Raw genomic sequence first — 56,896 nt, 5'->3', positions numbered from 1 at the left:
TGCGAGGGTAGCGCCGGAGCCGGGAACGACAGAACCCCCGGCCAGGGGCCGGGGGTTCTCGTGGTGGGCGATACTGGGATCGAACCAGTGACCTCTTCCGTGTCAGGGAAGCGCGCTACCGCTGCGCCAATCGCCCGTTGCTCCGTGCGGAGCGCCTCGTTCGGTGAACGATCGAGGTGGATACGGGATTCGAACCCGTGTATACGGCTTTGCAGGCCGCTGCCTCGCCTCTCGGCCAATCCACCGTGTACGGGATTCGGTGTCGGCGGCCCGAGGGCCGACCAGGTGGGAGGCACCCGAGGGTGCCGTCCCGATGACGCCGGTCCGAGGACCGGTGTTCGAGCGGATGACGAGATTCGAACTCGCGACCCTCACCTTGGCAAGGTGATGCGCTACCGCTGCGCCACATCCGCATGTAGGTCGTACTGGTGTTGCCGTTTTGCGTGTCGTGCTGTCTTGCTGTCTGTCCGGCGCTTTCGCTGCCCGGCTCGACCTAGAAGAATGTATACGACAGCGGCGCCGGAATCCAAATCGAGCGGACGCCGATCCCGCCGCTCGGAGTCCGATCCGCGTCTTTCCGCGCGAAACCGGCTCGTCGCCGTCCGTTCACCCGGGCGTGGCGGGCGTCGGCGGTGCATCCGGGCCCCGCGGATCCGCTACGATCGTCTCTCGGGTCGTCCAGCACGTCCCCCTGGGCGATTGGCGCAGTTGGTAGCGCGCTTCCTTCACACGGAAGAGGTCATCGGTTCGAGTCCGGTATCGCCCACCCTCACCCCCGGTCCGTGCTCACGCACTCGGCCGGGGGTTCTCTCGTGCCGCCGCGGTCGTCCTCCGGCCTCGCAGCGCCCAGTCGAAGGAGCCGACCCGCGATGATGGGCCGCTCGCACGCCGTCTCCGGTGCGCTCGCCTGGGCCGTCGCCGCCTCCGTGCCCGCCGTCGCCGGGCCCCTCGGCCTCGCGGGTCTCCCGCTGGACCTCCGGCTGGTCGGCCTCGGAGTCGCCGCCGGCTGGGCCCTGGTGCCCGACGCGGACCACGCGAGCGCGACCGTCTCCCGCTCGGCGCCGGGCGCCTCCCTGCTCACCGCGACCGCGGGCCGGATCAGCGGAGGGCACCGGCACGGGATGCACTCGCTGCTCGCGGTCGCCGTCGTCTGGTACCTGGTGCCGGTGCTCACGGCGCTGCGCTTCCCGGTGCCGGTCGTCGGCCCCGTCGCCGTGGCCGCCGTGCTCACGCTGCCCGCCCTCGCGTTCGCCGCGAAGGCCGTCCGGGCCGCCCCCTCCTGGCGCATCGCCTGGGCCGGGGCGACGGTCGTCACGGTCCTGCTCGTCGCGCTCGCCGACGGCACCTGGGCGTGGCTCCGGGTCGCCGCGACGCTGGGCTACCTCGTGCACGTGGCCGGCGACGCCCTCACGACCGGCGGGATCAACTGGCTGTGGCCGCTGCGCGTGCGCCTGCCGCGGCGCCTGCGCCGGACACCGCTGCGCCACGTCTGGACCACCGGCGGCTACGCCGCGCTGCCCGTGCTGGGCTCCGCCGGGTCCTGGCGCGAGACGGTCCTCTACTGGCTCATGTCCGCGGCGACGATCGTGTTCACCGCCTCGATGATCACGGCCGAGCTGCTGTAGCCCGGGGCGCCCTCCTCAGAAGACCTTCCCCGGGTTCATGATCCCCAGCGGGTCGAACACGGCCTTGATCCCGCGCTGGAGCGCCAGCGAGTCCTCGCCCAGCTCCTCCGCCAGCCAGCGCCGCTTGAGCAGTCCCACGCCGTGCTCGCCCGTGAGCGTGCCGCCGAGGGCCAGGGCCGTGCGGAAGAGCTCCGCCGCGGCGCCCCAGACGTCCTCCCCCACGGGTCCGTCCCCCGCGGGCAGCACGAAGTTCGGATGGAGGTTCCCGTCCCCCGCGTGGGCGACGGTGGGGATGCTGAACCCCGTCCGCTCCTCGATGCCGCGGATCGCCGCGAACATCGCCGGCAGCGCCGAGCGGGGCACGCAGACGTCCTCGATCAGCACCCGGCCCTCCGCCTCGAGCGCCGGGTGGAAGGCCCGGCGGACGGCCAGCAGAGCCTCGCCCTCGGCCGGGTCCTCGGTCGCCTCGGCGGCGCCCCCGGAGGCGGTCACGATCTCGAGGACGCGCTGCGACTCCTCCGCCGCTCCTCCGCCGTCCGTCTGGACGAGGAGGTAGGCGGCACCGCGGTCCAGGGCCGCTCCGGTGTAGCGCGAGATCGCGGCGAGCGCCGCCTCGTCCATCAGCTCCATCACCGCGGGACGGAGCCGCGCGGCGGTGATCGCAGCGGAGGCGGCGGCCGCGGCGACGACGCTCGGGAAGTACGCGCCGACCGTGACCACGCGCCCGGTCGGGATCGGGCGGAGCTTCACGGTGGCCTCCACGATGACGCCCAGCGTCCCCTCGGAGCCGGTCAGGAGCGCGGTGAGGTCGTACCCGGTGACTCCCTTCACGCTGCGGCGGCCGGTGCGGAGCAGGCGTCCGTCGGGGAGGACGACCGTCAACCCGAGCACCGCCTCGCGGGTCACGCCGTACTTGGCGCACAGCAGCCCCCCGGCGTTCGTCGCGATGTTGCCGCCGATGCTCGAGATCGCGCGGCTCGCGGGGTCGGGCGAGAAGACGAGGCCGTGCGGAGCGACGGCGTCCGACAGCGCCTGATTGATGACCCCGGGCTCGACCACCGCCAGCTCGTCCTCGAGCGACACCTCGAGGATGCGGTCCATGGCGGCGGTCGAGAGGACGAGCGCTCCCCCGCTCGCCACTCCCCCGGCAGCGAGGCCCGTTCCCGCTCCGCGCGGCACGACCGGGAGCCGGTGCTCCGTCGCTATGCGCAGCGCCGCCTGCACGTCCTCGACCGAGCGGGCAGCGACGAGCGCGAGCGCGCGACCCGGTGCGGAGAAGCCCGACTTGTCGGTGTGCACGGCCTCGAACCCGGGGCCCTCGGTCAGGACCGCGTCTCCGAGCGCGTCGCGCAGCTGTCGGAGGATCTCGTGGTCGTGCATGGTTCACTCCGTGCGGTCGCGGGCGGGTCCTGCCGATCCTTCCACGGGCGCGGGGCAGGATGGCGGGATGACCGGAGAGACGCGATGGCCGCGGTGACGAGCGCGGGGATCCTGCTGCACCGCGAGGGCCCCTCCGGCACCGAGGTGTTCCTCGGGCGGATGGGCGGCCCCTTCTGGACCCGGCGCCCCCGCGCGTGGACGATCCCGAAGGGCGTGCACACGGGCGACGAGACGTCGCTGGACGCCGCGCGCCGAGAATTCGAGGAGGAGACCGGCGCTCCTCCGCCCGACGGGGAGCTGACCCTCCTCGGTGCGTTCCGGCAGAGCGCGGCCAAGACCGTCACCGTCTTCGCCGGGCGCGGACTCGCGGACACCGCCTTCGTCGCGAGCAACACCTTCGAGCTGGAGTGGCCGCGGGGCTCCGGCGTGCTGCGCAGCTTCCCCGAGCTGGAGGACGCCCGGTGGCACCCGCTCGACGAGGCCCGCTCGCTGGTGGTGGCCGGGCAGGTCGCCGCCCTCGACGCGCTGGCCGAGCTGCTGGCGGATCCGGACGGCGGGGACCGGGCCGGCACCGCTCCCTAGTCGGCGGTCGCGTAGACCCGCAGGCCCAGCGGCACTATCCGCACCACGGCCTCGTCGAATCCGTCGCGGGAGCCGTCGAAGCGCTCGGTCTCGCCGTCGTGCGCCCACTCGGGGTCGTCCCCCGCGGGCCGGCGCGCGCCGACGGTGATCTCCGGCGTCGAGAACGACTCCACCACCGGTGCCCGCCAGCCGGGCACACGGCCGACCACCGGGGTCGCCGTACGGCCGAGCAGGAGCGAGAACGCTCCCCGAGTGCGCGGAGTCCGTCCTGAGTGCAGGATGCGCACGTCGAGGTGGCCGTCGTCGAGCCGACGCCGGGCGAGCGGGGCGGCCGTGCGCGGGTGCTCCTGGTTCACCCCGACGAAGTACGACCAGACGAGCTGCGTGCGCCCGTCGCGCCGGAGCTCGAACGGATCGGTGCGCCGCACGACCGAGAGGGCCGCGATCACGGCGGCGAGCGGCTTCCCGATCCGCTTCTCGCGCTTCTCGCGGGCCGCGACGAACTCCGGGTAGACGCCGATCGAGACCGTGTTGAGCACCGTGACCGGTTCTCCCCCGTCCGCGACGACCTCGGCCACGTCGACATCGCGGCGCTCGCCGATCGTCGCCGCGTCGAGCGCGTCCTGGACGGTGAGCAGCCCCAGCGCCTTCGCGAAGTGGTTCATGGTCCCGCCCGGCAGCACGAGCAGCGTCATCCCCTCGGCGCGGGCGAGAGCGGCACCGACCGACATGGTGCCGTCCCCGCCGTAGATCCCGAGCACCCGGGGCGGAGAGTCCCCCGAGCGCGCCTCGCGCACCACGTCGGCGAGGTCCTCCCCCTCGGTCAGCCGGTGCACGCGCGCCTTCGGGAACCGGGCTCGGACCAGCGGCTCGGGATCGGGGCGGTGCGAGTCCCGGCCCGCGCCGGGGTTGAGGACCACGAGGAGGGCGGCGCCGTCCCCCAGCGGGCTGCGGTCGACGGGGGGCCGGGTCGCGCGCTCCGAGACGGGCACGTGGCGCGGCTCGGCCGGCAGGACGGCTCGGCCGACGACCGCGACCGCCGCGCCGAGCGCCGCGCCGCCGAGGACGTCCGAGAGCCAGTGGACGCCGACGTGCAGGCGGGAGAAGGCCACGGCGGCGGCGAGCGGGGCGACCGCCGCCCCCACTCGGGGCGACTCGAGCGCGACCCCGGCGGCGAAGGCAGCGGCGCTCGCCGCGTGCCCCGAGGGGAAGGACGCCGACGTCGGCACCGTCGCCAGGCGCCGGCCGACCGGGACGTCGACGAGGAGCGGCCGGTCGCCGCCGAACACGCGCTTGCCGACCAGGTTCGCGAGCGCGCTGGCCGCGGCGAGCGAGGCGGTCCCCCGCAGAGCCTCGCGGGGACGGCCCGCCAGGAGCAGCAGGACGCCGACGCCGGCCCAGAGGACTCCGTGGTCCGCGGCCCGGGAGAGCCCCACGAGCGCCCCGTCGACGACGGGCGACGGGCGACGGGCGTTCAGCCGCCGGGCCGCACGAGCGTCCGCCCGGCGCACGACGCGCGGGACGGTGACGAGTCGGCGGAGCAGGACGGACGGGGGTCGGGTTCCGCGGAGGGCCATGCGCTCAGCGTAGGAGGAGGCGCCTCCGCGGTCCCTGGACCGGTCGACGGCGCGCTACACCTCGCCGAAGCCCGACTCGACCAGATCGCCGAGCCGGCCGACCGCCTCCTGGGCCTGCGGCCCCGACGCCGAGAGGACGACCTCGTCCCCGCGGTCGAGCCCCAGCGACATCACGCCGAGCAGGCTCGTGGCGTCCTTGCCGTTCGCGTCGATCCGGGCGTCGAAGGTGGCGGCGAGCGTGACGAAGTCGGCCGCGGGACGGGCGTGCAGGCCGTTCGGGTTGATGAGGCGGACGCGGCGCTGCACGCGCTCGTCACCGGGCGCGGCCTCCTCGGCGGGAGCAGCGAGCGCCTCGCCCCGGGCCGACTCCGCGGCGGCGAGCACCTCGTCCAGCGACGCCCCCGTGCCCGCGGCGACGGCGGCCGCGACCGCCCCCTCCACCAGCGGGGCGTCGGCGATCCGGACCTGGGCGCGCGCGTCGTCGTCGAGGAACTCGACCGCGGTCTCCGCCGTCATGATCGCCGAGCCGAGGTCGCAGAGGACGACGACCCCCTCGCCGGAGTCCGCTTCCGCCAGGGCCGCCGTGATGCGGTCGAAGCTGGTGCCGATGCCGCCGTCGTCCGTCCCGCCCGCGGCGACCAGCGCGACCGAGGCCGCCATCTGCTCCGCGAGCTCGACCAGCCCCTCCGCCAGCTGCGCGCTGTGCGAGACCAGGACCAGCCCGACGCTCACGCCGCCGCCTCGGCTGCTGCGCGGAGCAGGAGAACGGTCGACACGCTGCCGGGATCACGGTGCCCGATGGCGCGCTCGCCGAGGTAGCTGGCGCGTCCCTTGCGGGCGACCAGCGGGTCCGTCGACTCCGCTCCCCTCTGCGCCGCCTCCGCCGCCGCGGCGAGGACGTCGGCCGGAGCCGCTCCCTCCTCGGCGGCGGCCGCGGCCGCGTCGACCGCCGGCGTCCACGCGTCCACCATCGTCTTGTCGCCCACCTCGGCCTTGCCGCGGAGCACGATGCCGTCCCTCGCCGCGGCCAGGAGCGCTGCGACGTCCGCGCCCTCGAGCGCGACCTCGCCCGCGACCGCGGCGGAGGCCTTCAGGAACGCCGTGCCGAACAGCGGGCCCGAGGCGCCGCCGACGGTGGAGATGAGCGTCGTCGCGACCAGCTTGAGCACGTCCGCCGGGACCCCCTGCTCCGGCGCCGCATCCAGCTTCGCGACCACGGCCTGGAAGCCGCGGTCCATGTTCTCGCCGTGGTCCCCGTCGCCGATCGCCCGGTCGAGCGTGATCAGCTCGACCCGGTGCTCCGCGATCGACTCGGCGGCGCGGCGGATCCACGCCGTCGCCCATGCCGCGTCGAGCCCGGCTCCCTGTGCGTCCTGCATGGTCGTCTCCTCCTCGTGCGCCGCTCCTGCGACTGTCGTTCCGGTCATGGTGTGCGCGCGGGCGCTCAGCGTCCCCACCGCAGCGCCGCGGTCTGCACCGGGGAGTCCCACAGCTCGGTCAGGGCGTCGTCGAGCTTGAGGACGGTGAGCGAGAAGCCCTGCATCTCGAGCGACGTCGTGTAGTTGCCGACGAGGCTGCGTGCGACGGTGATCCCCTTCTCGGCCAGCGCCTCGGCTGCGCGGCGGTAGGCGAGGTACAGCTCGATCTGCGGCGTGCCGCCCATGCCGTTCACCAGGAGCAGCACCTCGTCCCCGGAGGAGAACGGCAGGTCCTCCAGGATCGGGCCGAGGATCCGGTCGACGATGCGGTCGGCCGGCTCCAGCGCGATCTTCTCCCGGCCGGGCTCGCCGTGGATGCCGATGCCGATCTCGATCTCGTCCTCGCCCAGCTCGAAGCTCGGCTCGCCCGCGTGCGGGACGATGCACGGCGTGAGGGCGACGCCCATCGAGCGCACGTTCGCGATCACCGTCTCGGCGATCGTCGCGACCTCGTCGAGGGAGTCGCCCCGCTCGGCCGCGGCGCCCGCGATCCGCTCGACCAGCACGGTGCCGGCCACGCCGCGGCGGCCCGCGGTGTAGAGCGAGTCCTTCACCGCGACGTCGTCGTCGACGATCACGCTGCGCACCTCGATCCCCTCGGCGCCGGCGAGGTCGGCCGCGGTCTCGAAGTTCAGGACGTCGCCCGTGTAGTTCTTCACGATGTGCAGCACACCCGCACCGCCGTCGACGGCCTGCGTGGCCGCGACGATCGGGTCGGGCGTGGGCGAGGTGAAGACGGGACCGGGGACGGCGGCGTCCAGCATCCCGAATCCGACGAAGCCCGCGTGCAGCGGCTCGTGCCCGCTGCCGCCTCCGCTGACGATGCCCACCTTGCCCGAGCGGGGCGCGTCGGCCCGCACTACGAACAGGGGATCCGACACCACCCGGACCAGGTCGGCGTGCGCCAGGCCGAAGCCGGCCACCGACTCCGTGACGACGTTCTTCGGGTCGTTGATGAGCTTCTTCATCGAGGTCTCCTCCAGGATCGGGCCACCACTCGGGCGTCCCGTGACCTGCGGGCGATCCGGCGCGTGGTGGATCGCCGCCCGCACCGTCGCGGACAGCAGCCCCACGTTACGCCCTGCGCTCGCGCCTACGGCAGCGGGACGACGGCGCGCTGCGTCTCGCGGACCCACTCCTCGAGCTTGGCCGTGGCGGCCCCGGAGTCGACGGCCTCCGCCGCGCGGTCCATCGACGTCCGCAGGCGCTCCAGGACGGGCATGCGCACCAGGTCCGGGTCGCGCGCCAGGTCGAACGCCGCGAGGCCCGCGGCCGCGTTCAGAAGGACGATGTCGCGGACGGGGCCGCCGTCTCCCCCGAGCACCGAGCGCACCACGCTCGCGTTGTAGGCGGCGTCGCGGCCGCGCAGCTCGTCGATCCGCGCGCGGGGCAGGCCCAGGTCGCGCGGATCGAGGTCGTGCTCGACCACGGAGCCGCGCGACACCTCCCAGATGTGGCTGTGACCCGTGGTCGTGAGCTCGTCGAGGCCGTCGTCCCCGCGGAACACCAGAGCCGTCGCCCCGCGCGTCCGGAACACGCCGACGACCAGCGGCACCCGGTCGAGGTGCGCCACTCCGACCGCCGACGCCTCGGGACGCGCCGGATTGCAGAGCGGGCCGAGGAAGTTGAACACCGTCGGCACGCCCAGCTCGGCGCGCACCGGACCGGCGTGCCGGAAGCCGGGGTGGAAGAGGGACGCGAAGACGAAGGCGATCCCCGTCCGCCGGAACACCTCGGCCACCCGCTCGGGGGAGAGGGAGAGGTCGACCCCGAGTGCCGCGAGCACGTCGGAGGAGCCGGAGGAGGAGGACGCGGCCTTGTTCCCGTGCTTCACGACGGGCGTGCCGGCCGCGGCCGCGATGATCGACGCGGTGGAGGAGATGTTGACGGTCCCGAAGCGGTCCCCGCCGGTACCGACGATGTCCAGGGCCATCGGGTCCACGTCCAGCGGCACCGCGTGGTCGAGGATCGCGTCGCGGAAGCCGACGATCTCGTCGACGGTCTCGCCCTTCGCACGGAGGGCCACCAGCAGTCCGGCGAGCTGCGCCGGAGTCGCCGCGCCCTCCATCACCTGCTCCATGGCCCACGTCGCCTCGGAGACGCTCAGATCGGAGGACTCGAGGAGTGCGCTGAGAACGTGCGGCCAGGACAGGGTTTCCGACATGGCTCCCAGATTATGCGACGAGGATCGCCTCCCGGCTAGTGCGACTTCCCTCCCCTGCCATCGGCCATAATGGTCTGTGTGACGAGCACCTCTCTCTCCCCCACGGCCACCGCGCCCGTAGTGAACCGACCCAACCCGGTCGCGGTCGGAACGATCGTCTGGCTGGGCAGCGAGGTCATGTTCTTCGCGGGCCTCTTCGCGATCTACTTCACACTGCGCAGCACCTCTCCCGAGCTCTGGGGCGCCGAGACCCAGATCCTCAACGTCCCCTACGCGGGCGTGAACACGGTGATCCTCGTGGCCTCGTCGTTCAGCTGCCAGTTCGGCGTGTTCGCCGCCGAGCGGCTGCAGCCGCGCGCGACGGGCCTCAGCCCGTTCAAGTGGGGCATGGTCGAGTGGTTCTTCCTCACCTACGCCCTGGGCGCGGTCTTCGTCTCCGGCCAGGTGCTCGAGTACGCGACCCTCGTCTCCGAGGGCGTCACGCTCTCCAGCAACGCCTACGGCTCCGCCTTCTACCTGACGACCGGCTTCCACGCCCTGCACGTCACCGGAGGCCTCATCGCGTTCCTCCTCGTCATCGGCCGCGGCTTCGCGGTCAAGAACTTCGGCCACAAGGAGGCGACGAGCGCCATCGTCGTCTCGTACTACTGGCACTTCGTCGACGTCGTCTGGGTCGGCCTGTTCGCCGTCATCTACTTCCTCAAGTGACGCGCCCGCCGATGCCCCACTCCACTCCCGACCCCCGCAGGAAGGACGCCTCGATGGCCTCCCCGAAGACGAAGAGCCGAGCCAAGAAGGGTCGCCGCCACCCGCTCGCCACCCTGGCCCTGATCGCCATCGGCCTCGGGCTCACCGGCGGGACCTACGCCGCGGTCGGCGTCGCGACGTCCGCCTCCGCGGAGACGTCGTCCACCAGCCAGCAGACGATCGACGAGGGCTCGAAGCTCTTCGCCGCGAACTGCGCCACCTGCCACGGCCTCGACGCCGCGGGCACCGACAACGCGCCCTCCCTCATCGGAGTGGGCGCGGCGTCGGTCGACTTCCAGGTCGGCACCGGCCGCATGCCGATGCAGATGCACGGCCCCCAGGCGCTCGAGAAGCCGGTGCAGTTCACCGACGAGCAGGTCGGCGAGCTCGCCGCCTACGTCGCGTCGCTGGCCCCCGGCCCCGCGATCCCCGAGGGCGAGGTCCTCGACGGACAGGGCGACGCGGCGAACGGCGCCGAGCTGTTCCGCATCAACTGCGCCATGTGCCACAACGTCGCCGGGGCCGGCGGCGCGCTCACCGAGGGCAAGTTCGCTCCCCCGCTGGGCGGCGTGACCGAGGCGCACATCTACGAGGCGATGGTCACCGGCCCGCAGAACATGCCGGTCTTCAACGACCTGAACATCTCGCCCGAGGACAAGCGCGACATCATCTCGTACCTCAAGTACATCGAGGCCAACCCGTCCCCGGGCGGATTTGCGCTTGGCTCCCTCGGCCCGGTCGCGGAGGGCCTGTTCCTCTGGATCTTCGGCCTCGGCGCGATCGTGGCCCTGACGGTGTGGATCACCGCCCGATCCAACTAGACGACTGCAGCGCCCTGACGGGCGCGACTGACCCACGGCACCGACTGGTGCCGACACGGCGTGAAAAGGAGAACCATGGCAGAGCACGATGAGGGTGGCACGGACCTCGCCACCTCGTCGGCCACCGGGCACGGAACGGCTCCGGCCGGCACCGCGGTCGTGACGCGGGACCGCGTCCAGGACCCGGGCCTCCCGCCGCACCGCCCCCGGATGACCGACCTCGACCCCAAGGTCGAGAAGCGTGCCGAGCGCACGGTGTACACGCTCTTCTACCTCTCCTTCGCGGGCTCGATCTTCGCGGTCGCCGCCTACATGGCGTTCCCGATCACCGAGGACGTCGCGTCGGTCCGGCTGAACACGCTGTTCATCGGCCTGGGCATGTCCCTCGCGCTCCTGGGCATCGGCATCGCCGCCGTCCACTGGGGCAAGCAGCTGATGTCGGACCACGAGGGCATCGATATCCGCCACCCCGTCCGCAGCGCGGAGCCCACCCGCGCCCGTGCGCTCGAGATCTTCGACCAGTCCGACAAGGAGTCCGGCTTCGGCCGCCGCTCCCTCGTCCGGAACAGCCTGATCGCCTCCCTCGTCGTGTTCCCCCTGCCCGCCGTGATCCTGTTCCGGGGCCTCGGCCCGCAGGACCAGAACCCCGTCGCCCTCCTCAAGACCACCCTGTGGGAAGAGGGCACGAGGCTCACCCTGGACCCGTCGGGAGCGCCGATCCTCGCATCGGACGTCACCCTCGGATCCGCCTTCCACGTCATCCCCGAGGGCCTCAACGACGCCGAGGGCAAGCTGGAGGAGAAGGCCAAGGCCGCCGTCCTCCTGATGCGCCTGAAGCCGGAGGACCTCATCGTCAGTGAGGGTCGCGAGACCTGGAACTACGACGGAATCGTCGCCTACTCCAAGATCTGCACGCACGTCGGCTGCCCTGTGGCGCTGTACGAGCAGCAGACCCACCACCTGCTGTGCCCGTGCCACCAGTCGCAATTCGACATCACGCGCGAGGCCGCCGTCATCTTCGGCCCGGCGAAGCGTCCGCTTCCGCAGCTCCCCATCACCGTCGACGCCGAGGGTTACCTGGTCGCCAGAAGCGACTTCACGGAGCCCGTCGGACCGTCCTTCTGGGAGCGATGACTCACATGTCCACCACCACCCCCTCACGCCCCTCCAGCTCCCCCGCGGAGCCCGAGGACGGCGTCATCCTCGGATCCGGCAAGTTCCAGAAGGGGTACGTCGGAGCGGCGTCGAACTACATCGACGAGCGCACGAGCATCTCCGCGGTCGTCAAGGAGTTCGGTCGCAAGATCTTCCCCGACCACTGGTCCTTCCTCCTCGGCGAAGTCGCGCTCTACAGCTTCGTCATCATCCTGCTGTCGGGCACCTTCCTCACCTTCTTCTTCCAGGCCTCGATGGTCGAGACGCACTACGAGGGCAGCTACCTGCCCCTCAAGGGCATCGAGATGTCGGCGGCGATGTCGTCCTCGCTCGACATCTCCTTCGACATCCGCGGCGGCCTGCTGATGCGGCAGATCCACCACTGGGCGGCACTGCTGTTCGTGGCCTCGATCGGCCTGCACATGCTGCGCATCTTCTTCACCGGTGCGTTCCGCAAGCCCCGCGAGCTCAACTGGGTCATCGGCTTCGTCCTCTTCATCCTCGCGATGGCCGAGGGCTTCACCGGCTACTCGCTCCCCGACGACCTGCTCTCGGGCAACGGCCTCCGCATCATCGACGGCATGGTCAAGGGCATCCCGATCGTCGGCACCTGGATCTCGTTCCTGCTCTTCGGCGGCGAGTTCCCGGGCACCGACATCGTCGGCCGCCTCTACACGCTGCACATCCTGCTGCTGCCGGCGCTGGTGCTCGCGTTCATCGCCCTGCACCTCGTGTTCGTGGTCGTCCACAAGCACACCCAGTTCCCCGGTGCGGGCAAGACCGAGCAGAACGTCGTCGGCTACCCGGTGCTGCCGGTCTACGCCGCGAAGGCCGGTGGATTCTTCTTCATCGTCTTCGGCGTCGTCGTCCTCATCGCCTCGCTGTTCACGATCAACCCGATCTGGAACTACGGCCCGTACGACCCCTCGCCCGTCTCCGCGGGAACCCAGCCCGACTGGTACATCGGCTTCGCCGACGGCGCCCTGCGCCTCGTCCCGCCGGGACTCGAGTGGGCCATCCCGGGCATCGGAACCCTGTCGTTCAACATCCTGATCCCGCTCGTCGGTCTCGGACTGTTCATCGCCGTGGTCATGCTCTACCCGTTCCTCGAGGCGTGGATCACCGGTGACAAGCGCGAGCACCACCTGCTCGACCGCCCGCGCAACGCCGCGACCCGCACCGCGATCGGCGCCGCCGGAGTCAGCTTCTACGCCGTCCTCTGGGCCGCCGCCTCGTCCGACCTCATCGCGACGCACTTCCACCTCACGATGGAGGGCGTGATCCACAGCCTGCAGTTCCTGCTCATCGCGGGTCCGTTCATCGCGTACTTCATCACCAAGCGCATCTGCCTGGCGCTGCAGAAGAAGGACCGCGAGATCGCGCTGCACGGCTTCGAGTCGGGACGCATCGTCCGCCTCCCCGGAGGCGAGTTCATCGAGGTGCACCAGCAGCTCGACGAGTACGAGCGCTGGAAGCTCGTCGGTCAGGACGAGTACGAGCCCCTGATGATCCGTCCGGACTCGCGTGGCCGCATCACCGCCCCGCAGCGCGTCCGCGCCGGCCTCTCCCGCTGGTTCTTCGAGGACCGGATCACCCCCGTCACCCAGAAGGAGCTCGAGAGCTCGCACAGCGAGCACTGATCCTCCCCCGAAGGGCCCGGACGTTCATTCGTCCGGGCCCTTCGTCGTTCCCGCAGCGGGGCGGCGCCTGTCCTCCGGCGCGGTGGAGGTCGTCGGTGCACCGAGAGCCGGTGAGACCGGATCACAGCGCCTCGACGGCGACAAGCCGGCAGGAACGTGGGGCGATACTCCGGAACTCGAGGCCCCCGCTCCTCGGATCCCGAGATGCCATCTGACCGCCGAGCTGGAGACGTCCGCCTCCCTCGGATCACCGAGTGATCCAGCCTGTCTGCATGGTCGCAGTGTCGTCGTCCGGTGAGGTCCCCGTCCCCGTCCACGTCGAGACGCTCGGCATCGGTTCCAGGGCACCCATCCTCAGCAGGCCTAGAAGGACTGCCCTCCCCCGCTCACGGTCGAACCCTCTGTGATCGGCGACGGCGACGCTCGCCGGTGAGACAGAGGAGGCGACCTCCGGGCCTCGACGTCCGTCGCTGCAGCGGCGTCTCAGGCTCCTTGTCCTCGCACCGACCGGCACGACCCGCTAGACGTACCGAGGAACTCTAAGCGCCGCAGGGGCGCCCGCGGTTCCGCCGGGGTGCGGGCTCCGCTGGGGTCGGGACGGTGTGCAGGAGTCCGTAGGGCGGCGCAGGCGCCAGAACAGGCGCGGCAGGCCCAGTACAGCCGCAGGCGCAGCAGTATCCGCGACCGTAGCGGGCCACACCACCGTCGGCACACCCACAAGCGCACAGAAGAGCCGCCACAGGCGTAGCCCGCTTACCCGCGACCGGAGCAGGAGCCGTTGCAGCGCAGACCCGTAGGGGTGATGACGCGGGCCGACGCTCCTGCTCGGCGCCGCCCGCTGCACTCCCCTGCGAGCATCCACGTCGCGGGCCGCCGGGATGTGCCCAGACGAGTTCCTCCGCGCAGGACGCCTCGGTGTCCCGCCAGCAGGACACCGCGAGAGTTCCAGCTCACCTCGTCATCCCTCACTGAGCGGCCCCGGCCCTCACCGGGAGGTCCCGGCTCTCACCGGGAGGCTCGATCCGCCACCGATCGGCGAATGACGCCCCTGCACGCAGCCGAACGGCCGAGCCGACCGGGCCCCGACCGCGCATCGCTTCCTCCTGGATAAGCGAAAAGGCCGGGTGCACGGAGCCGAAGCCCTCGTGCACCCGGCCCTCGGCCGTGCGATGCGCCCTAGCGGGCGAAGTACCCGCGGTAGTACTCGTACACCCAGCCGGCGATGGCGACCAGGAAGAGTCCTACGGCGATGTAGGTGATCCAGAACCCCACGGCCAGGCCGAGGAATCCGAGGGCCGCGGAACCGCCCAGGATCAGCGGCCACCAGCTCCACGGGCTGAAGAAGCCCAGCTCGGGGTCTCCGTCATCGATGTCCGCATCGAGGCGGTCCTCGGGGAGCTCGGCACCCTGCGCCTTGTGGACGCGGCCGACGTAGAACGCGATGAACGCGCCCAGCACGGCCGAGAGGCCGATGCCGACGGTGCCGACCCACTCCACCTGGCCCGTGTCGAGCAGCGACCACACGATGTACGTGATGTCGGCGAGGAGGAAGAAGCCCGCGAGGAGCCAGAAGAGATTGACGTTGGCGCGCATGGCCCTACTTCACCGTGCCTTCGGACTTGTCGTACGTGGGGGCGTCCGGAGCGTCCTTCGCCGGACCGATTCCGACGGGGATGCCCGCCTCGGGGTGGTTGAGGTCGAACGCCGGGGCCTCGCTGCGGATGCGCGGGATCGAGGTGAAGTTGTGGCGGGGCGGCGGGCACGAGGTGGCCCACTCGAGCGACCGGGAGAAGCCCCACGGGTCGTTCACCGTCACCTTGGGCGCCTTGCGGGCCGTGATGTACACGTTCAGGAAGAACGGGATCAGCGACACCGCGAGGATCATCGCTCCGACCGTCGACACCTGGTTCATCCAGGTGAAGCCGTCCTCGGGCAGGTAGCTGGCGTAGCGGCGCGGCATGCCGACGACGCCCAGCCAGTGCTGGATGAGGAAGGTGGTGTGGAAGCCGATGAACAGCAGCCAGAAGTGCCACTTGCCCAGCGTCTCGTTCAGCATCTTGCCGGTCCACTTGGGCCACCAGAAGTAGAAGCCCGAGAACATCGCGAAGACGACGGTTCCGAACACGACGTAGTGGAAGTGCGCCACCACGAAGTACGAGTCCGAGACGTGGAAGTCGAGCGGGGGCGACGCGAGGATCACGCCGGTGAGTCCACCGAAGGTGAAGGTGATCAGGAAGCCGATCGCCCAGATCATCGGGGTCTCGAAGGTCACCGATCCGCGCCACATGGTGCCGACCCAGTTGAAGATCTTCACGCCGGTCGGAACCGCGATGAGCATGGTCATCAGCGAGAAGAACGGCAGCAGGACCGATCCGGTGACGTACATGTGGTGCGCCCACACAGTCACGGAGAGGGCGGCGATCGCGATGGTCGCGTAGATCAGCGTCTTGTAGCCGAAGATCGGCTTGCGGCTGAAGACCGGGAAGACCTCGGACACGATGCCGAAGAACGGCAGCGCGATGATGTACACCTCGGGGTGGCCGAAGAACCAGAACAGGTGCTGCCAGAGCAGGACACCGCCGTTGGCCGCATCGTAGATGTGGGCGTCGAACACCCGGTCGGCGCCGAGGGCGAACATCGCGGCGGCGAGCACCGGGAACGCGAGCAGCACGAGGATCGACGTCACCAGGATGTTCCAGGTGAAGATCGGCATGCGGAACATCGTCATGCCGGGAGCGCGCATCGTGATGATCGTCGTGATGAAGTTCACCGCGCCGAGGATCGTGCCGAAGCCCGAGAGCGCGAGGCCGAAGACCCAGAGATTGCCGCCGAGCCCTGGTGAGAACGTCGTGCTCGACAGTGGCGCGTACGCGAACCAGCCGAAGGACGCCGCACCCTGCGGGGTGACGAATCCGGCGACCGCGATGAGCGAGCCGAAGCTGTAGAGCCAGTACGCGAAGGCGTTGAGGCGGGGGAACGCGACGTCGGGGGCGCCGATCTGCAGCGGCATCAGGACGTTGGCGAAGCCGGCGAAGAGCGGCGTCGCGAACATCAGCAGCATGATCGTGCCGTGCATCGTGAACAGCTGGTTGTACTGCTCGCGCGTCTCGACCACGTTCAGGCCGGGCTCGAACAGCTGGGCGCGGATGACGAGTGCCATCACGCCGGCGATGCAGAAGTAGATGAACGACGTGATCAGGTACATGTACCCGATGACCTTGTGGTCGGTCGACGTCATCCAGCGGACGAGGACGTTCGCCTTGCGCTGGACCGGCGGAGTGCCGGCGGTGCGCGTCGGGCGGGGTGCCGTGGCGGTGCTCATGCTCCCTTACTCCTCGTTCTCGCGGGCCGGCGCGCCGGTTCCGGGAAGGTTCGAATTGCGGTTGTACTCGGCGCCGAGCTGACCGGTCTGGCCCGCGTCGCGCAGCGACTGGATGTAGTCGTCGTACTCGCCCTGCGAGACGACCTTGACGTTGAAGAGCATCGCGGAGTGGTACTCGCCGCAGAGCTCGGCGCACTTGCCCGCGTAGGTCCCCTCCTTGAGAGGCGTGACGTACATGTAGTTCGTCTTGCCGGGGATCATGTCCTTCTTGTAGAGGAAGTCGACGACCCAGAAGGAGTGGATCACGTCGCGCGCGTCGAGCTGGATCTTGATCTTCTGTCCGACGGGCAGGTAGAGCGTGGGGATCTCGGACTCGACGAGCGAGCCGGCGGCGTCTCCGCCCTCCTGGTACTGGCCCTGGATGCCGGCGGAGTAGACGTCCTCGTCGACGTAGTTGAAGTCCCACGCCCACTGCTTGCCGTACACCTGGATGGTCTCGTCCGGGTCGTCGTAGGGCTGCTCGATGGCGGCCTGGTCGCGCGCGGTGAAGGCGAAGAAGCCGATCACGAGGATCAGCGGCACGATCGTGTAGAAGATCTCGATCGGCATGTTGTAGCGCAGCTGGACCGGCAGGCCGGTCTGCCCCTTGCGACGGCGGTAGACGACCACCGCCCAGATGGTGAGACCCCACGTGACGACGCCGACGGCGAGCAGGACGATCCAGGAGGTGACCCAGAGTCCGATGACGCGGTCGACGTGGTTCGTCGTGCCGGGTTCGGTGGGGAGCCAGCCCTGGAGCTGCTCTTGCGTGCAGCCCGCGAGGACGAGGGCGAGGGCTCCTGCGACGGGGGCAGCGACCCATCTGCGGATTCGGCGATTGAAGCGCACCGGTGACCTTTCGGAAGACTGGGGACCAGTTCACACGAAACTGTATTAGACCGGCTCCAGCCTACCCTTCCGCTCCGGCGGCCCGGTGCACGACGACCCGCTCTTGACGTCCCGGTCGAGTGGTGCAGTCATGACGAACGGCGCCCGACGGGCCACCGGAGTGGACTGTCGGACGCCGTTCGGAGGAGCTACGGCCCGGGGCCGCGCGGCGTCAGTGGAAGCTGTCGCCGCAGGCGCAGCTGCCGCCCGCGTTGGGGTTGTCGATGGTGAAGCCCTGCTTCTGGATGGTGTCCTCGAAGTCGATCGAGGCGCCGTCGAGGTAGGGGACGCTCATCTTGTCGACGACGAGGCCGACGCCCTCGAACTCCACCGCGGCGTCGCCGTCGAGGGTGCGCTCGTCGAAGTAGAGCTGGTAGATGAGGCCGGAGCAGCCGCCGGGCTGCACGGCGACGCGCAGGCGCAGGTCGTCGCGGCCCTCCTGCTCGAGCAGGCTCTTGACCTTGGCAGCGGCGGTCGGGGTCATCGAGACGCCGTGGGCCGCGCTGGGCGGGGTGGCGAGGGGGGTCGCCGTCTGGTCGGTCAGTGTGTCTGACATGTTACTCCTCAGGGGACGGGCGGAACGGTCGTCGTGCCTTCCGGGATTCTACGGCTGCAACCCGGGTGGTCACCCGGGTATTCCACGACCGGTGGTCAGTCGCGGTGAGCGGCGGCGCGGAGCAGGAACAGCGCCTCGGTCTGCGCGGCGCGCTTGAAGACGCCCAGGTGCAGCGACTCGTTGGGGCTGTGCGCGCGCGAGTCGGGGTCCTCGACACCGGTGACGAGGATCTGCGCCTCGGGGAACTCGCGCACGAGGTCGGCGATGAACGGGATGCTCCCGCCGATCCCGGTCTCGAGGGGCTCGCGTCCCCACGCGTCGGCCATCGCGCCCTTCACCAGGTCCACGGCCCAGCCGGTCGCGTCGACCAGGAACGGGCTGCCGGTGTCGACGTCCTCGATCGCGAGGTGGGCGCCGAACGGGGAGTTCGCCCGCAGGTGGCTCTCGATGGCGGCGAACGCCTCCTCCGCGTCCTGGCCGGGGGCGATGCGGGCGCTGATCTTCACGCGCACGGATGGGACGAGGGTGTTGGAGGCGTCGACGACGCTGGGCGCATCGATCCCGGTGACCGTGACGGCCGGCTTCGACCACAGGCGCGAGAGGATCGCGCCGGTGCCGATCGGCGAGACCCCGTCGAGCAGCCCCGAGTCGCGGCGGAGGTCCTCCTCGGTCGTCTCGGGCACCGCTCCGTCGTGCTCGGTGAGGCCGGCGACGGCGACCGAGCCGTCCTCGTTCCAGAGCGTCGCGAGCAGGCGGACCGCCGCGAGCATCGCGTCCGGGACCGCTCCGCCGAGCATGCCCGAGTGCGAGGCGTGCGCGAGAGTGCTGACGGTGAGGGTGAAGGTGACGTTGCCGCGCAGGCCCACCGTCAGCGCGGGGGTGTCGACGTCCCAGTTGTCGCTGTCGGCGACGATGATCGCATCCGCGCGGAGGGCGTCGTGGTGCTCGCGGAGGAAGGTGGGGAACGAGCGCGACCCGAACTCCTCCTCCCCCTCGATGAAGAGGACGAGCCCGAGGTCGTGGTCCTCGCCCGCGACCTCGCGGAGTGCGCGCACCGCGGCGAGGTGGGACACGACTCCCGCCTTGTCGTCGGCGGCACCGCGCCCGTACAGGCGGTCGCCGCGCACGGTCGGCTCGAACGGAGGCGTCTCCCACGCCGACTCGGCGCCCTGCGGCTGAACGTCGTGGTGGGCGTAGAGGAGGACGGTCGGCGCTCCGTTGCGGGCGGCGCGGGTGGCCAGGACGGCAGGCTGGCCGAGCACGTCGGTGCCGTCGATCGTGGCGCTGTGGATCGCGACGTCGTCGAAGACGCCCGTCTCGCGCGCGAGCTCGGCGATGGCCTCGGCGCTGGCGGCCACGCGGGTGGCGTCGAAGCCGTCCCACGAGACGGACGGGATCCGCACGAGCTGCCCGAGCTGGGCGAGCGAGCGCGGCAGATCGTCGCGGACGGCGGCGAGGACGGCCTCCTCGTCGGAGGAGAGTGCGGGCGGAGTCGGAGCGTCGTGAGCCATGGAGGTAATCTTAAGAGACCCCCGATTCCAAGGACGTTCCCCGTGGCCAAGCACCCGATCGCAACCGACACGCCCGACGACGCCGGCTCGCCCGGCTCCGGGAAGGGCCGGCCGACGCCGACCCGGCGCGAGCAGGAGCTGGCCCGCAAGCGTCCGCTGGTCGTCACCGACCGCAAGCAGGCCGCCCGCGACGCCCGCGAGAAGGCCGCCGTGTCACGCGAGCAGGCCCGCATCGGCCTGGCCGCCGGTGACCAGCGCTACCTGCCGCTGCGCGACAAGGGTCCTCAGCGCAAGTTCGTGCGCGACTGGGTCGACGCACGCTTCAGCCTCGGCGAGTTCCTCATCCCGGTGATGGTCGTCGTCCTGCTGCTGAGCTTCTTCCCGCAGCCGGAGCTGCAGTACGCGACGCTCGTCATCCTCTGGGTGTTCTTCCTCCTCGCGGTGATCGACTGCATCCTCCTCGGCATGCGGATGCGCCGGAAGCTCGCCGAGCGCTACGGCGCCGACAAGGTCGAGAAGGGCATCCGCTGGTACGCCGCGATGCGCGCCCTCCAGCTGCGCGTCATGCGCCTGCCGAAGCCCCAGGTCAAGCGCCGCGCCTTCCCCGAGTAGTCGGACGGCGGACCACGAAGGGCCCCTGCGGTCGCGCCTCGCGCGGCTCCGGGGGCCCTTCGTGGTGCACGGCGGGTCAGGAGGCGCGGGCCAGTCCCCGGTTGATGTCCCGAGCCCACAGGGGCCCGCGGTAGATGAAGGCGGTGTAGCCCTGGACGAGGGTGGCGCCCGCGTCGAGGCGCTCGCGCACGTCCTCGGCCGTCTCGACTCCTCCGACGGAGATCACGCAGAAGGCCGCGGGGACGACGCCGCGGATCACGCGGAGCACCTCGAGCGAGCGCGCGGCCAGCGGGGCACCGGAGAGGCCGCCGGCGCCGGCCGCCTCGACCACGGCGCGGTCGGTCGAGAGGCCCTCCCGGGAGAGTGTGGTGTTGGTCGCGATGATCCCGTCCAGACCCAGGCGGACGGCGAGCTCGGCGACCCGGCCGACCTCGTCGTCGGAGAGGTCCGGGGCGATCTTGACCAGCAGGGGCGTCGTGTCGGCGGCGTCCTTGACGGCCGCGAGGAGCGGCTCGAGGCGGTCGATCTCCTGCAGGCCGCGGAGCCCGGGGGTGTTCGGCGAGCTGACGTTCACGACGAGGTAGTCGGCGAGCGGCGCGAGCAGGCGCGTGCTGATCAGGTAGTCCTCGATCGCGTCGTCCACCTCGACCACCCGGCTCTTGCCGATGTTCACGCCGATCACGGGGCGGCGGCGCGCGCTGCGCAGCCGGATCAGCCGTTGCGCCGCGGCCTCGGCGCCGTGATTGTTGAAGCCCATCCTGTTGACGACGGCGCGGTCGGCGATCAGCCGGAAGAGGCGCGGCCGGTCGTTGCCCGGCTGCGCCCGAGCGGTCAGGGTCCCGACCTCGACGTGTCCGAAGCCGAGCGCGCCGAAGCCCAGGACCGCGGTGGCGTCCTTGTCGAAGCCGGCCGCGACGCCGAACGGGGTCTCGAAGCGGAGGCCGAGCGTCTCGACCGCGGGCGTTCCGCGCGGGACGGTGGTCCGGCGCAGGACCGGAGCGAGGGCTCCGAGGGCCCGGATCACCGGGAAGCTCAGGTGGTGCGCCCGCTCCGGGTCGAGGCGGCGCAGGACGGTGCGGAACAGGAGCGGGTACACCCGGGCCTCAGATCTCGTCGGCGCTGTGGGGCACGGAGGTGCGCTCGGCGCGGAGCAGGGTGATCGCAGACTCGAAGTCGTCCAGCGAGTCGAACGCCTGGTAGACGCTCGCGAAGCGGAGGTAGGCGACCTCGTCGAGCTCGCGCAGCGGCGGCAGGATGGCGAGGCCGATGTCGTTCGCGTCGATCTGCGACGCGCCCGTGGAGCGGATGCTCTCCTCCACCCGCTGCGCGAGGACGGCGAGATCGGTGTCGGTGACGGGCCGGCCCTGGCAGGCCTTCCGGACGCCGCTGACGATCTTCTCGCGGCTGAACGGCTCCACGACTCCGCTGCGCTTGATCACGACGAGGCTCGCGGTCTCGGTCGTCGAGAAGCGCCGGCCGCACGACGGGCACTGCCGGCGGCGGCGGATCGAGAGGCCGTCGTCGCTCGTGCGCGAGTCGATCACTCGGGAGTCGGGGTGCCGGCAGAAGGGGCAGAACATCGAGGGCCTCTCGGTCTCAGGCGAAGCGGGCGTCGACGGCGTCGCCGTGGGCGGGCAGCGCCTCGGCGTCGCTGAGAGCGCGGATGTGCGGGGCGACGCGCTCGAGCGCACCGCGGTCGTACGAGATCAGCTGCTGCGGCCGGAGGAAGGTGTAGGCGCCGAGCCCGGAGGAGAAGCGCGCCTGCCCCAGCGTCGGGAGCACGTGGTTGGAGCCGGCGAGGTAGTCGCCCAGGCTCACCGGGGTGGTCGGACCGAGGAAGATCGCGCCGGCGTCGTGGATCCGCTCGGCCGTCGCGACGGGGTCGGCCGTGTGCAGCTCGAGGTGCTCGGGGCCGTAGGCGTCGCTGAACGCGCAGGCGAGCTCGAGGTCGTCGACGATCACGAGCGCGGACTGCGGGCCGTCGAGTGCGATGGCCACGCGCTCCGCGTGGTGGGTGGCAGCGGCCTGGGCGGCGACCTCGCGCTCGACGGCGGCGGCGAGCTCGGCGCTGTCGGTGACCAGGACCGCGGAGGCGGCCTCGTCGTGCTCGGCCTGGCTGACCAGGTCGGCGGCGACAAGGCGCGGCTCGGCGGAGTCGTCGGCGATCACGAGGATCTCGGTCGGGCCCGCCTCGGAGTCGATGCCGACCTGGCCGAGCACCTGGCGCTTCGCGGTGGTGACCCAGACGTTGCCCGGCCCGGTGATGATGCTGACGGGATCCAGCCCGATCGAGTCGACGCCGTAGGCCAGTGCGGCGACGGCTCCGGCGCCCCCGACCGCGTAGACCTCGTCGATGCCGAGCAGAGCGGCCGCCGCGAGGATCGTGGGGTGGACGGAGCCGCCGAACGCCTTCTGCGGCGGCGAGACCAGGGCGATGGAGGCGACTCCGGCGGCCTGCGCGGGCACGGCGTTCATGACGACGCTCGACGGGTAGACCGCCTTGCCGCCGGGGACGTACAGCCCGGCGCGGGCGACGGGCTGCCAGCGCTGGGTGACCGTGGCGCCGTCGTCGAGCTCGGTGGTGCGGGGCGGGGGGATCTGTGCGGCGCTGGCGCGGCGGACGCGCGCGATCGCCTCCTCGAGTGCGCTGCGAATGGCCGGGTCGAGGCGGTCGAGCGCCTCGGCGATCTGCTCGGCGGGCACGCGGAGGTGCGGGGGGCGCACGCCGTCCAGCCGCTCCGCCTGGTCGAGGAGCGCTTCCGCGCCGCGTTCTCGGACGTCGGCGATCAGCTCGGCGACGACGGGCCCGACGGAGGCGGACGTGCCCGGATTGCGGGGCACGAGGGCGAGGAGCTCGGCGGAGGAGGGACGACGGCCGCGGAGGTCGAGAGTCTGGATCATGGCCGCCCCAGTCTACGCGCCGCCCTCCCCCGCTCCCTCGCCGCGCGCTCCCCCGCCCGGACCCCGTCCCGCCCGACCCTCGCCCGGTCTCGATCCGCCGCTCCGCGGCTACTCGACCACCCGGAGGACACCGGCGGCCGCAGGCTCGCACTCCGATCCGCCACCCTCTCGCCGCACCCTCCGAGGCGAACCGGCGATCCGCGTGCCAGCGGATCGCCGTAGCCGGACGCACGACGCTCTCATAATCCCGGCCACGCTCCCCAGCCGACCGCGCCGAGCCGGTCGGGGACCGGCTCGCCACAGGCCCGGCGAACCGGCGATCCGCGTGCCAGCGGATCGTCGTAGCCGGACGCATGACGCTCTCACGAACCCGGCCACCCTCCCCAGCCGACCGCGCCGAGCCGGGCAGGGACCGGCTCGGATTCAATACAGACAGTTCGGCCCCAGCAGGCTCTTCAGCTCGCCGAAGAGGTCCGGGGTGATGCGCACGGGGAACGGCACCTCGAACACGCGGGCCGTGTCGCCCTTGATGAGCTTCAGCCGCACCTCGGTCTGGCCGGAGTGGCGGATGAGCACGTCGCTGAGCTGCGAGACCGTGTCGGTGGTCGCGCGCGACTCGGGCATCGAGACGGTGAGCGGTCCCGAGTCGCCGTCCTGGCTCATCTCGGGTGCGAACAGGCTGAACGCGTGCAGGTTCATCCCGTCGTCGCGCATGCTGACGCGGCCTCTGACGACGACGATGGAGTCGTTCGTGAGCGCCGGGGCGAACTCCTGGTACGCCTTCCCCATGAACATGCAGGTGATCTCGCCGCCGAAGTCCTCGACCTGGATCATCCCGTACTGGTTGCCGGAGGCCTTGGCCATGCGGTGCTGGACGCTCGTCACCAGGCCCGCGACGACCACGGTCTCGCCGTCGGCGATCGTCTCCGAGATCAGCAGGTCGGCGATCGTGGTGCTGTAGTGCTTGGCGAGCTCGGTCTCGAGTCCGGCGAGCGGATGGTCGGACACGTAGAGCCCGAGCATGTCGCGCTCGAAGGCGAGCTTGTCGCGCTTGGCCCATTCGGGCCGCTCGGGCACCTGGATCGCGGCCTGCGGCTCGTCCCAGAGGCTGTCGAAGTCGAAGCCGACCTGGCCGTTCGCCTCGTTGCGCTTCTCCCCCACCGCCGCCTCGACGGCGTCCTCGTGCACCTCGACCAGGGCGCGGCGCGTCGAGCCGAGCGAGTCGAAGGCGCCGGCCTTGATCAGCGACTCGATGGTGCGCTTGTTGGTCACCTGCAGCGGCACCTTGCGGAGGAAGTCGTGGAACGTCTCGAAGCGGCCCTTCTCCTCGCGGGCGGCCCGGATGCCCTCGACGACGTTCATGCCGACGTTGCGGACGGCGCCGAGGCCGAAGCGGATGTCGGTGCCGACGGCGGTGAAGAAGCCGATCGACTCGTTGACGTCCGGCGGGAGCACCTTGATCCCCATCCGCCGGCACTCGTTGAGGTAGGCGGCCATCTTGTCCTTGGAGTCGCCGACGCTGGTGAGCAGCGCGGCCATGTACTCCGCGGGGTAGTGCGCCTTGAGGTACGCCGTCCAGTAGGAGACGACGCCGTACGCCGCCGAGTGCGCCTTGTTGAAGGCGTAGTCGGAGAAGGGCAGCAGGATGTCCCAGAGGGTCTTGACGGCCTCCATCGAGTAGCCGTTGGCGATCATGCCGCCCGAGAAGCCCTCGAACTGCTTGTCCAGCTCGGACTTCTTCTTCTTGCCCATCGCGCGCCGCAGCAGGTCGGCCTGCGCGAGCGTGAAGCCCGCGAGCTTCTGCGCGATCGACATGACCTGCTCCTGGTACACGATCAGGCCGTAGGTCCCTCCGAGCACCTCCGAGAGCGGCTCCTCGAGCTCCGGGTGGATCGGGGTGATCTCCTGCACGCCGTTCTTCCGCAGCGCGTAGTTGGTGTGGGAGTCGGCGCCCATCGGGCCCGGCCGGTAGAGCGCAAGGACTGCGGAGATGTCCTCGAAGTTGTCGGGCTTCATCAGTCGGAGAAGGCCGCGCATCGGGCCGCCGTCGAGCTGGAACACGCCGAGCGTGTCGCCGCGGGCGAGGAGGTCGTAGGCGGCCTGGTCGTCGAGCTCGAGGTCCTCGAGCACGAGGTCCTGTTCGCGGTTGGCGCGGATGTTGTCGAGGGCGTCGTCGATGATCGTGAGGTTCCGCAGCCCCAGGAAGTCCATCTTGATCAGCCCGAGCGACTCGCACGCGGGGTAGTCGAACTGCGTGACGATCTGGCCGTCCTGCTCCCGCTTCATGATCGGAATGATGTCCAGCAGCGGATCGCTGGACATGATGACGCCGGCCGCGTGCACGCCCCACTGGCGCTTGAGGTTCTCGAGTCCGAGCGCGGTGTCGAAGACCAGCTTGGCCTGCGGGTCCTCGGCGATGACGTTGCGCACGTCGAGCGCTTCCTTGTAGCGCGCGTGGGCGGGGTCGTTGATGCCGCTGAGCGGGATGTCCTTGCCCATGATCGCGGGCGGCATGGCCTTCGTCAGCTTCTCGCCCATCCCGAACGGGAAGCCGAGGACGCGCGAGGCGTCCTTGAGAGCCTGCTTCGCCTTGATGGTGCCGTAGGTGACGATCTGCGCGACGCGCTCGTCGCCGTACTTCTCGGTGACGTAGCGGATGACCTCGCCGCGGCGACGGTCGTCGAAGTCGACGTCGAAGTCGGGCATGGAGACGCGGTCGGGGTTGAGGAAGCGCTCGAAGATCAGGCCGTGGCGCAGCGGATCGAGGTCGGTGATCTTCATGGCGTAGGCCGCCATCGAGCCGGCACCGGAGCCGCGGCCGGGACCGACGCGGATCCCGTTGCGCTTGGACCAGTTGATGAAGTCGGCGACGACGAGGAAGTAGCCGGGGAAGCCCATCTGCAGGATGACGCGGGTCTCGTAGTCCGCCCGGTCGCGCACCTCCTGGGAGATGCCGTCCGGGTAGCGCTCGCGCAGTCCGGCCTCGACCTCCTTCACGAACCAGGTGTCCTCCGTCTCGCCCTCCGGCACCGGGAAGCGGGGCATGTAGTTCGCCGAGGTGTCGAACTGGACGTCGCAGCGCTCCGCGATGAGGAGCGTGTTGTCGCAGGCCTCGGGGTGGTCGCGGAAGACCTGGCGCATCTCGCGCGGCGACTTGAGGTAGAACTCGTCCGCGTCGAACTTGAAGCGCTTGGGGTCGTCGAGGGTGGTCCCGGACTGCACGCAGAGCAGCGCCGCGTGCGAGGTCGCGTCGTGCGCGTGCGTGTAGTGCAGGTCGTTGGTGGCGACCAGCGGGAGGTCGAGGTCCTTCGCGAGCCGGATGACGTCGCCGATCACCCGCCGCTCGATGTCGAGGCCGTGATCCATGATCTCGGCGAAGAAGTTCTCCTTGCCGAAGATGTCGCGGTAGTCGGCGGCCGCCTGGCGGGCCTCCTTGTACTGGCCGAGGCGCAGGCGCGTCTGGACCTCGCCGCTCGGGCAGCCCGTGGTGCCGATCAGGCCCTCGGAGTACTGCGAGAGGATCTCGCGGTCCATGCGCGGCTTGAAGTAGTAGCCCTCGATCGACGCGCGCGAGGAGAGGCGGAAGAGGTTGTGCATGCCCGTCGTGGTCGAGCTGAGCAGCGTCATGTGGGTGTACGCGCCGGAGCCGGACACGTCGTCCCCTCCGCCGTCGCCCCAGCGGATGCGGGTCTTGTCGGAGCGGTGCGTCCCCGGGGTGAGGTAGGCCTCGGTGCCGATGATCGGCTTGATCCCCGCCGCCGTCGCGGTGCGCCAGAAGTCGAAGGCGCCGAACACGTTCCCGTGGTCGGTCACGGCGATGGCCGGCATACCCTCCTCGACCGCCGCGTCGATCAGCGGCTTCACCCGCGCTGCACCGTCGAGCATCGAGTACTCGCTGTGCACGTGGAGGTGGACGAAGGAATCGTTACTCGGCAAGGATGCGCCTCCGGCGGACTGCGGGCAGGGGAGGGATGGCCGGCGACCCGGGAGGGCCCGTGGACACGGCGGGAAGAAGTCTAACCGCGCCGGACGCGGGTCCGGCCGGGAGAGCGCGGATCACTCTCCGCGCAGCACCTCGAGGGCGTGCACCAGGTCGTCGGGGTAGGACGCCTCGAACTGCACCCACTCCCCCGAGCCCGGGTGGGTGAAGCCGAGCCGGACCGCGTCGAGCCACTGGCGGGTGAGGCCGAGCCGCTTCGAGAGGGTCGGATCGGCGCCGTACATGGCGTCGCCGACACACGGGTGGCGCTGGGCGGCCATGTGCACGCGGATCTGGTGGGTGCGGCCGGTCTCGAGGTGGATCTCGAGGAGGGAGGCGAACGGGAAGGCCTCGATCGTCTCGTAGTGGGTCACCGAGGGCTTGCCGTCGGCGCGGACCGCGAACTTCCAGTCCGAGGACGGGTGGCGGCCGAGCGGGGCGTCGATCGTCCCGGCGAGCGGGTCGGGGTGGCCCTGCACGACCGCGTGGTAGACCTTCTCGACCGTGCGGTCGTGGAACGCGCGCTTGAGGTGCGTGTAGGCGCGCTCGGACTTCGCGACGACCATGAGGCCGCTCGTGCCGGCGTCGAGCCGGTGCACGATGCCCGCGCGCTCGGCCGCACCGGAGGTCGACACGGTGAAGCCCGCGGCGGCGAGGGCGCCGAGCACCGTCGGTCCCTCCCAGCCCACGGCGGGGTGCGCGGCCACTCCGACGGGCTTGTCGATCACCACGATGTCGTCGTCGTCGTGCACGATGCCGAGGCCGGGGACCGCCATCGGCACGATCCGCGGCTCCTCGCGCGGGTTCCACTCGACGCTCAGCCAGGTTCCGGCGCGCACGCGGTCGCTCTTGTCGAGGACCCGTCCGTCGGCGCTCACTCCGCCCGCCTCGGCGACCTCGGCCGCGAAGGTGCGTGAGAAGCCGAGCAGCTTCGCGACGGCCGCGTCCACGCGGAGGCCGTCGAGCCCGTCCGGGACCGGCAGCTCTCGGGACTGCGCCATCAGCGTCCGCCGGGGCGGTCGGCGTCGCGGGCCGCCTCCTCGACGGAGGAGGCCGCTGCGGGGGCGCCCGCTCCGGGGGCGGCGGGAGCGCCGTCCTCGGACGCGACCTGCTCGTCGCGGCCCGCGCGCTCGCGGGTGCCGTCGAGGCCGACGCCCCGCACGCTCAGGAGGACGAACAGCGCCATCGCCGTGCAGATCGCGATGTCGGCGACGTTGTAGATCGCCGGGAGCAGCCACGGCGTGAAGAGGAAGTCGACGACGTGTCCGAGCCCGAAGGAGGGCTCTCGGAACAGCCGGTCGAAGAGGTTGCCGAGGGTGCCGCCGAGCAGCAGGCCGAAGAAGACGCCCCACGCGGTGGAGCGGATCCGGCGCGAGAACCAGATCACGGCGACGACGACGCACGCCGCGATGATCGAGAAGATCCAGGTCGACCCGCTCGCGAGGGAGAAGGCGGCACCCGGGTTCTTCACGTAGTGCAGGATCAGGACGTCGCCGAGGACGTGGACGTCCTCGCCCAGGGTCAGGTTCGTCGTGACCAGGAACTTCGCGGTCTGATCGATCGCGAAGACCGCGAGCGCGACGAGGCCGAGGGTGACGAGCACCCTCGGCCTGACGTCCGCTGCGGCGGGACTACGCCCCAAAGCCCGACAGCGAGGACTCCGTCGACGCCGGCTGGGTGTCGAGGTCGCGGAGCTGGCCCTCGATGTAGCTCTTCAGCTTCTGGCGGTACTCGCGCTCGAAGGTGCGGAGCTCGTCGATGCGGTGCTCGACCGTCGCGCGCTCCTCCTCGAGCTTCGCGACCTGCTGGCGCTGCTTGGCCTCGGCCTCGGCGACGATGCGGGCGGCCGTGGCACGGCCCTCGGCGACGAGAGCGTCGCGCTTCTCGGCACCCTCGCGCACGTGCTCCTCGTGGAGGCGGCGGGCGAGCTGCAGGAGTCCGCTGGAGCTCTCGGCCTCGTCGACCGGAGCCGACTGCGAGGAGCTGACGGGAGCGACGACCGGTGCGGGAGCCGGGGTGGGCTCGGGCTCGGGCTGCGACTCCGGCTCGGGTGCCTCGTCGACCACCGGGGCGGGAGCAGGAGTGCTCTCGCGCGGGGCGTCGGAGATTCGGGCGTCCGAGGGGCGGCTGTCGCCGGAGGAGAGGCGCTGACGAAGCTCCTCGTTCTCCTGGTTCAGGCGGCGGAGCTCCACGACGACCTCGTCGAGGAAGTCGTCGACCTCGTCCTGGTCGTATCCCTCACGGAACTTGGTCGGCTGGAACCGCTTGTTGACAACGTCTTCGGGAGTGAGCGCCATGGCTTTCCACCTTCGATTTCAAGTAGGTACACGTTTAACAACGCGCGACTAAAGCTAGCAACTTCAGGCGCACGGCGCAGTGCTGACACCGCGGGGAACGTCCGGACGTGCCAACGATACAGGGACGGTCAGGCGCGCTGGAGCCACGTGGCGATGTACATGCCCACGATGACGCAGAGCATGGTGAGGCTCCAGCCGAAATCGAGGGCGATCGGACCGATGGAGACCGGCTTGATCAGGCGTCGGAAGAAGCCGATCGGCGGGTCCGTGACGGTGTAGACGCCCTCCGCGGCGACGAGGCCGGCACCGCGGGGGCGCCAGTCGCGTCGGATCACGCGGACGAGGTCGAGCACGAACCGCGCCCACATCGCGAAGAAGTAGAGCAGCAGCACGAAGTACAGGACGCTCCCGAGGAGCGAGACGACGGAGGTCACCGGGGGCCAGGGCTCCCCGGGATCAGGACTTCGCGAAGAACGACGCGTCGGCGTCGCTCTCGGCGGAGGCGGAGTCGCCGGCGACGGTGATGTGCGACGGCGAGAGCAGGAAGACCTTGCTCGTCACGCGCTCGATGCGGCCGTAGAGGCCCTGCGAGAGTCCGCTCGCGAAGTCGATGAGGCGGCGGGCGTCCGCATCGCTCATCTGCGAGAGGTTGATGATCACGGGGATGCCGTCGCGGAAGTTCTCCGCGATGACCTGCGCGTCGCGGTACTGCTTCGGGTGGACGGTGAGGATCTCGTTCATCTCGGCGGGTGCCGTCGCCTTCGGGGTCTGGGGGGTGGGCTTGCGGAGCGGGGTGACCGTCGCGCGGGGCTGCTGCACCGGCTCGACGGGAGGGACGGGCTGCACCGGGGAGACCGGTGCGCGGTGGGCCGTCGCCGGGGCCGCCTCGACGGGCTCTGCGCGCTCGTACTCGACCTCTTCGTCGGCGAGTCCGAGGTAGACCATCGTCTTCTTCAGCGGGTTGGCCATGGGGTGTCCTCCGTGTCGTGTGTGCTCCCACAGGTGGGTCACCACGAGGTTAGGTGCGGGCGGGGCGTTCTCCGGTGATTGCCGATCCGATTCGCAGGTGTGTCGCACCCTCCGCGATCGCCTCGGCGAAGTCGTTCGACATGCCCGCCGAGATCGCCGTGGCGGAGGGCTCGACGGCGCGCACGCGGTCGGAGATGGACCGGAGCCGGGCGAACGCCGGACGGGGCTCCTCGTCCAGCGGGGCGACCGCCATCACGCCGCGCAGCGTGAGGCCGGGCGCCCCGGCGAGAGCCTCGGCGAGGGGCTCGACGTCGGCGGGCGACGCTCCCCCGCGGTCGGGATCCTCGGTGAGGTTGACCTGCAGGAACACGTCGAGCGGCTCCTCCCCCGCCTCGAGTAGCGGGACGAGCGCGAGCCGGTCGACGGAGTGGACCGCGTCGGCGTAGCGGCGCACCTGGCGCGCCTTCTTGCTCTGGAGCTGCCCGATGAAGTGCCAGCGCGCAGCGGTCCCCGCCAGCTCGGCCGACTTCTCCTGCGCCTCCTGGTGCCGGTTCTCGCCGAAGTCGACGACGCCCAGCTCGAGGAGGTCGCGGAGCAGCGACACGGGGTGGAACTTGGTCACCACGATGGTCGTGACCGAGGACGCCTCGCGACCGGCCGAGCGGGTCGCGTCGGCGACCCGCTCGGAGACCTCGGCCCAGCGCGCGGCCAGCTCCGGATCCGGCACGACTACTTGAGGAAGTCGGGGATGTCCAGGTCGCTGTCGTCGTCGTCGAAGGACGGGTCGGCGACCGGGGCCGGGGCGGCGACGGGGGTGCTCGACCAGATCGAGCCGGCCGCAGGGGCGGCGGCGGGAGCCGGGACGGCCTCGGCGGCCGACTCGCTCGCCGAGCTCTGCTGCTGGCGCGGCTGAGCGATCGCGGCCTGAGCGGTTCCGCCCGGCTCTCCGCCGTCGAACCCCGCGGCGATGACGGTGACGCGCACCTCGTCGCCGAGCGTGTCGTCGATCACGGCACCGAAGATGATGTTCGCCTCGGCGTGCACCGCCTCCTGGACGAGGCGCGCCGCGTCGTTGATCTCGAAGATGCCGAGGTTCGAGCCGCCCTGGATCGAGAGGAGCACGCCGTGCGCGCCGTCGATGCTGGCCTCGAGCAGCGGTGAGGCGACGGCCAGCTCGGCCGCCTTGATCGCGCGATCGGCGCCGCGCGACGAGCCGATGCCCATCAGCGCCGAGCCCGCGCCCTGCATGACCGACTTCACGTCGGCGAAGTCGAGGTTGATCAGGCCGGGCGTGGTGATCAGGTCGGTGATGCCCTGGACGCCGGCGAGGAGCACCTGGTCGGCGGTCGCGAAGGCCTCGAGCATCGAGATGCCGCGGTCGCTGATCTCGAGCAGGCGGTCGTTCGGAACGACGATGAGCGTGTCGACCTCGTTCTTCAGCGTCGCGACGCCGGCCTCGGCCTGCGTCTGCCGACGGCGTCCCTCGAACCCGAAGGGCTTGGTCACGACGCCGATGGTGAGGGCGCCGATCGACTTGGCGATCCGCGCGACGACGGGCGCGCCGCCTGTGCCGGTGCCGCCGCCCTCGCCCGCGGTGACGAAGACCATGTCGGCCCCCGCGAGGACCTCCTCGATCTCCTCGGCGTGGTCCTCGGCGGCGCGGCGGCCGACCTCGGGGTCGGCGCCGGCGCCGAGTCCGCGCGTCAGCTCGCGGCCCACGTCGAGCTTGACGTCGGCGTCGCTGAGCAGGAGCGCCTGGGCGTCCGTGTTGATCGCGATGAATTCGACACCACGCAGGCCGAGCTCGATCATGCGGTTGACGGCGTTGACGCCGCCACCGCCGATGCCGACGACCTTGATCACGGCGAGGTAGTTCTGGTTTGAAGTCACGTCTCCGGCCTCCGGGCTGAACCTTAAACCTGTAGTTGAGGCTTAAAGTTATGCTGAGTATGCATTTGGGGTTCGGCTCCGACGGTAGGCGGAGTCCGGTCGCGCTCCCAGCAGACACGCCCGCAACGCTCGAAAGAACGCGCGGATCCGCCGCCGGTCAGGGCCGGGGCGCCACGACGGCGGCCTGGGGCGAGGACACGTCGTAAGTGCCGACGACGGCGGGGTCGGTCGCGGCCATCAGCTTCTCGAGCACGACGGCCTTGAGCGCCGACTCGTCCGACCCGCCCCAGACGACTTCCGTGCCGTTCTGCAGGGTGAGCGAGACGTCGTCGCCGGTCGTGGCCGTGGCGGCCGTCACCTGCGGAGCGAGCGACGCGGGCAGGGAGCGCAGCACCCGCGCGGTCGCGCGGAAGCCGGCTCCCGAGGCGTCACCGGACGCGGTGGTGAGGACCGGGTAGCCGGGCTGCGCCGAGTCCGCCGTCTCGATGACGACTCCGGCCGCGTCCACGAGCTCGAAGCGGCCCCCCGCCGCGATCACGCCGAGGGGCGTGCGCTCGACGATCGACACCACGAGGGTGCTCGGCGGCCGGGTCTGCACCGAGTAGCTCTGGATGAGCGGGGACGCGCCCAGCACGCGGCCGACCTCGTCCCGGTCCACCAGGGTGAGCGGGACGCCGAGCTGGTCGTCGAGCTCGCTCTGCAGGGCGGCGGCGTCGACGCGCTGGGTGCCCGAGATCTCGATCGTGCGCACGGCCATGAGCGGCGAGAAGGCCGCGACTCCGACGATCAGGGCGAGGGCGACCAGCGACCCGGCCACGACCAGGGCGATCAGGCGGCGCCGACGCGCGCGCTTCGTGAAGCGGCGGACCTCCCCCCGCTCGTAGCGCCTCCGCTCGCGGGCGGCCCGGGAGACGGCCCGGTTCTCGGCACCGGGCACACGCAGGCCCGAGAGGGTGCGGCGGACCGCGCCCGCGCGCGACGGGGTGCGCTCGGCCGCCTCCGGGTCCACGCGGATCGCGGAGACGATCCGGATCGGCTCGGTGTCCGGCTCCGGCTCGCCGCCGCGCGTGGGGACGCTCCGACCGGGCGCCGGAGGGCGTCCGCCGTCGGGCCGCTTCACGGCCGCTCCCCCGCTTCGGGCGCGAGGACCGCGGTCATCGTGCGACCGGCGCGGCCTCGCTCGCGCCGAGCGACTCGAGCACCTGCGGGATGATCCGGTAGACGTCGCCGCAGCCGAGGGTGATGACGAAGTCGCCCTCGCGCGCGATGCCGGCCGCGAGGCGGGCCGCCTCCGCCCAGTCCGGGACGAACGAGACGTGCGACGGGTCGGCGAACTTCTCGCTGACCAGCGCTCCGGTCACTCCGGGCTCCGGATCCTCGCGCGCCCCGTAGACGTCGAGGACGATCGTCTCGTCGGCGTAGCGCTCGAGCGTCTCAGCGAACTCGCGGGCGAAGAGGCGGGTGCGGCTGTAGAGGTGCGGCTGGTGCACGGCGATGATGCGGCCCTCGCCGACCACGGTGCGCGCGGCGGAGAGGGCGGCGGCCACCTCGGTGGGGTGGTGGGCGTAGTCGTCGTAGACGCTGACTCCGCGGACCGCTCCGTGCAGCTCGAAGCGGCGCTCCGTGCCTCCGAACGCCGACACGGCCTCGAGCGAGGCGGCCGGATCGAAGCCCAGGCCCACCAGCACTGCGAACGCGCCAGCCGCGTTGATCGCGTTGTGCCGGCCGGGGATGCGAAGGCGGGCCGAGTAGCGCCTGCCCTCGTACTCGACCGAGAAGCCGACGGGGCCGACGAGGTCGAGGTCGACGACGCGGACGTCCGCCCCCTCGGCCTCGCCGAAGGTCAGCACCCGTCCGCCGTCCAGCCGCTCGGTGACGCGGACGGCGCCGGGGTCGTCGGAGGAGATGACGACGAGCTCGCTCGCGGAGGAGGCGAAGGTGACGAAGGCCTCCTCGAACGCCTCCAGCGATCCGTAGTGGTCGAGGTGGTCCGGGTCGACGTTCGTGTTGAGGGCGACCGCGGTGTCGTAGAGGAGGAAGCTGCCGTCCGATTCGTCGGCCTCGACGACGAAGACCTCGCCGGAGCCGGCGGCGGCGGAGGTGCCGAGGCTCTCGATGATGCCGCCGTTGACGAAGCTGGGGTCGGCGTCGACGCCGAGCAGGCCGGTGACGATCATGCCGGTCGACGTGGTCTTGCCGTGCGCTCCGGCCACCGCGACCAGGCGCTTGCCGCGCACCAGCCAGGCGAGCGCCTGCGAGCGGTGCAGCACGGGCAGGCCGCGCTCCTTCGCGAGCAGGTACTCCGGATTGTCGGGCCACAGGGCGGAGGTGACGACGACCGCCTCGGCGTCCCCGAGGTTCGCCGCGTCGTGGCCGATGGCGACCGGGACGCCGAGCTCCCGGAGCTGCTCGATGGGGTGGGACTCGCGGACGTCGGAACCGGTGACCCGGTGCCCGGCGTGGTGGAACAGCCGGGCGATCCCGCTCATCCCGGAGCCGCCGATGCCGATGAAGTGGACCGAGCCGAGCTCGTCGGGGACGGTGATGCCGAGGTCGGGCTTGATCACGGGGCTCTCGCTTTCGGGTGGGTCGCGGCGGGCGGGAGGGGCCTCCCGCGGTGCGCCGGATCAGTGTAGACGGTGGGCGGGAGTGCTCTCCCGAGCCGCGCGGAGCGGGCTCAGCGCGGCTCGGAGAGGGTCGACTCGATCAGGTCGACGAGCCGCCCGGAGCCGTCGCGGACTCCCACGCGGGCGGCCCGGCGCGCCATCTCGTCGCGACGGGCGGTGTCGCCCAGGAGCGGTACGAGCTCCCGCTGGACCCAGCCGGGGAGGAAGGCGGCGTCCTCGACGAGGACCGCTCCCCCGGCGTCGACGACGCCGCGCGCGTTGTAGCGCTGCTCGCCGTTGCCGACCGGGTACGGGACGTAGACCGCGGGCAGGCCGAGGGCTGTCAGCTCGCTGACCGTCGCTGCCCCCGCGCGGGAGACGGCCACGTCCGCGGCGGACAGCGCGAGGTCCATCCGGTCGCAGTAGGCGAGGAGGTGGTAGCCGGCCACCCCCGGGTCCGTGATCTCGGCGTGGTCGCCCGTGATGTGGAGGACCTGGAAGCCGGTGGCGACGAGATCCCGGGCGGCGGCGTGCACCGTCGCGTTGATCCGTCGAGCGCCGAGGGAGCCGCCGGTCACCAGGAGGGTCTGCCGGGACGGGTCGAGGCCCAGCGCCGCCATCGCCTCGTCGCGGCGCGCGGCCCGGTCGAGCTCGGCGATCTCGCGGCGCAGCGGCATGCCGACGACCCGCGCGTGCGGCAGGGGCGTGCCCTCGAAGGCCACGCCGACCGAGCGGGTCGCGCGCGCGCCGAGGCGGTTGGCGAGCCCGGGGCGCGCGTTGGCCTCGTGGACGGTGAAGGGGACGCCGGCGCGGCGCGCCGCCAGGTAGGCGGGTGCTGCCGCGTACCCGCCGAAGCCGACCACCGCGTCGATCCGCCGGTCGCGGATCGTCCGGACGATGCCGGCGATGGTCGCACGGAAGGCTCCGGGGAACCGCAGCGCCGCCGCGTTCGGACGGCGCGGGAACGGCAGCCGTGGGATCACCGAGAGCTCGTAGCCGCGGAGGGGGACGAGGCGCGCCTCGAGCCCCTCGGCGGTGCCGAGCACGAGAACCTCGTCGTCCGGGTTCCGCCTGCGGATCTCGTCGGCCGTCGCGAGCAGCGGATTGACATGGCCGGCGGTGCCGCCGCCGGCGAGGAGGTAGCGGGTCACTCCGCCGCCGCCTTCCTGCGGCGCAGCACGCCCGCGCCGGGCAGGGGCGCGGTCTGAGTGCGGGCAAAGGAGAGGACGACGCCGATGGCGAGGAGCGAGCTGAGCAGGGCGGTGCCTCCGGAGGAGATCAGCGGCAGCGGGACCCCCAGCACCGGGAGCACCCCCAGGACGACGCCGATGTTGACGAACGCCTGGCCGATCAGCCAGACCATGATCGCGCCGGTGCTGATCCGCACGAACGGATCGGAGGACGCGTGGATGACGCGGAAGAAGGCGACCGCGAGGACCACGAACAGCGCCAGGACGACGATCGCTCCGATCAGCCCGAGCTCCTCGCCGATGATGGCGAAGATGTAGTCGTTGTCCGCGGCGGGCAGCCAGGACCACTTGGCCTTGGAGTTGCCGAGGCCCACGCCGAAGATCCCGCCGGAGGCCATCGCCCAGGTGCCGTGCACCGGCTGCCAGCACGAGTTCTGGTACTCCTCGACGTTGGAGCAGTCGCCGAGGAAGGACATGATCCGGGTGAGGCGGTTGTCGCTGGAGACGGCGAACAGCACCGCTCCGATCGCACCGACCACCACGATCGGCACGAGGACCTTCATCTGGACGTTCGCGTAGAAGAGCGCGGCGAGGACGATGCCCGCCATGATCACGACCGTGCCCAGGTCGCCTCCGATGAGGACCAGTCCGATCGCCGCGCCGCCGACGATCAGGACGGGGATGAGCGCGTCCTTCCAGTCCTTCGGCGACCGGTAGCGGCGGGCGAGCAGGAGCCCCAGCCAGAGGGCGAGCGCGAGCTTGATGATCTCGGAGGGCTGCATGCTGAAGGCGCCGAGGCGGATCCAGTTGCGGTTCCCGCCGACGGAGTCGCCGAGCGGCGTGAAGAGCACGAGGCACTGGAGGACGCAGCCGGCGATGAGCAGGATCGGCGTCACGCGCTTCCACACGCCGAGGGGCAGCCGCGAGACCACCAGCATCATCGGGATCCCGAGGAGGGCGAATCCGCCCTGGCGCAGGAAGCCGCCGAAGGAGTCGTCGCTCGACACGTAGGAGGTGACCGACGAGGAGGAGAGCACCATCGTCAGTCCGAACAGCACCAGGAAGAGCGTGGTGCCGAAGAGGAGGTAGAAGTTCGGCGAGTGGGAGGCGAAGACCTTCGACAGGACGATCCGCGCGGAGCGGGCCCCGCTCCGGTCCTTCCCACGCGGCTCACTGCGCGAGCGGCCCGCGGGGCGGCTCGTCGTCGGAGCGGTCATCGGCTCCCCCTCCCAGGTGTGTCGCCACGGCGGCCGCGAAGGAGCGGCCCCGAGCCGCGTAGTCGAGGAACTGGTCCATCGAGGCCGCGGCGGGTGCGAGCAGGACGACGTCCCCCGAGCGGGCGAGCGTCGCGGCGGCCTCGACGGCCGCCTGCATCACCGCACCAGTGTCGTCCGGCACCGCCTCGCTCACGGGGAGGGCGGGCGCGTGTCGCCGGAATGCCGCGAGCAGCGCCGAGCGGTCGGCGCCGATCACCACGGCGCCCCGCAGGCGGCCGACGTGCGCGGCCACGAGGGCGTCCACGTCGACGCCCTTGAGCAGGCCGCCGACGACCCAGACGACCGACGGGTACGCGCGCAGCGAGGCGTCGGCGGCGTGCGGATTCGTGGCCTTGGAGTCGTTCACCCAGGTCACCCCGTCGTGCTCGGCGACGACCTGGATGCGGTGGGCGTCGAGCTCGAAGGACGCCAGCGCGGTGCGGACGGCCGTGACCTCGATCCCGCACGCTCGGGAGAGCGCTGCCGCGGCGAGCACGTTCTGGACGATGTGCGGAGCGGCGAGGTTCCGTGCGGCGAGCTCGTCCACGGTGGTGATCTCGAGGGCACTGGTGCGGCGGTCCTCGAGGAAGGCGCGGTCGCAGAGGATGCCGTCGACGATCCCGAAGTCGCTCGGGCCGGGCACGCCGAGGCCGAACCCGATCGCCCGGGCGCCCTCCACCACCTCGGCGTCGAGCACCATCTGCTCGGTCGCCGCGTCGGCGCGGTTGTACACGCAGGCGACGCGGGTGCCGGCGTAGACCTTGCCCTTGGCCGCTCGGTAGGCGTCGAACGAGCCGTGCCAGTCGAGGTGGTCGTCGGCGATGTTGAGGCACGCGCTCGCGATCGGCTCGATCGCGCCCAGGTAGTGCAGCTGGTAGCTCGAGAGCTCCACGACGAGGACGTCGAAGCCCTGCGGGTCGCGGACCGCGTCGAGCACGGGCACGCCGATGTTGCCGCAGGGTGCGGCGCGGAGGCCGCCGGCCACGAGCATCGTCGCCGTGAGCTGGACGGTCGTGGTCTTCCCGTTGGTGCCGGTGACGGCCACCCAGTCCGCCGGAGTGCCGTCGGCGCGCACGACCTTGTCGCGGACGCGCCAGGCGAGCTCGACGTCGCCCCACACGGGAATCCCGGACTCCGCCGCCCACACGAGGATCGGGTGCGTCGGCCGGAAGCCGGGCGACACCACGACCAGCTCCGGTGCGAACGCGTGCAGCTCCTCCGGAGCGGAGTCGAGGCGGTCGGCCCGGTGCAGGCGGGCGCCGATCACCTCGAGCAGGCGCTCGCGCTCCTCGTCGGCGCGGTCGGCGAGGACCAGCACCTCGGAGCCGAGCTCGGTCAGGGTGTCGGCCACCGAGAACCCGGTGACGCCCAGGCCCAGCACGGCGACGCGCAGGCCGCGCCAGTCCGAGTGCCAGCTGCGGAGGGAGTCGGGACGGGCGGGATCGGTCATGCCAGCGACAGCCATTCCAGGTAGAAGAGCCCGACTCCGGCGGCGACGAAGATGCCGGCGATGATCCAGAACCGGACCACGACGGTGATCTCGGCCCAGCCCTTGAGCTCGAAGTGGTGATGGAGCGGGCTCATCAGGAAGATGCGCTTGCCCCGGGTCAGCTTGAAGTAGATCCGCTGGAGGATGACCGAGCCGGTCACGATGACGAACAGGCCGCCGATGAGGATGACCAGCAGCTCGGTGCGGGTGAGGATCGCCAGGGCCGCGAGCGCGCCGCCGAGGCCGAGCGAGCCGGTGTCGCCCATGAAGATCTGCGCCGGCGAGGTGTTCCACCAGAGGAAGCCCACCAGGGCACCGGAGACGGCCGCCGCGATGATGGCCAGGTCGAACGGGTCGCTCACCTGGTAGCACTTGTCGACGACCTCGGGGTTGAGGTGCTGGTCGAAGCACCACTGGTTCGACTGCCAGAACCCGATGATGACGTAGGAGCCGATCGCGAGGATCGAGGACCCGGTGGCGAGTCCGTCGAGCCCGTCGGCGACGTTCACGCCGTTCGACGTGCTGGTGACGATGATGCAGATCCACAGCACGAACAGGCCGATGCCGATCCAGCCGAGGGAGGCGAAGTCGAACGGCAGGTCGCGGATGAACGAGATCGAGGTGGACGCGGGGGTGAGCCCGTTGGAGTCGCGGACCATGATCGCGATCACCGCGAAGGCCGCGGCGACGATGACCTGGCCGGCGATCTTCGCCCAGCCGCCGAGGCCGAGGCTGCGCTGGTTGCGGGTCTTCAGGAAGTCGTCGACGAAGCCGACGAGTCCGAGCCCGACCATCATGAAGAGCACCAGCAGGGCCGACGGCGCGATCGCCCGGTTGCCGAACAGCATCCCGAGGAAGTAGCCGACCACGGTGCCGATGATGATGACGATGCCGCCCATCGTCGCCGTGCCGTGCTTGACGTGGTGCGACTTCGGTCCGTCCTCGCGGATGAACTGGCCCCACTGCAGGCGGTGGAAGAGGCGGATGAACAGGGGCGTCATCAGGAGCGTGAAGGCTCCCGAGAACGCGCCGGACAGGAGGAGTGCCCTCATCGGTGACGCTCCCCGAGACGGTCGGCGAGGAAGCGCAGCCCCGCGGAGTTGGACGACTTGACCAGCACGGTGTCGCCGGGTCGCAGGTAGTCCTCGAGGAGGTCGAACGCCTCGTCGGAGGTCTCCGCGAAGACGGACTCGCCGCTCCACGATCCCTCGCGCTCGGCCGCGACGTGGATCCGGCGGGCGCCTCGGCCCACCACCACGATCTGGGAGATGTTGAGGCGGACGGCCAGCAGGCCCACGCGCTCGTGCTCCTCGTCGGCCCACTCGCCGAGCTCGCTCATCTCTCCCAGGACGGCGACGGTGCGCCCCCCGGGCTTCGCGATCTGGGCGAGGGTGCGCAGGGCGGCCGCGGTGGAGTCGGGACTCGCGTTGTACGCGTCGTTGATGACGCGGACGTCCTCGCCGCCCAGGACCTCCATGCGGCCGCGCTCGGCGAGGGTGACGGTCGCGAGAGCCTCGACGATCGCGGGCAGCGCCACTCCGACAGAGAGCGCGGCGGCGGTCGCCGCGAGGGCGTTCATCACGTGGTGCTCGCCGAGGACGCGCAGCAGGAGCTCGGCGCGAGCGGCCTCGCGGCCCTCCCCCGCCGAGACCTCGATGGCGAAGCGGGTGCCGTCGGCGGTCGCGTCGATGTCGACGGCGCGGACGTCCGCGCTCTCGCCGCGGCCGAACCAGAGGACCCGGGCGGCGGTGCGGCCCGCCATCGAGGCGACCCGGCCGTCGTCGGCGTTCAGCACGGCGACGTCGTCGGCGGTGAGGTCGGCGACCATCTCTGTCTTGGCCTCGAGCGTGCGCTCGATCCCGCCGAACTCGCCGGCGTGCGCGAGGCCCACGGCGAGGACGACGCCGACGTCGGGCCTGGCCATCCGGACGAGGCGGCGGATCTCGCCGACCGCGCTCGCGCCCATCTCGGCGACGAGGAAGCGCGTCGACTCGGACACCTGGAGCATCGTGATCGGCGCGCCGACCTCGTTGTTGAAGGATCCGCGCGGAGCGACCGTCTCTCCGACCCGCTCGAGGACGGTGCGGAGGAGGTTCTTGGTCGTCGTCTTGCCGTTCGAGCCGGTGACGCCGATGACGGTGAGCCCGCCCTTCGCGCGGACGCGCCGGACGACCTCGGTCGCCAGCGCTCCGAGCGCCTCGACGGAGTCGTCGACGAGGACCTGCGGCACGTCGAGGTCGAGCGGGCGCTCCACGATGAGGAGCGCGGCACCGCGCTCGAGAGCGGCGGGAGCGAAGAGGTGGCCGTCGGTGTGCTCGCCGCGCTTGGCGACGAAGATCCCGCCGGGCGCGATCTCGCGGGAGTCGGTCTCGGTCGCTCCATCGATCACGGTGGCGGCCGTGGCGGACGAGCCGGCCAGGTGGAGGCGTCCGGAGACGGCCTCGGCGATCTCGGTGAGGGTGAGGGCGATCATCTACAGCCAGCCCGCCTCGCGCAGCGCGTGACGGACGTCGTCTCTGGCCGAATACGGCATGTGCACTCCTGCGATCTCCTGGTGGTCCTCGTGGCCGGGCCCGGCGTAGAGGATCGAGTCCCCTTCGCGCGCGAGGGCGACGGCGGCGCGCACGGCGGCGCGCGGGTCGGCGATCTCGTGGATCTCCCGGTCGGGCACGGCGGCCCGGGCGCCCTGGAGGAGCGCGGCGCGGATGGCGGCCGGATCCTCCCAGCGCGGGTGGAAGTCCGTGATGACCACGACGTCGGCGAGGCGGGCGGCGATGGCGCCCATGTCGCTCCGCTTGGTCGTGTCGCGGTCCCCGTCCGCCCCGAACACCATGAACAGGCGGCCGGGCGTGATGGTCCGCAGCGCCTCGAGCGCGTTCTGGAACGCGTCGGGGGTGTGGCCGTAGTCGACGTAGACGCGCGGTCCGCGCTCCCCCGAGACGAGCTCGGCGCGGCCCGGGATGTAGACGTCGAGACGGCTGTCCTCGAGCGCGTGCGCGACGGCGTCCAGGTCGAAGCCCGACTCCACCAGCATCACGATCGCCAGCGCCGCGTTGGACGCCATGTACCAGCCGATCAGCGAGACGGTGACGACGACGGAGCGGTTCTCGGGCCCCTCCAGGCGGAAGGTGGTGCTGTCGGGCGTCGCGTCCAGCACCGTCATCGACCAGTCGGCGGGCGTCGTCGGAGCGACTCCGACGACCGGCGAGCCGGCGAGCGTCGCGACGGGGATGCGGCTGCGCTCGGCGAGCTCGCGCCCCCAGGCGCTGTCGACCGTGACGACGCCGCGGCGTGCGCGCTCCGGCTCGAAGAGGTCGGCCTTGGCCTCGAAGTACTCGCGCAGATCGGAGTAGTCGTCGAGGTGGTCGTGGCTGAGGTTCGTGAAGCCGACGACGTCGAAGACGAGGCCGTCGATCCGGTGCCGCGTGATCGCCTGCGCCGACACCTCGATGGAGACCGCGCGGACGGCGGACTCGCGCATCCGCGCGAGCAGGCCGTGCAGCTCGCTCGCCTCGGGAGTGGTCAGCGAGCTGACCACGGCGACGTCGCCGATCCGGCGCTCGGCGGTGGAGCTGAGGCCGGAGACGACTCCGAGCCGGCGCAGCAGCGCGTCGAGGATGTAGACGACGCTCGTCTTGCCGTTGGTACCCGTCACGCCGAAGAGCGTCGGGACGTCCTCGCGGGTGCGGTGGATCCACGCGGCGACGTCGCCGAGGGCGGCCCGCGGGTCGGGGGTCACCAGCACGGGCAGGCCGCTGTCGGCGGCGAGCTCCGCTCCGGCCGGGTCGGTCAGCACGGCGACGGCTCCGGACGCCGCGGCGGCCGCCGCGAAGGCCGCGCCATGGGCACGGCGTCCTGCGACACCGACGTAGAGGTCTCCGGACTCGACCTGGTTCGAGTCCAGCGTGACTCCGCTCACCTCGACGCCCTCGAGGCCGCGGACCGGGCCGAGGGAGAACTCGGCCACGAGCTGCGAGAGACTCCGCGGCACGGGGTGCTCGGGGCGGAGCGAGGACTGCGGGCGAGGGTCGTGCACTGCCCGCTCTTTCTCTCGTTCTGGTGCGTGGATCGTGGTCCCGGCGGGGCTCACCACGTCGTCGGGTACTCGACGGGCGGCACCGTGGACGGCTCCACCCGGTTGGTCTTGAGCACCTGGGTCATGACCTGCTGGAAGACGGGAGCCGTCGCCTGGGACGTATTCATCTTAACCGGATCGGCGATGGTGACCGTCACGACGTACTCCGGGTCCTCCGCCGGCGCGAGCCCGGCGAGCGAGACGGTGTAGCTCTTCGAGTAGCCGCCCTTCCCGTCGGGCTGCTGCGCGGTACCGGTCTTGGTGGCGATGTTGTAGCCGTCGACGTGGATGTCGTTCGCCAGCCAGCCCTCGTTGTAGTGCGTCTGCAGCATGTCGACGACCTGCTTCGCGGCCGAGCTCGACACCACCTGGGTGCCCGTCGCATCGGGGACGTCCACGACGGAGCCGTCGGCCGTGGTGCAGCCGTCGATCAGCTGCGACGGGAGCCGCACTCCGCCGTTGCCGAGCGTCTGGTAGATGCTCGCGACCTGCACCGCGGTCGCCGAGACGCCCTGGCCGAACATCGTCGTGTAGTTCGTCTGGTTGTCCCAGTCCTGGTGGTCGGCGAGCAGGCCGCCCTCCTCGCCGGGGAAGCCGCTCGTGGTGGGCGTGCCGAGACCGAACTTCTGCAGGTAGTCGTAGCGGGTCTGGGCCGACAGGCGGGAGCCGAGCATCGAGATGCCGACGTTCGACGAGTCCTTGAGGATGCCGGTCAGCGTGTAGTTCGTCGGGGTGTGCGCGAAGTCGTCGCTGAACGAGGCGCCGTCCTTCTCGAAGGAGTCCGGGACGACGACCTGGGTCGTCGGGCCCGCCTGGCCCTGGTCGATCAGCATCGCGGCCGTCATCGGCTTGAAGGTCGAGCCCGGCTCGAACGGCGCGCGGAAGGCGCGCGAGCTGCGGTCTGCGGAGGCGCTCGCCTCGACGTTGTTGGGGTCGACCGTCGGCGTCTCGGCCACGGCGAGCAGCTTGCCGGTCTTGACCTCCTGCACCACGACGATCCCGTAGCTGCCGCCGACCTCGGCGACGCGCTGCGAGAGGACCTGCTGGGAGTAGTACTGGAGGTCGGAGTCGATGGTGAGCTTCAGCGTCCCGCCGTCGACGGCCGGGGTCTCCGAGACGGTGCTGCCCGGGATCCGGACGTAGTCGGCGCTGCGCTCGTAGCTCTCGGACCCGTCCTGCCCCGCGAGGCAGGTGTTCTCCGCGTACTCCATGCCCTCCTGGGCCGCTCCGTCCGCCCCGACGTAGCCGACGAGGTTGCCGGCCACCGCGCCGTTGGGGTAGCTGCGTCCCTGCTGGGTCTCGAAGTAGGTCCACGGGATGTCGAGCGCGACGAGCTTCTGGTAGGCCTCGAGGTCGAGCCCCTCCGAGAGGATCAGGTAGTTGGCCTTGGCGTCCTTCGCGAGCGCGGCGTCCACCGCTCCGGTGATCTGCTCGACCGACTGCCCGGTGATCGCGCCGATCTCGGAGGCGGCCTGCTGCACGCTGACCATGACCTTCTGGTCCTCGCCCAGCTCGCGCGGGAACTCGGCCACGTTCTTCGGCGAGGTCGTCAGCCGGTAGCGCGTGGTGGTGTCCGCGAGCACCGTCCCGGAGCGGTCCACGATGGGGCCGCGCTGGCCGTAGGTGACGACGCTGTTCGACTGGTTCTGGGCGGCCGCATCGGTGAGCTCGTTCGCCCGCACGATCTGGATGTCCACCAGCTTGCCGATGAAGAGTCCGACGACGGCGACGATGATGACGAACGTGACGGCCGTGCGGCGTCTGCTCGAGCGGTGGTGTCTCACTGCGGCGTTGTCCTTCTTGCTCCGGGCGGGCGGGCCGCCGTTCGTCGGGTCCGGATGGTCGTCGTGCGCCCCGCGGGGCGGGTGCCCGCACGGAGGCGGACCGCGACGCCGTGCGTCAGTGCGTGATGGGCGCGGGCAGCTCGCCCTGCAACGGTACGGCCGCGCCGTCGACAGCCGGGGAGGACGCGCTCGCGCCGGGCTGGAGAGCCGGGACGAGGGCGTTGGGCACGAGCGGCGCGGAGGCGGTGCCCGTGACTTCGCTCGACGCGGCGGAGGAGGGGTCGCCCAGCACGGCGCCGTCCGAGAGGCGGAGGTAGACCGGCGCGGTGTTGGCGACCATGCCCAGGCCCTGAGCGGCGGTGGCGAGGTTCTGCGGCGAGCTCAGCGTGTCGACGGCGTCCTGCTTCTCCGCGTTGCTGCGGGTGAGCGACTTCTGCTCGGTCTGCAGCGCCGAGATCTGGTAGGCCCCCTGCGAGAGGCCGACGCTCACCAGGAGCTGGACGACGATGATCGCGAAGAGGCCGGCGACGGCGACGATCCCGTAGACGAGCTTCGGGCGCGACTGCGCCTGACCGGCCGGGACGGCCTCGATGCGGGGGCGGGGCGCCTCCTCCTCGGGGCGTGCTCGGCGGGCGGTGTCGATGACGGCGGGGTCGATGACGGCGGTGGCGCTCATGCGGTGCTCCTGATCCTCTCGGCCGCGCGCAGACGCACGGGTGTCGCTCGGGGGTTGCGGGCCTTCTCGTCGTCGGAGGCGAGCTCGGCTCCGCGGATGACGAGTCGGAACTCGGGTCGGTGCTCCGGCAGCTCCATCGGGAGGCCGGCCGGGGCGGTGGAGGAGGACGCGGCCTGGAGCGCGCGCTTGACGATCCGGTCCTCGAGCGACTGGTACGCCTCGACGACGATCCGCCCGCCCTCGTTGATCCGGCCCAGCGCGGCGGGGATCGCCCGCTCGAGGACGGACAGCTCCTGGTTGACCTCGATCCGCAGCGCCTGGAAGACGCGCTTGGCGGGGTGGCCGTTCCGCTGGATCGCGACCGGGGTCGCCGCCTGGATGATCTCGACGAGACGGCCGGAGCGCTCCAGCGGAGCCTCGCGACGGGCCTCCACGATCTTCTTGGCGTAGCGCGCGGCGAGGCGCTCCTCGCCGTACTCGTGGAAGATGCGGCGCAGGGCGGTCTCGTCGTAGTCGGCGAGGATGCTCGCCGCCGTGAGCGGGGCGGTCGAGTCCATCCGCATGTCGAGCGGCGCGTCCTTGGAGTAGGAGAAGCCGCGCTCGGTCTCGTCGAGCTGGAGCGAGGAGACGCCGAGGTCGAAGAGCGCACCGTCGATCGTGTCGATGCCCAGCTCGTCGAGCACGTCGGGCAGCTCGTCGTAGACGGCGTGCACGAGGTCGATCCGGGAGGCGTGGGCGGAGAGCCGCTCCCCCGCGAGCTGCAGCGCCTCGGGGTCGCGGTCCAGGCCCACGAGGTGCAGGCCGGGGAAGCGCTCGAGCAGCGCGAGCGAGTGCCCGCCCATGCCGAGCGTCGCGTCGACGGCGACCGCCCCGTCGCGCTCCAGCGCCGGAGCGAGGAGCTCGACGCAGCGCTCGAGCAGCACCGGGAGGTGCCGCTCCTCGGTCGGGCGCGGAGCGTCCTTCGGAGTGTTCTCTGCCATGGCGGTCCCGCCGTTCCCGTTCCTGTCGTCCGATCCCCATCCACCTCGCGTCCGGACACCGGGGAAGGTGCGTCCGGGCGCCGAGTGGCTGGGAGTCGCGCGACAGGACCTAGAACAGGCCGGGGATCACCTCCTCCTGGGTGTCGGAGAACACGGACTCCTGCTCCTGCAGGTAGGTCTCCCAGGCGCCCTGCGCCCAGATCTCGGCGCGGTTGCCCGCTCCGATGACGGTGAGGTCGCGGTCGAGGCCGGCGTAGGCGCGCAGCGGAGCCGGAAGGGTCACGCGGTTCTGCTTGTCCGGCGTCTCGGCGCTCGCGCCCGAGAGGAACACCCGGAGGAAGTCCCGCGCCTGCTTGCTGGTCACCGGCGCCTGCCGGATCTTCTCGTGCATCACCTCGAACTCGGCCTGGCTGAACACGTACAGGCACCGCTCCTGGCCGCGCGTGACGACGACTCCGGAGGAGAGCTCGTCGCGGAACTTGGCGGGGAGGATCACGCGGCCCTTCTCGTCGAGCTTGGGGGAATAGGTGCCGAGGAACACGGACTGCCCCCCACTTCTTCCGGCCAAGGATGGTGTGTCCTCCACAGTACTCCACTTCCCCCCACTCACAACCCCGGCGCGGCGCGGGGCGCGCCGGAGAGGCCCCGGTCATCCGCGTGTTTCCGCGGAATCGCGACAGTGGGGCGAAGTGGAGGGGGAAGGCCGCGGGAGGGAGTCCGCGGGCACGAAAAAAGGGCCGATCCGTGAGGATCGACCCTGTGGTGGAGCGGAGGGGGGGCTAGCCGCGCCCGTCTCCGCGGTTATCCCATCTGTCGTTCAGTCGGTCCATGAAGCCGGACCCCTGGCGGTTGCCCGAGCGGGGCTTCGACGGACGGCCGACGTCGGGCAGGCCGGGCTCGGCGGAGCCGCCGGCGGCCGGGCGCATGGCCACGATCACGCCGCCGAGCATGAAGGCGAACCCGAGGATGCCGACGAGGGGCTGGCGCACGACCACGCCCGCGACGAGCACGGCGAGACCGAGGATGCCGAGCAGGATGCCGAGCACGAGGGCCCGGTAGTTGGTGCCGCCGCGCCCCTTGCCGACCGCCGCCACGAAATCGGCGTCGTTCTGGTAGAGGTTCCGCTCCATCTCATCGAGGAGCCGTTGCTCGTGTTCCGAAAGCGGCATCGTGACCCCTTCAGGGTGCGGCGTCGACCCTTTCGGGGATCGGCACCGGAATAGGCGGCGTCTGGGCTCGACCGGTCGGGCGGCGCTTCAGTGTAGACCGAGCCCGACGCAGGCACCAGGCACCTTCGGTGCATAGGCTGGTCGGGTGAACCACAGCTCTCGACTGGTCGATCGCGTCCAGCTCCGAATCGATGAATTCCTCACCGGGCGCACGCCAATTCTGCGCTCCATAGGAGAGGACGTCTCCGCCCTCGGCGACCTTTCGCGGGACTTTCTCAGCGGGGGCAAGCGGTTCCGCGCGCGCTTCTGCGAGGCGGGCTGGAACGCGGTGTCGAGCACCTCGAGCGAGGCCCATCCGAGCGGCTCCGATCCGATCGCGAGGGTGGGCGCCGGGCTGGAGCTGTTCCACGCCGCCGCCCTCGTCCACGACGACGTGATCGACAACTCCGACACCCGCCGCGGCGCTCCCGCGGCGCACCGGCGCTTCTCCTCCTTCCACGCCGACGGCGGCTGGACCGGCGACCGCGACGAGTTCGGCCGCTCGTCCGCGATCCTCCTCGGCGACCTCCTCCTGGTCTGGTCGGACGAGATCTTCGCCGCGGCGGAGTGGTCGCTCGGGGATCGAGTCGCGGCCGAGCGCGCGCGCGCCGAGTTCAACCTGATGCGCACCGAGGTCACGCTGGGCCAGTACCTCGACATCCTCGAGGAGAGCGCGTGGGTGCAGCACCCCGAGCACGAGCACCTGCAGCGGGCGGAGCGGGTGGTGGTCTACAAGAGCGCGAAGTACAGCATCGAGGCGCCTCTGGTGATCGGCGGCTCCCTCGCCGGCGGCGACGACGCTCAGCTGGACGCCCTGCGCCGCTTCGGGCTCCCGGTCGGGATCGCCTTCCAGCTGCGCGACGACGTCCTCGGAGTCTTCGGCGACCCGGCGGTGACGGGAAAGCCGGCCGGCGACGATCTGAGGGAGGGCAAGCGCACCGTGCTGCTCGGCCTCGCCCGCGGCGCGTGCTCGCCGGGCGAGCGGGCCGAGCTCGACGCGGTCGTGGGCCGGAGCGACGCCGACGCGGCGTCCATCGCGCGGGCGCAGGAGATCATCGCGGGCAGCGGCGCCCTCGAGCGGCTCGAGGAGCGCATCGACCAGGAGGTGGCAGCGGCGATCGCGGTCCTCCCCGACGCGCCGCTCCGCACGGAGGGCGTGGCGGAGCTGCGCGAGCTGGCCGCCCAGGTCACGGTCCGCACCTCCTAGGAGCGGACCAGCGGGATCAGGCCAGGGCCTGGGCGACCCGCCGGACCTCGGCCTTGCGGCCGGCGCGGAGGGCGACGATCGGGCTCGTGCCCAGGCTCTCCTCGACCGTCAGCATCCAGTCGACCGCCTCGTCGTCGGTGAAGCCGGAGTCGGCGAGCAGGATCGCGGTGCCGCGGATCTCGCTCATCGGCTCCCCGTCGCGGAGGAAGAGGGCGGGGACCTTCAGCACGCCGTCGCGGCGGGTGCCGAGCAGGTGGCGCTCCTCGAGGAGGCGGCGGACCCGGCCGGCGCCGAGCCCGGTCAGCTCCACGAGGTCGGGGACGGTCAGCCACTCGAGCTCGGAATCGGTCGAGGTGGCGGGGGAAGCGGACGAGTCGGTCACGCGTCAAGACTGCCACGAGCCCGGAGGGCCGCCAACTGCGGGCGCCCCGGAGAAGGAGTCGGGCCCGTCCTGCGCCGCCCGGGCGTCGCTCACCGGTTCCCCCGGGGGTCTTGCCTAGACTCGTCGCGTGACCACCAGCCAGCTCGACCCTCTCCTCGGCCGTCTCGTCGACGGCCGGTACGAGGTGCGCTCGAGGATCGCCCGCGGCGGCATGGCGACGGTCTACCTCGCGCACGATCAGCGCCTCGAGCGCCGCGTGGCGATGAAGGTCATGCACGGCCACCTCTCCGACGACGCGACGTTCAAGAACCGCTTCGTCCAGGAGGCGCGCTCCGCCGCCCGTCTCGCCCACCCGAACGTGGTCAGCGTCTTCGACCAGGGCCAGGACTCAGACATGGCCTACCTGGTGATGGAGTACCTCCCCGGGATCACCCTGCGCGACCTGCTCAAGGAGCGCGGCCGGCTGACCGCCCAGCAGGTCGTCGACATCATGCACTCCGTGCTCTCGGGTCTCGCCGCCGCGCACCGCGCCGGGATCCTCCACCGCGACCTCAAGCCCGAGAACGTGCTCCTCGCCGACGACGGCCGGATCAAGATCGGCGACTTCGGCCTCGCGCGCGCCGCCTCCGCCAACACCGCCTCCGGTCAGGCCCTCCTCGGCACGATCGCCTACCTCTCCCCCGAGCTGGTCACGCGGGGCACCGCCGACACCCGCAGCGACATATACGCCATCGGGATCATGATCTACGAGATGCTCACCGGACAGCAGCCCTTCACGGGCGAGCAGCCGATGCAGATCGCGTACCAGCACGCGAACGACTCCGTCCCGTACCCCAGCGCGACGGTCGCCTCCGTCCCCACCTCGCTCGACGAGCTCGTCCTCTGGGCGACCGAGCGCGACCCGGACATGCGGCCCCGCGACGCCGGTGTCATGCTCGCGCAGCTGCTCGAGGCCGAGCGGCTCATGGGCATCACACCGAGCGACCGCCGCGGCGACACGCAGGCGGTCACCCCGCTCCCGGCGCCCGTCGCCGATCCGGCGCCCGCGACGGCCGTCTTCGATACGGCGGAGCCCGGGCAGACCTCGGTCTTCGACCCGGCGCCGGCGCCCGGAGCGGTGCTCGTGGTCGACGAGGACGACGACACCGTCGCCCGGCTCGCGAGCAGGCGCCGCGTCCGACGGCGTCGCGGCGTCCTGCTCACGGTGGTCGTGCTCCTCCTGGCGCTCATCGGCGGCGGGACGGCCTGGTGGTTCGGCGAGGGACCCGGCGCGATCGTGTCGATCCCGGACGTCGTCAGCCAGTCGCAGCAGGACGCGACGGCCCAGCTGCAGGCGCAGGGCTTCGAGGTGCAGCCGCAGGAGACGCCCGACCTCACCGTGCCCGCGGGGACGGTGGTGAGCTCCGATCCGCCCGGCGGGCAGGGGGTGCACAAGGGCTCCGTCATCACGCTGACCGTCTCGAGCGGGCCGCGCCAGCTGCCGGTCCCGTCGCTCGCCGGCCTCTCGGAGGCCGACGCTGCCGCCGCGGTGACGGGCGGCTCCTTCACCGTCGGCGACGTCTCGAAGATCTTCGACGCCGACGTCGACGCGGGTGTGGTCGTCTCCGCCTCGCTGCCTGACGGATCGGCGCTGCCCGAGACGATGTCCGAGACCAGCACCATCGCGATGGTGGTGAGTCTCGGACCGATCCCGAACGTCGTCGGCCTCTCGATCGACGACGCGACGGCGAAGGCGGAGGCGGCCGGTCTCGCCCTCGACCGCAGCGGCGAGGACTGGAGCGACACCGTGGCCGCGGGCGTCGTCCTCACGCAGGCGAACCCGGAGGCGCCCGCCGTGACCGGCGACACCGTCTCGGTCGTCGTGTCGAAGGGGCCCGAGCCCGTCGCCGTGCCGAACGTCGTGGGGATGAACCGCGACGAGGCGAAGGCGGCCCTCGAGGCGGCGGACCTGTCGTGGAGCTACTCCCTGACGACGCTCGGCCCGCTGATCGACGCGGCGCCGAACGAGCTGACCAAGGTCACGAACCAGTCCAACAAGGCCGGCGATCTCGTGCAGCGCGGCACGACGATCCAGCTGTCGATCACCATCACGACCTGACGCCGCCGGTCGAGCCCCTCGACGGGGACTCGACCGGCGGTCGGGGCCGGATCAGATCGCGCGGCCCCGGAGCTCCTCCGCCACGAGGAACGCGAGCTCGAGGGACTGCATGTGGTTGAGGCGCGGGTCGCAGACCGACTCGTACCGGGTGGCGAGCGTCGCCTCGTCGATGTGCTCCGAGCCGCCGAGGCACTCGGTGACGTCGTCGCCCGTGAGCTCGACGTGGATGCCGCCGGGGTGCGTCCCCGCGGCGCGGTGCGCCTCGAAGAAGCCCTTGACCTCGTCGACCACGTCGTCGAAGCGACGGGTCTTGTAGCCGGTCGGCGTCGTCAGGCCGTTGCCGTGCATCGGATCGGTCACCCACAGCGGCAGGGCGTCGCTCCGCTTGACGGCCTCGAGCAGCGGCGGGAGGGCGTCGCGGATCCTCCCGGCACCCATGCGGGTGATGAAGGTGAGGCGACCGGGCTCCCGCTCGGGGTCGAGCTTGTCGATCAGCTCGAGCATCGTCTCGGGCGTGGTCGACGGGCCGAGCTTCACGCCGATCGGGTTGCGCACCCGCGACAGGAAGTCGACGTGCGCGCCGTCGAGCTCGCGGGTGCGCTCGCCGATCCAGATGAAGTGGCTGGAGGTGTTGTACGGCGTGCCGGTCCGCGAGTCGATGCGCGTCATGGGGCGCTCGTAGTCCATCAGCAGGCCCTCGTGGCCGGTGTAGAACTCGGTGCGCTTCATGCCCTCGAAGTCGGCCCCGCACGCCACCATGAACTTGACCGCGCGGTCGATCTCGCGGGCCAGCTGCTCGTAGCGCTGGTTCTGCGGGTTCTCGGTGAAGCCCTTGTTCCAGTAGTGGACGAGGCGCAGGTCGGCGAATCCGCCCTGCGTGAAGGCGCGGATGAGGTTCAGCGTCGAGGCGGCGGTGTGGTAGCCCTGCACGATGCGGCGCGGGTCCGCGGCGCGCGACTCCGGGGTGAAGTCGTAGCCGTTGACGATGTCGCCGCGGTAGGCGGGCAGGGTCACGTCGCCGCGGGTCTCGAGGTCGCTCGAGCGCGGCTTCGCGAACTGGCCGGCCATCCGGCCCATCTTGATGACGGGCATGCTCGCGCCGTAGGTCAGGACGACGGCCATCTGCAGCACGGTCTTGACGCGGTTGCGGATCTGCTCGGCGGTCGCTCCGGCGAAGGTCTCGGCGCAGTCGCCGCCCTGCAGGAGGAACGCCTCGCCGCGGGCCGCGGCTCCGAGACGCTCGCGCAGCTGGTCCACCTCGCCGGCGAACACCAGCGGAGGGAGCGCGGCCACCTCGGCGGACGCCGCTCGCACGGCCTCCGCATCGGGCCACTGCGGCTGCTGCTTGATCTCGAGCTCGCGCCAATAGTCCAGGCCGGCGACCACGGAGGGGGCGGCGAGGACGTACGGTTCGTTCGGATCGATGACCACGAGGGTGTTCCCGGTTCTGACGGGCGCCAGCGGCGCGCGGAGGGCCGCCGTCCGGACGGACGGCAGCGGTTGACGAGCTTATCGCCTGGCAGAGCGCTCGGCCGGGAGGTGGCCCCGGCGTCGAGCGGGCGCTCAGCGGGTGAGGGCCGCGCGCTTCTCCTTGACCGAGGTCGCGTAGACGTCGAGGTACTCCTGGCCGCTCAGGGCGAGGAGCTCGTACATGATCTCGTCGGTGATCGAGCGGAGGATGAACCGGTCGCCCTCCATGCCCTCGAAGCGGCTGAAGTCGAGCGGCTCCCCGAAGACGATGCCGATGCGGCCCAGCTTCGGCAGGCGCTTGCCGATGGGCATGATGCGCGCGGTGTCGATCATGGCGACCGGGATGACGGGCACGCGGGCCTCGAGGACCATGCGCGCGACACCGGTGCGGCCGCGGTACATGCGGCCGTCGGGGCTGCGCGTGCCCTCGGGATAGATGCCCAGGGCGTGGCCGCCCGCGAGGACGCGGAGGCCCGTGTTGAGCGAGGCCTCCGACGCCTTGCCACCGGAGCGGTCGATGGGCAGCATCCCCGTGGCGGTGAAGAACGTCCGCGTCGCCCAGCCCTTGAGGCCCTTGCCGGTGAAGTAGTCGCTCTTGGCGAGGAAGACCATGTTCCGCTCGATCACCAGCGGGAGGATCACGGAGTCGATGAAGGAGAGGTGGTTGCTCGCGAGGATCACGCCGCCGTTCTGCGGCACCTTGTCGGCGCCGACCACCCACGGCCGGAAGATCGTCTTCAGGAGCGGGCCCGCGACGATGTGCTTCATGAACCAGTAGAACATCGGGCTCCTCGGCGGTGCGGCGGATCGGGTGCGGCGGGTGCCGCTAGAGGGAGCTCGCGTGCAGGCGCGCCAGGTCGGCGGCCCCCACGACTCCGGCGTCGTTGACGAGCTCCGCGATGCGGAACTCGGGCTCGGGGTGGTAGCCCCGGGCGGGGAGGTTGTCGAGGTAGGCCTGGCGGATGGGGTCCAGCAGGAGGTCGCCCGCCTGCGCCACTCCGCCGCCGATGACGAACATCTGCGGGTCGAGGACGGCGCTCAGGCTGGCCGCCGCCTCGCCCAGCCAGTGGCCGAGCTGTCGCAGCGCCGCGAGGGCGCCGAGGTCGCCGGCGGTGATCAGCTCGGAGATGAGGTGGCCGTTCAGCTCGCCGCCGTTGCGGGCGCGGGCGTCGGCGATGCCCTGGCCGATCCCGCCCGCGTCGGCCAGCTCGCCGGCGAAGCGCTGGAGCGCGCGGCCCGAGCCGTACTGCTCGATGCAGCCGCGGGCGCCGCAGCCGCAGGGCAGGCCTCCGGGGACGACGCGCATGTGCCCGATCTCGGCCGCTGCGCCGAAGCCGCCGCGCAGGAGCCGGTCGTTGATGACGATCGCGCCACCCACTCCGGTTCCGATGGTGAGCATCAGCATGTCGCTGACGAGGCGGCCCGAGCCGTAGCGGAACTCGGCCCAGCCGGCGGCGTTCGCATCGTTCTCGATGATGATCGGCAGGTCGATGCGGGCCGAGAGCTTCTCGCGGAAGGGCTCGTTGCGCCAGTTGATGTTCGGGGCGTAGTAGACGATCGACTGCGAGGCGTCGATGAAGCCGGCGGCGGCGACTCCGACCGCGGAGACGTCTCCCGGGAGCAGGCCGGAGCGCAGATGCTCGACCATCTCGACCACGACGTCGACGATCAGCTCGGGGTGCCCGGCGGGAGTGGGCCGACGGTCCTCGCGGAGGATCCCCCCGAACTCGTCGACCAGGGCTCCGGCGATCTTCGTGCCGCCGATGTCGATCCCGATCGCGTGCACGCGAACCGCCTTCCCGTCGCCACCGGCGCGGCAGCGTCGGCGGGCCGCCCTGAGCGGCGGCCAGGACGAGTGTAGTGACCGCGAGCGCTCCGATGCGGCTCAGCGGCGAGACCCGGCGACGCGTGTCGGCCCTCCTCGCGGAGCCACCCCTGGATCGTTACCCTGAACGGATCCACAGCTTGCGCCGCGCCGGTAGGGTGGAGACGACGTTCATTCAGGTACCGAAGGAGTTGCCGTGGACCAGTTCGATTCCCCCCTGGTGGTTCCGGCCGATCCCCAGGCCAACACGACCGCCCTCCTGCTGGACCGCGTCCGCGAGACGCCCGATCGCCCGCTCTTCGCGCTGCTCGACGGCGACGGCTGGCGCGATGTGACGGCGCAGGAGTTCCTCGACCAGGTCACGGCCCTCGCGAAGGGCTTCGTCGCCGCCGGCCTCGAGCCGGGCGAGAAGGTCGGGCTGATCTGCAAGACGCGATACGAGTGGACGCTGATCGACTTCGCCGTCTGGTTCGCCGGCGGGATCCTCGTCCCGGTGTACGAGACCTCCTCCCCCGCGCAGGTGCAGTGGAACCTCGCCGACTCCGGCGCGCACGCCGCGATCGTCGAGACTCCCGAGCACTTCGCCCGCTTCGACGAGATCCGCGCCGACCTTCCCGAGGTCCGACTCGCCTGGCAGATCGGGCTGGGCGATCTGGACAAGCTCGTCGCGCGCGGCGTCGACGTGCCGGACGCCGAGATCGAGCGCCGCCGCTCGCTGGCGACCGGCACCGACATCGCGACGATCATCTACACCTCCGGCTCCACCGGCCGCCCCAAGGGCTGCATCATCCGGCACTCGAACTTCGTCGAGCTCAGCCGCAACTCGGCGGTCGCCCTGACGGAGCTGATCCACCAGCCCGGCGCGTCGACGCTGCTGTTCATCACCACCGCGCACGTGTTCGCCCGCTTCATCGCGATCCTCTGCGTGCACGGCGGGGTGAAGGTGGGGCACCAGGCCGACACCAGGCAGCTGCTCCCCTCGCTCGCGTCCTTCAAGCCGACGTTCCTCCTGGCCGTGCCGCGCGTGTTCGAGAAGGTCTACAACTCCGCGGAGCAGAAGGCCGAGGCCGGAGGGAAGGGGAAGATCTTCCGCCGCGCGGCCGACGTCGCCGTCGCCCACTCGATGGCGCTCGAGGCGGGCTCGGTGCCGCTCGCGCTGAAGCTGCAGTTCCTCCTCTTCGACCGGCTCGTGTACTCGAAGCTGCGCACCGCCATGGGCGGGAACGTCCGCTTCGCCGTGTCCGGCTCGGCGCCGCTGGGAGACCGGCTCGGGCACTTCTTCCACAGCCTCGGCATCAAGATCCTCGAGGGCTACGGCCTCACGGAGACGACGGCGCCCGCCACGGTCAACCGCACCGAGCGGTTCAAGATCGGCTCGGTGGGCCCGGCGATGCCCGGGGTCTCGATCCGGATCGCGGGCGACGGCGAGATCCAGGTGCGCGGCATCGACGTCTTCGGCGGCTACTGGAACAACGAGGCGGCGACGGCCGAGTCGTTCGACGGCGAGTGGTTCCGCACGGGCGACCTCGGAACCCTGGACGAGGACGGGTACCTGCGCGTCACCGGGCGGAAGAAGGAGATCATCGTCACCGCCGGCGGCAAGAACGTCGCTCCGGCGGCGCTGGAGGATCCGATCCGCGCGAACCCGCTGGTCGGCCAGGTCGTCGTCGTCGGCGATCAGCGCCCGTTCATCGCCGCTCTGGTCACGCTCGACTCCGAGATGCTGCCGACGTGGCTCGCCAACAACGGGCAGGACAAGGGCCTCTCACTCGAGGACGCGGCCGTGAACCCGGTCGTTCTGGCCGAGGTGCAGCGGGCCGTCGATGCGGCGAACGAGCGCGTGTCCCGCGCCGAGTCGATCCGGAAGTTCGTGATCCTCCCGACCGAGTTCACGGAGGCGAGCGGTCACCTGACTCCGAAGATGAGCATCAAGCGGAACGTCATCCTCGCCGACTTCGCCGACACCATCGCCGCCGTCTACTCCGCCGCCCCCGCCACCGAGGGCATCTCCCTCCGCTGACCCCGCGCTCTCCCGCCGTTACCACCAGGCCGTCCCGATCGCAGCCGCCTCCGGGACAGCGCGCCCAGCTCTATCCCGTCGGCGGAACGCCCGACGCTCTCCTCGACGCGCCCCTGTCGCGGTGCCGACCGCGCCGGGCCGGGCAGGGACCGGCTCCCCCTCAACACAGCCGTATCCGGTGAAGCGCGTGCCAGCGCTTCACCGTCGGCGGAACGCACGACGCTCCATGGAACGCGCCCACCTCGAGCGGCCGACTGCGCGGAGCCGGGCAAGGACCGGCTCCCCACCAACACAGCCGTATCCGGGAAAGCGCGTCCCAGCGCTTTCCCGTCGGCGGAACGCACGACGCTCCACAGAACGCGCCCACCTCGAAAAGCCGACCGCGCGGAGCCGGGCAAGGACCGGCTCCCCCTCAACACAGCCGTATCCGGTGAAGCGCGTGCCAGCGCTTCACCGTCGGCGGAACGCACGACGCTCCATGGAACGCGCCCACCTCG

The 56,896-nt window shown here is 71.4% G+C and carries 49 protein-coding genes and 4 tRNA genes; 11 read left to right on the top strand and 42 right to left on the bottom strand.

All coding sequences use genetic code 11. The features are described from left to right. Positions 1-61: 61 nt before the first annotated feature. The 3 genes from C5B98_RS06965 to C5B98_RS06955 form a co-directional block, all read right to left on the bottom strand. Positions 62-136, bottom strand: a tRNA-Val gene (locus C5B98_RS06965). 38 nt (positions 137-174) lie between these two features. After that, positions 175-245, bottom strand: a tRNA-Cys gene (locus tag C5B98_RS06960). A gap of 96 nt (positions 246-341) precedes the next feature. Further along, a tRNA-Gly gene (locus C5B98_RS06955) sits at positions 342-413 on the bottom strand. A 280-nt stretch (positions 414-693) separates the two neighbouring features. Here C5B98_RS06955 and C5B98_RS06950 point away from each other — a divergent pair. Continuing rightward, positions 694-766, top strand: a tRNA-Val gene (locus tag C5B98_RS06950). A 103-nt stretch (positions 767-869) separates the two neighbouring features. Further along, positions 870-1,625, top strand: a complete 756-nt coding sequence (locus C5B98_RS06945) for a metal-dependent hydrolase (protein WP_104327520.1) — start codon at positions 870-872, stop codon at positions 1,623-1,625. A gap of 15 nt (positions 1,626-1,640) precedes the next feature. On the opposite strand, the gene C5B98_RS06940 is transcribed toward C5B98_RS06945, so the two are convergent. Beyond that, positions 1,641-3,005 carry an FAD-binding oxidoreductase gene (locus C5B98_RS06940; protein ID WP_104327519.1) on the bottom strand — a complete coding sequence of 455 codons (1,365 nt, stop codon included), beginning with the start codon at positions 3,003-3,005 and terminating at the stop codon, positions 1,641-1,643. Positions 3,006-3,089: 84 nt separating this feature from the next. Here C5B98_RS06940 and C5B98_RS06935 point away from each other — a divergent pair, with 84 nt between their 5' ends. Then, positions 3,090-3,587, top strand: coding sequence for an NUDIX domain-containing protein (locus C5B98_RS06935; protein WP_104327518.1), 498 nt, complete (start codon positions 3,090-3,092; stop codon positions 3,585-3,587). On the opposite strand, the gene C5B98_RS06930 is transcribed toward C5B98_RS06935, so the two are convergent. The 5 genes from C5B98_RS06930 to trpD all read right to left on the bottom strand — a co-directional run bounded on the left by C5B98_RS06930 (position 3,584) and on the right by trpD (position 8,806). Beyond that, on the bottom strand, positions 3,584-5,164 hold the full coding sequence (locus tag C5B98_RS06930) for a bifunctional phosphatase PAP2/diacylglycerol kinase family protein (RefSeq protein WP_104251074.1): 1,581 nt from the start codon (positions 5,162-5,164) through the stop codon (positions 3,584-3,586). The two genes, C5B98_RS06935 and C5B98_RS06930, sit on opposite strands and share 4 nt — an antisense overlap. A gap of 54 nt (positions 5,165-5,218) precedes the next feature. Further along, entirely contained in the window at positions 5,219-5,896 is a 678-nt protein-coding gene (dhaM, locus tag C5B98_RS06925; RefSeq protein ID WP_104327517.1) for a dihydroxyacetone kinase phosphoryl donor subunit DhaM, read from the bottom strand. Next, positions 5,893-6,543 (bottom strand): dihydroxyacetone kinase subunit DhaL, encoded by a 651-nt coding sequence (gene dhaL, locus C5B98_RS06920; RefSeq protein ID WP_104256173.1) that lies wholly within the window; start codon positions 6,541-6,543, stop codon positions 5,893-5,895. The genes dhaM and dhaL overlap by 4 nt, the downstream gene beginning before the upstream one ends. A 65-nt stretch (positions 6,544-6,608) precedes the next feature. After that, positions 6,609-7,610 carry a dihydroxyacetone kinase subunit DhaK gene (gene dhaK / locus C5B98_RS06915; protein ID WP_104224645.1) on the bottom strand — a complete coding sequence of 334 codons (1,002 nt, stop codon included), beginning with the start codon at positions 7,608-7,610 and terminating at the stop codon, positions 6,609-6,611. A 125-nt stretch (positions 7,611-7,735) separates the two neighbouring features. Next, positions 7,736-8,806, bottom strand: a complete 1,071-nt coding sequence (trpD, locus tag C5B98_RS06910) for an anthranilate phosphoribosyltransferase (protein ID WP_104327516.1) — start codon at positions 8,804-8,806, stop codon at positions 7,736-7,738. A gap of 69 nt (positions 8,807-8,875) precedes the next feature. On the opposite strand from trpD, the gene C5B98_RS06905 reads away from it, so the two are divergent. The 4 genes from C5B98_RS06905 (at position 8,876) to C5B98_RS06890 (ending at position 13,169) form a co-directional block, all read left to right on the top strand. Next, positions 8,876-9,514 (top strand): heme-copper oxidase subunit III, encoded by a 639-nt coding sequence (locus C5B98_RS06905; RefSeq protein ID WP_104224647.1) that lies wholly within the window; start codon positions 8,876-8,878, stop codon positions 9,512-9,514. A 53-nt stretch (positions 9,515-9,567) separates the two neighbouring features. Then, the gene (locus C5B98_RS06900) at positions 9,568-10,374 is read left to right on the top strand and encodes a c-type cytochrome (RefSeq protein ID WP_104224648.1); all 807 of its coding nucleotides are present in this window, start codon (positions 9,568-9,570) and stop codon (positions 10,372-10,374) included. A gap of 75 nt (positions 10,375-10,449) precedes the next feature. Continuing rightward, positions 10,450-11,508 carry a ubiquinol-cytochrome c reductase iron-sulfur subunit gene (locus tag C5B98_RS06895; protein WP_104225358.1) on the top strand — a complete coding sequence of 353 codons (1,059 nt, stop codon included), beginning with the start codon at positions 10,450-10,452 and terminating at the stop codon, positions 11,506-11,508. Positions 11,509-11,513: 5 nt separating this feature from the next. After that, positions 11,514-13,169, top strand: a complete 1,656-nt coding sequence (locus C5B98_RS06890) for a ubiquinol-cytochrome c reductase cytochrome b subunit (RefSeq protein ID WP_104224650.1) — start codon at positions 11,514-11,516, stop codon at positions 13,167-13,169. Between the two features lie 1,176 nt (positions 13,170-14,345). Here the strand turns inward: C5B98_RS06890 and C5B98_RS06880 are convergent. The 5 genes from C5B98_RS06880 to C5B98_RS06860 all read right to left on the bottom strand — a co-directional run bounded on the left by C5B98_RS06880 (position 14,346) and on the right by C5B98_RS06860 (position 19,485). Continuing rightward, complete coding sequence (locus tag C5B98_RS06880; RefSeq protein WP_104224651.1) at positions 14,346-14,762, bottom strand: cytochrome c oxidase subunit 4; 417 nt, start codon at positions 14,760-14,762, stop codon at positions 14,346-14,348. 4 nt (positions 14,763-14,766) lie between these two features. Beyond that, positions 14,767-16,491: a cytochrome c oxidase subunit I gene (gene ctaD, locus C5B98_RS06875; RefSeq protein ID WP_104224652.1), complete on the bottom strand. Its 1,725-nt coding sequence runs from the start codon at positions 16,489-16,491 to the stop codon at positions 14,767-14,769. A 6-nt stretch (positions 16,492-16,497) separates the two neighbouring features. Next, positions 16,498-17,379, bottom strand: coding sequence for a cytochrome c oxidase subunit II (coxB, locus tag C5B98_RS06870; RefSeq protein WP_104224653.1), 882 nt, complete (start codon positions 17,377-17,379; stop codon positions 16,498-16,500). Between the two features lie 211 nt (positions 17,380-17,590). Continuing rightward, positions 17,591-17,974 (bottom strand): iron-sulfur cluster insertion protein ErpA, encoded by a 384-nt coding sequence (gene erpA / locus C5B98_RS06865; protein ID WP_104224654.1) that lies wholly within the window; start codon positions 17,972-17,974, stop codon positions 17,591-17,593. Positions 17,975-18,069: 95 nt separating this feature from the next. Next, entirely contained in the window at positions 18,070-19,485 is a 1,416-nt protein-coding gene (locus C5B98_RS06860; protein ID WP_104225360.1) for a dipeptidase, read from the bottom strand. Positions 19,486-19,527: 42 nt separating this feature from the next. Between C5B98_RS06860 and C5B98_RS06855 the strand changes: the two genes are divergently transcribed. Then, entirely contained in the window at positions 19,528-20,097 is a 570-nt protein-coding gene (locus tag C5B98_RS06855; protein WP_181027102.1) for a DUF3043 domain-containing protein, read from the top strand. Positions 20,098-20,173: 76 nt separating this feature from the next. Here the strand turns inward: C5B98_RS06855 and C5B98_RS06850 are convergent, their stop codons facing one another. The 24 genes from C5B98_RS06850 to C5B98_RS06735 form a co-directional block, all read right to left on the bottom strand. Next, a complete protein-coding gene (locus tag C5B98_RS06850; protein ID WP_104224656.1) occupies positions 20,174-21,193 on the bottom strand; it encodes a quinone-dependent dihydroorotate dehydrogenase in 1,020 nt (339 codons plus the stop codon). Positions 21,194-21,200: 7 nt separating this feature from the next. Further along, complete coding sequence (gene nrdR, locus C5B98_RS06845; protein WP_104224657.1) at positions 21,201-21,677, bottom strand: transcriptional regulator NrdR; 477 nt, start codon at positions 21,675-21,677, stop codon at positions 21,201-21,203. Positions 21,678-21,693: 16 nt separating this feature from the next. Further along, positions 21,694-22,998: a histidinol dehydrogenase gene (gene hisD, locus C5B98_RS06840; RefSeq protein WP_104327514.1), complete on the bottom strand. Its 1,305-nt coding sequence runs from the start codon at positions 22,996-22,998 to the stop codon at positions 21,694-21,696. Between the two features lie 423 nt (positions 22,999-23,421). Further along, positions 23,422-26,883, bottom strand: a complete 3,462-nt coding sequence (gene dnaE, locus C5B98_RS06835; RefSeq protein WP_374953050.1) for a DNA polymerase III subunit alpha — start codon at positions 26,881-26,883, stop codon at positions 23,422-23,424. A gap of 171 nt (positions 26,884-27,054) precedes the next feature. Further along, positions 27,055-27,978 carry an RluA family pseudouridine synthase gene (locus C5B98_RS06830; RefSeq protein ID WP_104273468.1) on the bottom strand — a complete coding sequence of 308 codons (924 nt, stop codon included), beginning with the start codon at positions 27,976-27,978 and terminating at the stop codon, positions 27,055-27,057. Then, entirely contained in the window at positions 27,978-28,580 is a 603-nt protein-coding gene (gene lspA, locus C5B98_RS06825) for a signal peptidase II (protein ID WP_104239385.1), read from the bottom strand. Before lspA ends, C5B98_RS06830 begins: the two co-directional genes overlap by 1 nt. A 28-nt stretch (positions 28,581-28,608) precedes the next feature. Further along, positions 28,609-29,274, bottom strand: a complete 666-nt coding sequence (locus tag C5B98_RS06820; protein ID WP_104327512.1) for a DivIVA domain-containing protein — start codon at positions 29,272-29,274, stop codon at positions 28,609-28,611. Positions 29,275-29,402: 128 nt separating this feature from the next. After that, on the bottom strand, positions 29,403-29,708 hold the full coding sequence (locus C5B98_RS06815; RefSeq protein ID WP_258059242.1) for a YggT family protein: 306 nt from the start codon (positions 29,706-29,708) through the stop codon (positions 29,403-29,405). A gap of 22 nt (positions 29,709-29,730) precedes the next feature. Further along, positions 29,731-30,243 (bottom strand): cell division protein SepF, encoded by a 513-nt coding sequence (locus C5B98_RS06810; protein ID WP_104222599.1) that lies wholly within the window; start codon positions 30,241-30,243, stop codon positions 29,731-29,733. Between the two features lie 49 nt (positions 30,244-30,292). Next, entirely contained in the window at positions 30,293-30,970 is a 678-nt protein-coding gene (locus C5B98_RS06805; protein WP_104222598.1) for a YggS family pyridoxal phosphate-dependent enzyme, read from the bottom strand. 2 nt (positions 30,971-30,972) lie between these two features. Then, positions 30,973-32,133: a cell division protein FtsZ gene (ftsZ, locus tag C5B98_RS06800; RefSeq protein WP_104263024.1), complete on the bottom strand. Its 1,161-nt coding sequence runs from the start codon at positions 32,131-32,133 to the stop codon at positions 30,973-30,975. Between the two features lie 157 nt (positions 32,134-32,290). Further along, positions 32,291-33,253, bottom strand: coding sequence for a cell division protein FtsQ/DivIB (locus tag C5B98_RS06795; protein WP_104327511.1), 963 nt, complete (start codon positions 33,251-33,253; stop codon positions 32,291-32,293). Positions 33,254-33,287: 34 nt separating this feature from the next. Then, entirely contained in the window at positions 33,288-34,700 is a 1,413-nt protein-coding gene (murC, locus tag C5B98_RS06790; protein WP_104327510.1) for a UDP-N-acetylmuramate--L-alanine ligase, read from the bottom strand. Positions 34,701-34,810: 110 nt separating this feature from the next. Next, complete coding sequence (gene murG, locus C5B98_RS06785) at positions 34,811-35,890, bottom strand: undecaprenyldiphospho-muramoylpentapeptide beta-N-acetylglucosaminyltransferase (RefSeq protein ID WP_104327509.1); 1,080 nt, start codon at positions 35,888-35,890, stop codon at positions 34,811-34,813. Further along, on the bottom strand, positions 35,887-37,146 hold the full coding sequence (gene ftsW, locus C5B98_RS06780) for a putative lipid II flippase FtsW (protein ID WP_104250757.1): 1,260 nt from the start codon (positions 37,144-37,146) through the stop codon (positions 35,887-35,889). Before ftsW ends, murG begins: the two co-directional genes overlap by 4 nt. Beyond that, positions 37,100-38,635 carry a UDP-N-acetylmuramoyl-L-alanine--D-glutamate ligase gene (gene murD / locus C5B98_RS06775; RefSeq protein ID WP_104327508.1) on the bottom strand — a complete coding sequence of 512 codons (1,536 nt, stop codon included), beginning with the start codon at positions 38,633-38,635 and terminating at the stop codon, positions 37,100-37,102. The genes ftsW and murD overlap by 47 nt, the downstream gene beginning before the upstream one ends. Then, complete coding sequence (gene mraY / locus C5B98_RS06770) at positions 38,632-39,726, bottom strand: phospho-N-acetylmuramoyl-pentapeptide-transferase (RefSeq protein ID WP_104222591.1); 1,095 nt, start codon at positions 39,724-39,726, stop codon at positions 38,632-38,634. Before mraY ends, murD begins: the two co-directional genes overlap by 4 nt. Continuing rightward, positions 39,723-41,147, bottom strand: coding sequence for a UDP-N-acetylmuramoyl-tripeptide--D-alanyl-D-alanine ligase (gene murF, locus C5B98_RS06765; protein WP_104222590.1), 1,425 nt, complete (start codon positions 41,145-41,147; stop codon positions 39,723-39,725). The genes mraY and murF overlap by 4 nt, the downstream gene beginning before the upstream one ends. Then, positions 41,148-42,710 carry a Mur ligase family protein gene (locus tag C5B98_RS06760; protein ID WP_104327507.1) on the bottom strand — a complete coding sequence of 521 codons (1,563 nt, stop codon included), beginning with the start codon at positions 42,708-42,710 and terminating at the stop codon, positions 41,148-41,150. A 50-nt stretch (positions 42,711-42,760) separates the two neighbouring features. Beyond that, complete coding sequence (locus tag C5B98_RS06755) at positions 42,761-44,533, bottom strand: penicillin-binding protein 2 (RefSeq protein WP_258063455.1); 1,773 nt, start codon at positions 44,531-44,533, stop codon at positions 42,761-42,763. A gap of 115 nt (positions 44,534-44,648) precedes the next feature. After that, positions 44,649-45,209 carry a hypothetical protein gene (locus C5B98_RS06750; protein WP_104250753.1) on the bottom strand — a complete coding sequence of 187 codons (561 nt, stop codon included), beginning with the start codon at positions 45,207-45,209 and terminating at the stop codon, positions 44,649-44,651. Beyond that, entirely contained in the window at positions 45,206-46,189 is a 984-nt protein-coding gene (gene rsmH, locus C5B98_RS06745) for a 16S rRNA (cytosine(1402)-N(4))-methyltransferase RsmH (RefSeq protein ID WP_104327506.1), read from the bottom strand. The genes C5B98_RS06750 and rsmH overlap by 4 nt, the downstream gene beginning before the upstream one ends. 109 nt (positions 46,190-46,298) lie before the next feature. Then, positions 46,299-46,730: a division/cell wall cluster transcriptional repressor MraZ gene (mraZ, locus tag C5B98_RS06740; RefSeq protein ID WP_104222586.1), complete on the bottom strand. Its 432-nt coding sequence runs from the start codon at positions 46,728-46,730 to the stop codon at positions 46,299-46,301. A gap of 238 nt (positions 46,731-46,968) precedes the next feature. After that, entirely contained in the window at positions 46,969-47,358 is a 390-nt protein-coding gene (locus C5B98_RS06735; RefSeq protein ID WP_104222585.1) for a DUF3040 domain-containing protein, read from the bottom strand. A gap of 145 nt (positions 47,359-47,503) precedes the next feature. Between C5B98_RS06735 and C5B98_RS06730 the strand changes: the two genes are divergently transcribed. Continuing rightward, entirely contained in the window at positions 47,504-48,604 is a 1,101-nt protein-coding gene (locus tag C5B98_RS06730; RefSeq protein WP_104222584.1) for a polyprenyl synthetase family protein, read from the top strand. A gap of 16 nt (positions 48,605-48,620) precedes the next feature. Here C5B98_RS06730 and C5B98_RS06725 read toward each other — a convergent pair whose 3' ends face one another. Then, positions 48,621-48,986 carry an Rv2175c family DNA-binding protein gene (locus tag C5B98_RS06725; protein WP_104222583.1) on the bottom strand — a complete coding sequence of 122 codons (366 nt, stop codon included), beginning with the start codon at positions 48,984-48,986 and terminating at the stop codon, positions 48,621-48,623. A 127-nt stretch (positions 48,987-49,113) separates the two neighbouring features. On the opposite strand from C5B98_RS06725, the gene pknB reads away from it, so the two are divergent. After that, complete coding sequence (gene pknB, locus C5B98_RS06720; RefSeq protein ID WP_104327505.1) at positions 49,114-51,084, top strand: Stk1 family PASTA domain-containing Ser/Thr kinase; 1,971 nt, start codon at positions 49,114-49,116, stop codon at positions 51,082-51,084. Between the two features lie 51 nt (positions 51,085-51,135). Here pknB and C5B98_RS06715 read toward each other — a convergent pair whose 3' ends face one another. The 3 genes from C5B98_RS06715 to C5B98_RS06705 form a co-directional block, all read right to left on the bottom strand. Continuing rightward, complete coding sequence (locus C5B98_RS06715) at positions 51,136-52,470, bottom strand: class II 3-deoxy-7-phosphoheptulonate synthase (RefSeq protein WP_104222617.1); 1,335 nt, start codon at positions 52,468-52,470, stop codon at positions 51,136-51,138. Between the two features lie 177 nt (positions 52,471-52,647). After that, positions 52,648-53,337, bottom strand: a complete 690-nt coding sequence (locus C5B98_RS06710; RefSeq protein WP_104222581.1) for a 1-acyl-sn-glycerol-3-phosphate acyltransferase — start codon at positions 53,335-53,337, stop codon at positions 52,648-52,650. Between the two features lie 43 nt (positions 53,338-53,380). After that, the gene (locus tag C5B98_RS06705) at positions 53,381-54,340 is read right to left on the bottom strand and encodes an ROK family glucokinase (protein ID WP_104222580.1); all 960 of its coding nucleotides are present in this window, start codon (positions 54,338-54,340) and stop codon (positions 53,381-53,383) included. Positions 54,341-54,575: 235 nt separating this feature from the next. Here C5B98_RS06705 and C5B98_RS06700 point away from each other — a divergent pair, with 235 nt between their 5' ends. Beyond that, positions 54,576-56,399, top strand: a complete 1,824-nt coding sequence (locus tag C5B98_RS06700; protein WP_104327504.1) for a long-chain fatty acid--CoA ligase — start codon at positions 54,576-54,578, stop codon at positions 56,397-56,399. Positions 56,400-56,896 lie beyond the last annotated feature (497 nt).

It is taken from the genome of Rathayibacter sp. AY1A5, from assembly GCF_002930875.1.
Taxonomy (GTDB): domain Bacteria; phylum Actinomycetota; class Actinomycetes; order Actinomycetales; family Microbacteriaceae; genus Rathayibacter.
Note: the sequence above shows the minus strand (reverse complement) of the source record. Positions and strands in the feature narration are given on the sequence as shown.

What these genes read in the sequence shown, in the direction of transcription:
- ftsW (WP_104250757.1), bottom strand. Translation starts at nt 37,146, where the DNA reads ATGACCGCTCCGACGACGAGCCGCCCCGCGGGCCGCTCGCGCAGTGAG.
- C5B98_RS06820 (WP_104327512.1), bottom strand. Translation starts at nt 29,274, where the DNA reads ATGGCGCTCACTCCCGAAGACGTTGTCAACAAGCGGTTCCAGCCGACC.
- murF (WP_104222590.1), bottom strand. Translation starts at nt 41,147, where the DNA reads ATGATCGCCCTCACCCTCACCGAGATCGCCGAGGCCGTCTCCGGACGC.
- C5B98_RS06905 (WP_104224647.1), top strand. Translation starts at nt 8,876, where the DNA reads ATGGTCTGTGTGACGAGCACCTCTCTCTCCCCCACGGCCACCGCGCCC.
- C5B98_RS06900 (WP_104224648.1), top strand. Translation starts at nt 9,568, where the DNA reads ATGGCCTCCCCGAAGACGAAGAGCCGAGCCAAGAAGGGTCGCCGCCAC.
- C5B98_RS06810 (WP_104222599.1), bottom strand. Translation starts at nt 30,243, where the DNA reads ATGGCCAACCCGCTGAAGAAGACGATGGTCTACCTCGGACTCGCCGAC.
- dhaK (WP_104224645.1), bottom strand. Translation starts at nt 7,610, where the DNA reads ATGAAGAAGCTCATCAACGACCCGAAGAACGTCGTCACGGAGTCGGTG.
- C5B98_RS06860 (WP_104225360.1), bottom strand. Translation starts at nt 19,485, where the DNA reads ATGGCTCACGACGCTCCGACTCCGCCCGCACTCTCCTCCGACGAGGAG.
- erpA (WP_104224654.1), bottom strand. Translation starts at nt 17,974, where the DNA reads ATGTCAGACACACTGACCGACCAGACGGCGACCCCCCTCGCCACCCCG.
- hisD (WP_104327514.1), bottom strand. Translation starts at nt 22,998, where the DNA reads ATGATCCAGACTCTCGACCTCCGCGGCCGTCGTCCCTCCTCCGCCGAG.
- C5B98_RS06935 (WP_104327518.1), top strand. Translation starts at nt 3,090, where the DNA reads ATGGCCGCGGTGACGAGCGCGGGGATCCTGCTGCACCGCGAGGGCCCC.
- rsmH (WP_104327506.1), bottom strand. Translation starts at nt 46,189, where the DNA reads ATGGCAGAGAACACTCCGAAGGACGCTCCGCGCCCGACCGAGGAGCGG.
- trpD (WP_104327516.1), bottom strand. Translation starts at nt 8,806, where the DNA reads ATGTCGGAAACCCTGTCCTGGCCGCACGTTCTCAGCGCACTCCTCGAG.
- C5B98_RS06890 (WP_104224650.1), top strand. Translation starts at nt 11,514, where the DNA reads ATGTCCACCACCACCCCCTCACGCCCCTCCAGCTCCCCCGCGGAGCCC.
- mraY (WP_104222591.1), bottom strand. Translation starts at nt 39,726, where the DNA reads ATGAGGGCACTCCTCCTGTCCGGCGCGTTCTCGGGAGCCTTCACGCTC.
- ctaD (WP_104224652.1), bottom strand. Translation starts at nt 16,491, where the DNA reads ATGAGCACCGCCACGGCACCCCGCCCGACGCGCACCGCCGGCACTCCG.
- C5B98_RS06830 (WP_104273468.1), bottom strand. Translation starts at nt 27,978, where the DNA reads ATGGCGCAGTCCCGAGAGCTGCCGGTCCCGGACGGGCTCGACGGCCTC.
- C5B98_RS06930 (WP_104251074.1), bottom strand. Translation starts at nt 5,164, where the DNA reads ATGGCCCTCCGCGGAACCCGACCCCCGTCCGTCCTGCTCCGCCGACTC.
- C5B98_RS06750 (WP_104250753.1), bottom strand. Translation starts at nt 45,209, where the DNA reads ATGAGCGCCACCGCCGTCATCGACCCCGCCGTCATCGACACCGCCCGC.
- C5B98_RS06880 (WP_104224651.1), bottom strand. Translation starts at nt 14,762, where the DNA reads ATGCGCGCCAACGTCAATCTCTTCTGGCTCCTCGCGGGCTTCTTCCTC.
- nrdR (WP_104224657.1), bottom strand. Translation starts at nt 21,677, where the DNA reads ATGTTCTGCCCCTTCTGCCGGCACCCCGACTCCCGAGTGATCGACTCG.
- C5B98_RS06895 (WP_104225358.1), top strand. Translation starts at nt 10,450, where the DNA reads ATGGCAGAGCACGATGAGGGTGGCACGGACCTCGCCACCTCGTCGGCC.
- murD (WP_104327508.1), bottom strand. Translation starts at nt 38,635, where the DNA reads ATGACCGATCCCGCCCGTCCCGACTCCCTCCGCAGCTGGCACTCGGAC.
- dnaE (WP_374953050.1), bottom strand. Translation starts at nt 26,883, where the DNA reads ATGCTCGACGGTGCAGCGCGGGTGAAGCCGCTGATCGACGCGGCGGTC.
- C5B98_RS06735 (WP_104222585.1), bottom strand. Translation starts at nt 47,358, where the DNA reads ATGCCGCTTTCGGAACACGAGCAACGGCTCCTCGATGAGATGGAGCGG.
- dhaL (WP_104256173.1), bottom strand. Translation starts at nt 6,543, where the DNA reads ATGCAGGACGCACAGGGAGCCGGGCTCGACGCGGCATGGGCGACGGCG.
- C5B98_RS06710 (WP_104222581.1), bottom strand. Translation starts at nt 53,337, where the DNA reads ATGTTCTACTGGTTCATGAAGCACATCGTCGCGGGCCCGCTCCTGAAG.
- C5B98_RS06945 (WP_104327520.1), top strand. Translation starts at nt 870, where the DNA reads ATGATGGGCCGCTCGCACGCCGTCTCCGGTGCGCTCGCCTGGGCCGTC.
- C5B98_RS06940 (WP_104327519.1), bottom strand. Translation starts at nt 3,005, where the DNA reads ATGCACGACCACGAGATCCTCCGACAGCTGCGCGACGCGCTCGGAGAC.